Raw genomic sequence first — 57008 nt, 5'->3', positions numbered from 1 at the left:
CCTCGACCGCCTCGGGCGACACGGTGGGACCGAGGGCGGCCCGCACCGGATCGCCCGGGACGAGGTGGACGAGGAAGAACGACGCGATGAGCACGATCACGAGCGAGACGACTGCACGGGCGAGCCGCCGGATGACGAACGCGAGTCGCGGCGAGCCGACGAGCTGTCGGAGCCGATCCCCCCGGTCACCGGACGCCGGCGTCACCGGTGTCGGGGAGGCGAGGACCGAGGTCGGGCTCGGTGCCGGTGCCGGAGGTATCGTCATGGGTCAGCCCAACCTGTCGACGGGTGCCGGGGGAATCGTCATGGGGTCAGCCCAGCATTCTGATGGTGGTCGGGGCGATGCTGCCCGGCATCTCGAGGGTCGCACCGTTGAGCCACGTCGGCGACTCCGTGTCGGCGAGGGGGAACGTGTCGACGCGGTCGATCAGTTCCTTCTCCGCCTGCAACCACAGCTCGCACGCGGCGTCGGCGTCGGGAGCTGTGAAGGCCTGCTCAGCGAGCGCGTTGTACTCGGGGTTCGTGACGGACATGAAGTTGTAGCCGCCGTCCTCGCTCGTCGCTCCGAGGAAGAACAGGCTCAGCACGACGGGGCTCGAGGGGGCGAGCTGGATGAAGCCCGTGTCCCAGTCGTACGTCTGGTAGAGGTCGGTCGACCAGCCTGTCGGGTCCTCGGCGACGAGCTCCGTGGTGATGCCGAGCTCGGCCCACTCCGCTTGCACCTCTTCGGCGGCCGCGCCGTGGGTCGGCGTCGCGCCGTCGTAGAGGAAGCGGATCGTGAGCGCGCGGTCGCCGTCGGCGTCGGCCGGGTAGCCTGCCTCGTCGAGCAGCTCGGCGGCCGCGTCGACGTCGGTGTCCGGGAGCTCCCACATCGGTCCGTCCGACACGCACGTGAGCGGGATCTTGTTCACGAGCGAGACGGACTCCTGGTAGTTGCCGTCGGTGACGAGCTCGCCGATCGCCTCGCGATCGAGGGCGAGCGTGAGCGCCTGCCGCACGCGGACGTCCGACGTCGGACGGTCCTCGCGCTCGTTGAAGAGCATCTGCCCGATGGGGTTGAGGATGCCGACGGATTGGAGGCCGGCGGCCTCGACGCGCTCGCGGTCCGGTCCGATGATCGGGGCCGCGTTGAGCTCGCCGGAGAGGAGGAGGTTCGCAGAAGTCGCCTCGTCCGTCACGACGCGCGCGACGATCTCGTCGGGCAGTCCCTCGGTCTCGCTCGTGACGTCCTCTGGGCCCCACGTGTAGCCGTCGCGCTTCGTGTACGTGTACTCCGAGCCGGCAGCGACGTCGGTGAGCTCGAAGAGCGCCGTGCCGTTGGTCGTGTCGGCGAGCGAGGACGGGTCGTCGAGCCCCGCCTGGCACACCATCTCGACGGCGCCCGTGCTCTGGAGGAGGAACGGGTTGTTCGTCGCGCTCTCGATCGTCAGCTCGTCGCCGTCGGCCGACGCGGTCATGTCCTCTGTGACGTTCGATCCGTACCAGAAGGTGCCGTTGTCGGGATTCGCCTGATAGGCGAAGTTGGCCGCGGCCGTCTCGGCTGTGAACTCGGTGCCGTCCGCGCACGTCAGCCCCTCCTTGAGGGTATACGTGATCGACGTGCCGGACTCCTCCCAGCTCTCCGCCATCCACGGCACCGTCTCGCCCTCCGGCGTGATGTAGGCGAGCGACTCGTAGCCGAACGGCACGAGCGCGCGCTGCGCCAGATTCACGCCGGTGAGCGGTGAGAGGTCGCCCGGGTCTTCGTTGAGACTCATGGCGAAGGTGCCTCCCGACACGAAGTCCTCGGGGTCGGCGGTCTGGCCTCCCCCCGTCCCGGTGCCGCACGCCGTGAGCGCGAGCGCTGTGCTGATGGCGGCCGTCGTGATGGCGGCCCGCCGGACGTTCCTGTTCATGAGTTGCCCTTCGTCGAGTACGAAACGGGTGGTGCAGGGGTGTCGGTGCGTTCGATCCGGGCGAGCGGTCCCGCTGCCTTCACGGACACTTTGAGGGTCGGGCGCGTCGCGTACGAGACGGGCGTCTCGAGCACGTCGACGACCTCGACGGTGCGGGGATCTGCCCCCGCCTGGATGGCGCGTTCGATCGCCTGGCGACTCGCGGCCTCGATCGCGTCGAGCCGGTCGGCGTAGTCGCCCATGTGGTCGGCGCGTCCGCCGGCGAGGGCGATCGCCGCCCCGACGGCGTTCGCGACGTTGCCGCGTTCGGGGCGGAGCACGTCGCTCGCTCCCGAGATGCGATCGGGCACGAGGAATCCGCCGCCGCCCACCACGACGAGCGGCAGGTTCGTGCGACCGAGCGACATACGCTCGACGGCCGATTCGATGCGATCCCGAGCGACGGCGAGTGCGTCGATGAGCGCCGTGCGCGTGGCCCGATCGAGCGAGGGGAGCGCGTGTCCCGCGATGACAGCGGGGGCCGCCGCCGCCGCGGCGTCGGTGAGAGTCGCGGTACCGCCGCCGAAGACGAGAGCCTCCTCCGAGATGCGGTGCCCGACCGAGTCGGAGAGCGGCACGCCGTTCGCGAGGTCGACGATCGTGCCGCCGCCGACGCCGAGGCTCAGGATGTCGGGCATCCGGAAGTTCGTCCGCACTCCCCCGATCTCGCGCGGAAGCGTGGACTCCCGCGGGAAGCGGTCGACGAGCACACCGAGGTCGCTCGTGGTGCCGCCGACGTCGACGACGATCGCATTCTCGGCGCCCGACAGGCGAGCAGCGCCGCGGATCGAGTTGGCCGGTCCCGAGCCGATCGTGAGAACGGGGTAACGCGCGGCGTACTCGACGGCCATGAGGGTGCCGTCGTTCTGAGCGAAGAACGTGTCGGCGTCGAGGCTCTCGTCGGCGACGGCGACGAGGAGCGCCTCCGTGACCTCGCGGGCGACGCGGTAGAGCGCCGCGTTCAACACGGTCGCGTTCTCGCGTTCGAGCAGACCGAGTGCGCCGACCTCGTGGCTCAACGAGACGGGGAGATCGGCGCCGAGGTGCTCCCGCACGAGCGCCGCGACCTCGAGCTCCTGGTCGGGGAAGGACGGGCTGAAGATGCCGCACACAGCGACGGCGTCGACCTTCCCGACGAGACCGTCGAGGAAGCGGCGGACGCCCTCGACGTCGAGTCGGGAGATCGGATAGCCGTCGACGAGGTGGCCCCCGCCCGCGAGCAGCGCTCCCGCGAGGATCGTGTCGCGGAGCTCGGTGGGCCATCCTGCAAGCGGCGGGAAGTCGGTGGACGCCGGTGCGCCCAGGCGGATGACCGCGACGCGACCGAGGTCGCGGCGGCGCACGATCGCGTTCGTCGCGTGGGTCGTACCGAGCATGACTCTCGACACGTCGTGGCGGCGCACGCCGATGTCCTGGAGGACGGCGGCGAGGGCGGCGCGGATGCCACCTGTCACGTCGACGGTCGTGGCCTGCTTCGTCCACGCGATGACGGTGCCGTCGTCGTCGAGGACGACCGCGTCGGTGTTGGTGCCGCCGACGTCGATGCCGACGGAGAGGTCGCGCGCGGTCATCGGACGACCTCCGTCTTCGACGTGAAGGGGGCGTACTCGAGGTCGTAGCCGAACGCGTCGGGTCCGGCGAGCTCGAGCCCGCGCTCGGTGCGCCAGAGCGGGTCGCACGCCCAGGCGAGCACGCTCACGCGCTGCCCGAAGCGCAGCATCTCCGTGGAGATCGCCTCGCCCGTCTCGGTGTCGACGATCGTGATGAGGTCGGGGACGCTCACGATGATCTCGCCGTCCTCGATGACCACGAGGTTCTCGTTCTGGATCTCGACGCGCAGCAGGCGGCTCCGGTCGTCGCCGATGCCCTGGATCGTGACGGAGCCTCGCGTGAAGCCGCCCTCCGTCAGCCGCTCGATGTCGATGACCTTGCCGCCGACGAGCACGTCCGCCCCGAGTTCGTCGGCGATGTCGACGACGGGGTCCGTCGAGGCGAGGAGGCGGCGCCCCACCTCGATGGCCCGGCTCACGGTGCCCTCGATGACGGCGCCGGGCGCCGTCTCCGCGGTGAGGAGGTAGTGGGCGCCGATCGCGATGCCGCCCGCCGCGACCGTGAAGGCGCGCGCATGCCGCTCGAGCCAGGCCATGTCGAGAGTGCGCAGCACGCTCACGTTGCCGACGACGTCGCCCATGACGGCGAACTCGCTCGCGAGCCCCGCGACGTTCATCGAGATCATCGTCGACTTGGGGAACGCGCGGCCCATGCCGTCGGCGTCGAGCACGGCGACCCCGAGCGATGCGGCCCAGCCGACGGGTGAGACACCGTTGCTTCCGCCGATCTCCGCCGCCATGACGGCGGTGACGGGGCGTTCGATGATGCGCTCGACCTCCGCGATGAGGGTGTGGACCTGAGCGCTCGCTCCGAGCATCTCGATGCCGACCGACGGCGCGCCGATCCCCGACAGCAGGATGACCGCGTCGTCGGGACCGAGCTCGGAGACCTGCATCAGCCGGACCGGTCCGAAGCGCTCGATCGACGTCTCGACGGAGAGCTGCACGGTGTGCACGGCGCCCCCGCCCCCGGTCCCGAAGACGGCCGCGCCCGCCGCGAGGGGCGCGATGTCGTCGCGTGTGATGAGCCGCAAGGGCTCGCTCGTGGTGCTCATGGTTCGAGCGTATGAAGACTTCACCGACACGACAATGTGGCGGCGGAACCGGGAATCAGGGGAGACTGTGCTCATGGACCAAGTCACTTCCGATCGCGTCGGTCTCGAAGAGGTCATCGAGCAGGCCGATCGCTTCGGCACCCGTGTGCTCACGGGCAACCCCGGAGGAGTGGAGGTGCTCGGGGTCGAGATGCTCCCCTTCGACGATCTGGCTCGAGCGGCTCCGGGCAGTCTCGTGATCGCGACGCTGCCGACGGCCGAGGCCCCTCGCGCTTACCAGATCGACATCGCCGTCCGTCGGACGATCTCTTCGGGGGCGGCGGCGCTCGTCCTCACGGGAGACGTGACCCTCTCGGAGACCTCCCGCACCCTCGCCCGGCGCGGCTCCCTCGTGATCCTCGGAGCGGACGCGGCGCCGAGCGAGCTCGCGGTCTTCGTCGACCGCCTCGTGCGGCGCGGCGCCGCCGGCGCCCTGTCCCGCGCCGAGCACGCGATCGAGGCGGTCAGCCGTGTGGCCGAGGCTGGAGCGGCCGACATCCGCTCCGCCGTTCTCGAGGCGGCGAGCTCCGCCCTGGGAGTCGACCTCCACATCGACGAGGTGCCCGGGGTGCGCTGGTCGGACGCCGACGCCGTCTGCATCGGTGAGGTGCCGATCGGCCGCCTCGTCGCCGAACGCGACGATCCCGCCGTCTCGATCGCCCGCCCCGTGATCGCCTCGGTGCTCTCGCGCGCGCTCTCCCGCGAGACGCAGGACCGGTTCGGTCCCGTCCGGTCGCGCGCCGATCTCATCGTCGAGCTGCTCTTCGCCGAATCGTCGCGCATGGACGGTCTCGCCGTCGACGCCGCGCGCGCAGGTCTCCCCGTGCAGCTCTCGCACTCGGTCGCGTGGCTCATCCCGCGAGTTCCGGACGATCGGGAGCGCCGAGTGCCGCCGTCGCTCGTCGCGGCGCTCGAGGTGCGTGCCCTGCAACTCGTCGACGACCGGGAGGAGACCTGGCACGTCGCGGCGTTCCACGACGACCTCCTCATCGTCGCGTCGGAGGAACTCGGGGCCGCCGATCACCAGCGGCGCCTCCGCGACGTCGTCGAACGGTTCGTCGAGCAGGCCGCGGTGCTCGTCGGTCCCGAGTGGACGTTCACGATGGGGCTCGGCACCCCGCAGAGCGGCGCCGGTGGCCTCCGCCAGTCGGCGACGGAAGCTCGCATCGCGGCCGAATCGGCCGTCGCAGGCGGCCGTCTCGGCGCCATCGAGGTCACGGACGTGACGGGCCTTCGCCGCGTGCTGCTCGACTTCTACGCCTCTCCGCTCAGCCGGACGCTGCTCGACGACGTGCTCGCTCCGCTCGATGCTCTCGGACCCGAGCGCGCGGAGATGTCGGTGCGCACGCTCCTCGCGTACCTGAGCACGCGCAACTCCCTCGCGCGGGCGGCCGAGATCCTCACGCTCCACCCCAACGCGGTCAACTACCGAATCCGCCGCATCGAGCAGACGCTCGAGCTCGAGCTCGATGACCCGGACGTCCGCTTCGCCCTCGAACTCGCGTGCCGCCTCCGCCTCGTCTCGAGCCGCTGAGCCGGCGGCGTTGCGGGAACGGCAAACAGGCTTGGTGGCGCGGCGCGCGCGCACGTAGCCTCGCCGCATGACCCACGAGCACACACCGCAGCGACCGGCGACGGAGATGTTCGAGCCGGACGCCTGGCAGGACCGCTACTCGGGCGACGGCACGATCTGGAGCGGGAACCCGAACGCGCAACTCGTCGCCGAGGCGTCCCGGTTCACGCCCGGAACGGCTCTCGACGTCGGGTGCGGCGAAGGCGGTGACGTCATCTGGCTCGCACGGCAGGGCTGGACGGTGACGGGGGCGGACTTCAGCGCCAACGGTCTCGCGCGCGCGGCTCGTCACGCCGACGAGGCCGGCGTCACGGACCGCGTGCAGTGGTGGCAGGTGGACGCGCGCTCCTTCGACCCCGACGGGCTGACCTACGACCTCGTGACGACGCACTTCCTGCACCCGCCGGACGGCGGCATGGTCGACGTCACGAGACGGCTCGCCGGAGCGGTCGCTCCCGGCGGCCACCTGCTCGTCGTCGGCCATGCTCCATCGGCCGTGTTCACGCAGCTGTCGGAGAGTCACCGTCGCGCGATGTTCCTCGCGGAAGAGTTGGTGCCGGCGCTCCCCGCGGAGTTCGAGGTGCTCGCCGCAGAGGAGCGACCGCGCACCATGACACGCGACGGAGTGACGATGGACGTACACGACGCGACCCTGCTCGCGCGACGTCGTCCGTGATTCCCGGTCGCGACTGTCGAATCGCCGGCGTCAGTCGGAGACGGGCTCGATGACGCCGATCGGCTCCCGCTTCTCCGCCTGGAACCGGTCCTCGGTGCGCCCCTGCGCCCAGTAGCCGGACAGCGAGAGCTCGGAACGCTGCACGCCGCGGTCGCGGAAGAGGTTCCGGAGGCCCTTCATGGCTTCCCGCTCTCCGTGGGCGAAGATCTGCGGGCGTCCGGCGAGCCACTCGGCTCCGGTCACCGCGTCGACGAGGAGCGCCGGGTCGTCGCCGTACACCCAACGCACGGCGACACCGGCGGGAGCGGCGAGCGGGATCTGCTCGGAGGCGTCGGCGACCTGGACGAACACGAGTCCGCGCGCCCCCGGCGGGAGCGCCTCGAGCGCCGACGCCGTCGCGGGGAGCGCCGACTGGTCGACGGCGAACAGATGCCAATCGGACTCCGGGTCGGGACGGTAGCCCCCTCCGGGACCGGCGACGGTAAGCCGGTCCCCCGGCCGGGCGGCGTCCGCCCAGGGACCGGCGAGCCCGTCTGCACCGTGCACGACGAAGTCGATCGTGATCGTGCGGGCGACGGTGTCGACCGCCCGGACCGTGTACGTGCGCGTGACGGGCAGGTCCTCCGGCGCGAGCGTCTCGCGCAGTGCGGCGACGTCGTAGGGAGGCTCGAGTCCGAGCTCCGGCTTGGCGAAGAAGATCTTCACGTAGGCGTCCGTGCTGTCGTTCGCCGCGAACGCCTCGAACTGCTCGCCGCCGAGGACGATGCGCACGAGGTGCGGGCTCAGTTGCTCGCGCCGGACGACCTCGAGGGTCACCTGGGGTCGGGCGGCGCGCTGGGGACGGGCGGTGCTCGCCGGGGGGTTCGGGATCGTCGCATCGACGGAGGACATGGGCACGCTCCTTAGGTGACCCTTACATTCCATCACGCTCCAGCGCCGCCGAGTACCTGCGAGCCCCTCCTCCCCCCGGGTGGTCGCTTGGTGGTCGCTTATCGGCGGTCGCGAGCCCGACTCACCGCGGATCTGCGACAACTCGAGAGACGTCAGGCGTGGGCGTCGAGGGCCGCGAGGAGACGCGTGACCGAGCCGCCGAGGTTCCATTCGTCGCGGAGGCGCTCGAGGTCGTCGCGATCCGACCCGGAGACGGGTCGGAGCGTCGCCCCGATCTCGTCGAGCGCGGGCAGATCGAGATCCGGGACCACCCCGACGACCGTCGGAGCGACCGTCAGATACTCGGCGGCCGCAGCGAGCTTCGACCGGACGGACGCCGACATCCCGCCGTCGTCCGACTCCGCCGCCTCGAGGAGCGCCTCGAGCGTCCCGTACGCGCCGAGGAGCGACGCCGCCGTCTTCTCCCCGATCCCGGCGACGCCGGGCAGTCCGTCCGATGCGTCCCCCCGCAGCGTCGCGTAATCGGCGTACTGCTCGGGAAGCACGCGGTATCTCGCGACCACCTGCTTCGCCGTCAGGACCTCGAGGTTCTTCATGCCCCGCGCGGTGTAGACGACGCGCACGTCACGGTCGTCGTCGACCACCTGGAAGAGGTCCCGGTCGCCCGTGACGACATCGACGGGACCCGAGGCCCGGCGCGCATAGGTCCCGATCACGTCGTCGGCCTCGTGGTCGGGCGCTCCGACGATCGCGATCCCGGCGAGACCGAGCACCTCCCGGATCATCGGGATCTGGTTCGTCAGCCCCTCGGGAACCGTCTCGACGTCGAGCCCGGCGGAGGTCGTGCGCTCCAGCCGTTGCGCCTTGTAGCTCGGCACGAGCGCCACGCGCCACGTCGGCCGCCACGCATCGTCCCAGCACGCGACGAGGTCGCTCGGACCGAAGTCGATCGTGAGCCTCGCGATCATGTCGAGCAGCCCACGCACGGCGTTCACGGGCGTGCCGTCCGCCCGGCGGATGGAGTCCGGGACGCCGTGGAAGGCGCGGAAATACAGCGACGCGGTGTCGAGCAGCATCAGGCGATCGGGCATACGCGATCCTGACACATCCGCTCAGCCGACTCCCGGCACGACGAGCCCGGACTCGTAGGCGAGGACGACCGCGTGGACGCGATCTCGCAGCGCGAGCTTCGACAGGATCCTGCTCACGTGCGTCTTGACGGTCTGCTCGGCGAGGAAGAGCCGGTCGGCGATCTCGAGGTTCGAGAGTCCCGCGGCGAGCAGCAGGAAGACCTCGCGCTCCCGCTCGGTGAGCGCGGCCATGGGAGTCGCGGAGACGAGTCGCCGCTGCGGAGTGCCCACGAATTCGGCGACGACCTTCCGCGTGACGCTCGGAGACAGCAGCGCGTCCCCGGCGTGGACGGTGCGGACGGCGCCGACGAGTTCCTCGGGCGTCGCATCCTTCAGCAGGAACCCGCTCGCACCGGCGCGCAAGGCCGCGAAGACGTAGTCGTCGATGTCGAACGTCGTGAGCATGACGATCCTCGGGCGGTGCGCGGAGACCGTGTCACCGAGGATCGCGGAGGCCGCGTCGATGCCGTTCATGGTCGGCATGCGTACGTCCATGAGGACGACGTCCGGCTTGAGGCTCCGGGTCTTCGCGAGGGCCGCAGCGCCGTCGTCGGCCTCGCCCACGACGGCGATGTCGGGCTGCGACTGCAGGATCGCGACGAGGCCGACGCGGAACATCTGCTGGTCGTCGACCACGAGCACCCGGATGCTCATGCGTCGCCCTCCGCGACAGGTGGACCGTCGAGCGGAGCGCGAGCGACCACGAGGAAGCCCGAGCCACCGGCCGGACCGTGCGTGAGCGTGCCGCCGACCGATGCCATGCGTTCCATCATGCCGCGGATACCCTGTCCGCCGACATCGGCGCGCACGCCCGACGATTCCGTCGAGACGCCGTTGCGGACGCGCAGGACCACGTCTGGGCCCTCTACGGCGAGCGCGACCTCGACCGCAGAGCCCGGCGCATGCCGGACGACGTTGCTGAGGGCCTCTTGGGCCACGCGGAACAACGCGAGCTGCGTCGCCGTGGGCGGCTCCGGCTGCACCGCCTCGACGCGGTCGACGACCTCGATACCGGCGGCCCGTGTCGACGCGATGAGCCCGGGGATGTCGGCGAGGCCCGGTTGCGGAGCGTCGAGGACCTCGCCGTCCTCACGCAGCACCCCGAGCAGTCCCCGCATCTCGCGGAGCGCCGTCCTCGCCTCCTCGGCGATGCCGTCGAACTCCGCGGCGGCGGCGTCGTCGAGCGCGGGAAGCCGGTACCGCGCGGAGGTCGCGCGCATGTGCACGAGCGACATGCTGTGCGCGACCACGTCGTGCATCTCCCGCGCGATTCGCGCGCGCTCCTGCGTCGAGAGGAGCTGCGCGTGATGCAGCTCGGACTCCTCGCGCACCTCGTCGACCTCCTGACGGACGGCAACGAGCTGCATCGTGCCCGAGACGACGATCACGATGAAGCCCGTGACGCTCGCGGCGACGATGAGCATGGTCCCCCCTCCGCCGGTGTCACCGCCTTGAGCGACAGCGACAGCCAGCACGAGGAGGAGCAGGAGCATCGCGACGAGCCACGTCGCCGCGGCGACGGTCCAACGCGCTCGTATCCCGATCACGACGAGGACGACGCTCAAGGCGATGATGCCGAGCACCGGGATCGGCCAGGGGCCGTCCGCCGCCGAGGTGGTGAGCGCGATGCCCACGATCGAGACGACGTGGACGGCGGCGGCCGCGACGGGTCGGACCAGCGCCAGGAGGATGCTGCCGCCCTGGAGCGCCCCGAGGAGGAACGCGAGCGGCACGGGGATCCCGTAGAGCGCCGCGTGAGTGGGGATGCTGACACTCGTGACGGCGACCGCGATCGCGGCCCAGAGCACCCATTCGGCGACGGCCGGTCGCGGGCTCACCGAGAACACCGCCGGCTCGTGGTCCTCCCCTGCCGTCATCGCGCTGCCCCGTCCGTCTGCACGGCCGACGTCGAGCGGCCGGTCGGGACGAGCGTAGCGGGGCGGGCGTCGATCGGGATCGCGGTGGTGTCCACGGTGGTCCTCCTTCGTCGATCCCAACGTTAGGAGCGCCGGTGACTCGACGGCGTCGATCGCCGGAGCGAACCGACCCCCTACCGAGGTAGGGGGTGTGACGGCTCTCGCGGCCGATCCGCGACACCCTCCCACATTGAGACGGTGGGGACCGCTCCTCGTGGAGCACCGACGAGGAGGAACCCGTGACCGCTCTGACCCAGAGTCCCACCCGGAACGAACCGCGGATCGTACGGCCTTCCCGGCTCCCCGTGTCTTCGCGCCGGGACTCCGCCGTCGACGTCGCCAGGGCCGCATGTCTCGTGGTCGTCGTGCTGCTGCACGCGACGATGGTCGGGGTGAGCTCGCCCGGAGGTGTGGCGGTCATCGAGAACGCGATGGACTCGTGGTCCGGCTTCGCGGCCGCCACCTGGATCGTCCAGGTGATGCCGCTCTTCTTCGTCCTCGGGGGGTTCTCGAGCTTCACGCAGTGGTCCAGCCTCCGTTGGCGCGGGGTCTCGGCGGCGGAGTACGTGGCGCTGAGGCTCCGACGACTGCTCGTTCCGGCCGTCGCCGCGATCGCCGCGACGGCCGCTGTCCTCCTGGCGCTGCCGACGCTCGGGGTCTCCGGGGACATCGCGGCGACCGCCGGTTTCCGGTTGAGTCAACCGTTGTGGTTCCTCGGCGTCTACATCCTCTGCACGGCCTTCGTCCCGGTGATGGCTGCCCTCCACGCGCGGAGTCCCCGTCGGACGCTCGGGGTGCTCGCGCTCCTCGCCGTCGGCGTGGACGTCTCCCGCTCGACATCGGGCGTCGACGCCATCGGGTTCCTCAACCTGCTCGTCGTCTGGCTGCTCGTCCAGCAGATGGGCTTCTTCCTCGCCGATGGATCGTTCGGTCGGCTCTCCGGTCACCGCCGGTTCGCGCTCGGCGGCGGCGCCCTCGCGGCTCTCGTGATCTGCTGCGCGAGCGGCTTCTACTCGGTCGATCTCTTCGGCAACCTCAACCCGCCGACGGGTGCCCTCGTCCTCCTCGGGGTCGTGCAGTTGTGCGTCTTCGCGGCGTCGCGGCCCCTTCTGAGGAGCCTGCACTCCGCCGCACCGGTCGCCGCCGCCGTCGGCTGGATCAATGCGCGCTCGCTCACGATCTACGCGTGGCACATGCTCGTGCTCATCGGGCTCGCGGGCGCCCTCCTCGTCTCGGGGATGCCGCTGCCCGATCCCGTGTCGCCGGACTGGTGGGCGACTCGACCCGTCTGGCTCGCGACGGTCGTGCTCCTCGTAGGTGCGACGGCGTGGGTCTTCGGGCGTATCGAGACGGGGTCGACGCGGCGAGGCGGTGAGACGACCAGCCGGCGGACCGTCTCGTGGGCCCGCGTCGCTGTCGCGACCCTCGTCGCGGCGAGCGGAGTCCTCATCGTCCTCGTCGCCGGAGCGTCACCGCTCGCGTGGCTCACCGCGACGGCGGCCATCGGCTGGGTGCTCTCGCGCGGACTAGCGGGAGCGCTTGACCGGCCGGCACACGAGGACGGGGCACGGCGCCGAGTGCTGGATCCGCTGCGCGGTACTGCCGAGGAGGATCGTGTCGCTCAGACCCTTGCCACCGCTCGCGACGACGACGAGATCGGCCTCGAGCTGCTCGGCGGCCCTGACGATCTCGGCGGCAGGGGAACCGCTGCGGATCTTCTTCACGATCGTGGGACCCCAGCCGTCGAAGTCCGCGGCCACGACGTCGAGAGCAGCCGTGGCTTCGGCCCGGAAGCTCAACTCGACGGGGGCGGCCCCCGCCTTCCGCCTCGGTCCGAGTTCGTTCGCGAACGGGACGGCGGCGCGTGGACTCACGACCGCGACGATCACCACCTCGTCGACCTTCTGCGGGTCGGCGAACGCGCGGAGCTGCCGCGCCGCCGCGAGTGATTGCTTCGATCCGTCCGTCGCCATGATGACCCGCATGATCAGTCCTTCCCTCTCGTGTGATCGGCCGATCGCGTTCCCGCGCCCCGTGCCTCTCTCCGCTTGCGTCCGAAGAAGTGCTCGGCCAGGTAGAGCACGAGGCCGACGGCGAGCAGTCCCGCGACCCACAGCAGCGAGCTCGGGTCGTCGACGATGACGTAACCGAGCAGCACGGCGTTGCCGAGGAGGCCGACGTAGAGCAGCACCGTGTTCGCGCGGAACGTGTCGCCGCGCTCGTCGCTCCGCCGGAGCTTCAGGGCCGAGACGATCACGAGGCCGTAGATGAAGAGCAGGAAGACGACCGTGACGTTCGCGAGGGTCGTGACGACGTCGATGCCGATCGCGTCGTTGAGGAGCGAACCGACGACGAGGAGCGCGACGACGATGACGGCGGCGAAGAGCAGCGCGACCCAGGGGCTCCGGCGCGTGCGGTGGATGCGGCCGAACACGCTCGGCACGATGTCCTCGCGCGCCATGCCGTAGAGGATGCGCGATTGCGTCACGACGGCGACGAGCGTCGTGTTCGTGATGGCGACCATCGCGATGATGGCGAAGATCACGACCATGACACCGACGGAGATCGGCAGGATCCCGGCGCGGACCACCTCGAGGAGCGCCGCGTCGGACTCGGCGAGCATGTCGACGGGCACGACGAGTGCCGCGCAGATCGCGACGAGGACGTAGATGAAGCCCGCAGCTACCATGCCGCCGACGAGGGCGCGGGGGAACGTCCTGGCGGGGTCGACGGTCTCCTCCGCGACGTTGGCGGCGTTCTCGAATCCCGTCATCGCGAAGAACGCGAGGGCGACGCCGGCCACGAGCGCGAAGATCGGGAACGTCTCGCCCGTGTCGAACTGGACGAGCACCCCGAAGTCGGCGCCGCCCTGACTCACATGAATGATGCCGATCACGACGACGATCACGAGGCCCGAGACCTCGATGATCGTCATGATCAGGTTCGCGACGACCGACTCCGTGATGCCGAGGAAGTTGACGAGGGCGAGCAGCACGACGAACGCGATCGTCACGAGCAGGGCCGGCGAGTACTCGACGATCGAACCGAAGTACTGGGCGAAGCCGTTCGCGAGCGACGCCGCGGCGGCGAAACTCCCGGACAGCATCGAGATCGTCACGAGGAACGTCAGGATGGGGCTCCGGAACGCGCGGTTCACGTACAGCGCCGCTCCGGCCGCCTGCGGGTACTTCGTCACGAGCTCCGCATACGCGAGACCCGTGATCGTTGCCACAGTCACACCGATGGCGAAAGCGAGCCAGAACGCGCCGCCGACCTCGCCGGCGACGGCGCCGATGAGCACGTAGATTCCGGAGCCCAGCACGTCGCCGAGGACGTAGAAGAACAGCAGCCGTCCTGTGATGGATCGCTTCAATTCGCTGCTGGGGGCGTCGACGTGTCCGTCCGCTGCTGTGCTCGACATTGCGGAAGGCTACTCGCGAAGCCGTTCCGCGCACACCCCTCGCGCGGATCCCCTCGGAGGGGTGAGCGCAGGACGCGCGCATCGTCGGTCGCCTGCGGCTCCGGCGTCGTCGGCACGGGACGCGCGTCCGTCGCCCGCACCTAGGCTGAAGACATGGCCACAGTGATCCTCGTCCGGCACGGTCGCACGACGGCGAACGCGAGCGGCGTGCTCGCGGGACGCATGGACGGCGTCCTCCTCGACGACGTCGGCCGCGAGCAGGCGGCACGTACCGCCGATCGGCTCGCGGTCGTCCCGCTCGTCGGTGTCGTGTCGAGTCCGCTCGAGCGCTGTCGCGAGACGGCCGGGTACATCATCGAGCGCCAGGAGGCCGCCCCCGCGACACCCGTCGAGGAGGGCATCACGGAGTGCGACTACGGCGAGTGGCAGGGCCGCACGCTCACGGATCTCGGCGGCGAGAAGCTGTGGTCGATGGTCCAGTCGCAGCCGTCCGCCGCCGTGTTCCCCGGCGGCGAGTCGATGCTCGCGATGCAGTCCCGTTCCGTCTCCGCCGTCCGACGGCTCGACGTGGCGTTCGAGGCCGAGCACGGCCCCGGCGCGGTCTGGGTCGCGGTGAGCCACGGCGACATCATCAAGTCGATCCTCGCCGACGCCTACGGGATGCATCTCGACCTCTTCCAGCGCATCTCGGTCGGTCCCGCGTCCGTCTCGATCGTGCGCTACGGCCCTGACCGCCCGGACGTCATCGCGACGAACACGGATTCCGGCGACCTCTCGTGGCTGCGCAGTCAACCCGCCGCCGGGGATGCCCCCGTCGGCGGCGGAGCGGGACCTGGAACGGCCGAGCGCTCCTAACATAGAGACATGCCTTCGATCGTCCACGAATACGACTGGCCGGACCGCGTCATCGTCGGCACGGTCGGCCGCCCCGGCGAGCGCACCTTCTACTTGCAGGCCCGCTCGGGACGCCGCCTCGTGAGCGTCGCCCTCGAGAAGGAGCAGTCCGCGGTGCTCGCCGAGAAGATCGACGAGATCCTCGACAGTCTCATGGCCGCACAGGGAAGCACGCTCAGCATCCCCGTCGACACCCCCGTGGAACTCGTGGACAACGAGCCGCTCGAGCAGCCCGTCGACGAGGAGTTCCGAGCGGGGACGATGGCCCTCGGCTGGGACCCCGCGACCGCGCAGATCACGCTCCAGGCCTATTCGATCGTCGACGGCGACGAGGACGAGGACCCGGACGACCCGCTCGCCTCCGAGCCGGAGGAAGTGCTCCTGGTCAAGATGCCCGTCGGTACGGCCAGGGCCTTCGCGAAGCGCACGCGCGAGATCGTCGGTTCCGGCCGGCCCATCTGCCCGTTCTGCGCCCAGCCGATGGACCCCGACGGCCACACCTGCGAGCTCCCCGGCCTGCTCTGATGTCCCAGGAGGACGGCGGACCCGAGAGCACGCTCGACGGCGCTCTCGAGCTCACCGGACGGATCACGACGGCCTCCAACGCGACTTTCCTCGGGACGATCGACGGCACGTCCGTCGTCTACAAGCCGATCGCGGGCGAGCGCCCGCTGTGGGACTTCCCTGACGAGTCCCTCGCGATGCGCGAGGTCGCCGCCTACCTCGTGTCCGAGTCGTTCGGCTGGAACGTCGTGCCGCGCACATGGCTGCGGAGCGGCCCGCTCGGCATGGGCATGGTGCAGTTGTGGCAGGAGGCCGACCTCGAGCAGGACGCGGTCGACCTCGTCCCCGCCGGGGAGGTGCCGGAGGAGGGGTGGCGGTTCGTCTTCGACGGGCTCGACGAGGACGACCGGGTCGTCGCCCTCGTGCACGAGGACACACCGGCGCTCCGGCGGATGGCCGTCTTCGACGTCGTCGTCAACAACGCCGATCGCAAGGGCGCGCACATCCTGCCGATGCCGGGCGGCCATCGCCACGGTGTGGACCACGGCCTCACCTTCCACGAGGAGCACAAGCTCCGCACGGTGCTCTGGGGCTGGCTCGGCGAGCCCCTCGACGTCGACGAGATCGCGGGCCTCGATCGGGTCCTCGAGGACCTCTACGGCGACCTCGGCGACGAGCTCTCCGGCCTCCTCACGATCGCCGAAACGGACGCCCTCGCGGCCCGTATCGAGCACCTCCGCGCGGAGGCGGTGTTCCCGGCGCCCGCCGGTCACCTGCCGGCGGTCCCGTACCCGCTCTTCTGAGTTCGCCCTCCCCTTCCCTCCGGTTGGCACATATCCGCGGTTCCACGCCCCGCGCACCGCGGATGCGTGACAACTCGGGCGAACGCGACCCCTGGGTTGTCACAGATCCGCCATCTCGGGCCCATCGCACCGCGGATTCGTGACGACCGGGCAGATGTGTAGGGCCGGGGGCCGGCCGAGCGGGCCATCAACCCCAGCGGGAGAAGAGATCGCCGTCTCCGCGACGCGACCCGAGGTAGGAGTCGACGACGGCCGCCCCGAGGTCGTCGGCCTCCGGCGCCACGACGTTGCCTCCCACTCGATGCGCCATCGCGTCGATGAAGCGGGCGAGTCCCGGGTCCTCGCCCAGGCGGAAGAACGTCGTGTGCGCACCGAGACGCTGCGAATTCTCGAGCTCCCGCACGGCGTATGCGACGGTCACGGGATCCGGCGGGTAGTTGAAGTAGACCTCGCCGTCGGGTTCGAGGTGGGACGTCGGCTCGCCGTCCGTCACGATGAGGAGCACGGGCTGAGCGTTCGGGTGCTTCCGGAAGTGCCGGTTGGCGAGCAGGAGACCGTGGTGCAGGTTCGTCCCCTTGTCCCACATGGCGTCGAGGCCGACGAGCGTCTCGATGTCCATGACCGCTGCCGCCCTGCTGAAGGCGATGAGCTGGAGGGCGTCGCCGCGGAAACGGCTCGTGATGAGCGTGTGGAGCGCGAGCGCCGTGCGCTTCATCGGCACCCACCGACCGTCCATCGCCATCGAGAACGACGTGTCGACGAGCAGCGCGACGCACGCTTGCGTGCGCTCCTCCGTCTCCTGGACCTCGACGTCGCCGATCTCGATCCGTACGCCGCCGTCCGTCGCGCCCCGCTCCCCCGCCGTCCGGGTGATCGCGTTCGTGATCGTCCGCGTGACGTCCCAGGGCTCGGTATCGCCGAACTCCCACTCGCGCGTCGCTCCTGAGAGCTCCCCGGCCGCACCCGCGCCGCGGAGGTCGCGCGCGCCGCGCCGCCCGGACATACGCTCGGCGATGTCGCGGAGGAGCTGCTTGCCGAGGTGCCGCATGGCCTTCGGGGTCAACTTGAGCGCACCGTCGGATCCGCGCTTCACGGACCCCGAGTTCTGCAACGCCTTCTCGAGCCGCTGCAGGGCACGCGCGTCGACGACGGAGTCCTCGCCGAGCTGACGCGCGAGCTTGTCCAGATCGAGGTCGTCGAGCTGCGATCCGTTGTAGGACTGCGACAGCTGATCCCACAACTCGTCGAGGTCGGCGAGGTCCTGGAACACGCCGGTGCCGTCGCCGAGACCGAGGCCCTGCTCGCCTTCCATCCGTTCCCCGCCGCTCCAGTCCTCCCCGGGCCGCAAGGAGCGCAACGACTCGTCGAGGCGGCCGAGCTCGGACATCAGGTCCGGCGAGCCGAAGGCTTGTTGCGCGAGGGCGTCGAGCTCCTCGCGCTGCTCGCGCGTCAACGAATTGCGCATGCGCTGGGCCGCGGCGGATCGGGCCGCGAGGGTGTCGAGGAGCTCGTCGATCGACTGCGGGTTCTCGGGGAAGTACTCCCCGTGCTTCTCCATGAACGCGTCGAAGTCCGCCTGATCGGCGGCGCCGCGGGCATGGGCGTCGAGCAGCTCATTGAGGTCGCCGAGCATCTCGGCGATCGCCTGCCGATCGGCGTCGGTGGCGTTCTCGAGGGCGTTCTTCATGCCCGCGAACCGCTGATCGAGCATCTCCCGTCCGAGGAGATCCTTGATCTTCTCGAAGTCGGCGCGCGCCTCGCCGCTCTGCCACGAGTAGTCGCCGAGCTCGCTCACGGCGGCGGCCGGGGACGACGGCAGGTTGTCGAGCTGCATCTGGGCCAGCGCCCGGTCACCCTCGTCCATGAGTGCGTCGCGGGCGAGCTGCTTGCGCTCCGCGAGCACGGCCTTGTCGAGGAGTTCGCGGATCTCGCGGAGAGTGCCGTCGAGGCTGTGCTCGCGCGTCAGTTGCTGCCGGCGTTCCGCGACCTGTCGCGCGAGGTCGTCGAGACCGAAACCGTCGCGCGGCCCGCGGCGGAGGAACTCGCGGAGCGCCTGATCCGGCGAGGACCCGCCCATGACCTCGGCGCCGATCGCGTCGAGAGCCTCCGTGAGGTCGACGGGCGGAGCGAGCGGGTCGGGGCCGTCGACGTACTTGCCGTACCGGGCCGCCCGGGTCAGGCGACGATTGGCCCTAGCCATAGATGGTCTCGCCCCCGCCGGACTCCTTGCTGACCCGGCGGGCGAGATACAGACCCTCGAGGGCGAGCTCGATCGCGCCGGCGCGCTGTCCATCGGTCGTGGCCCCGACGCGGTCGCAGATCTCGTCGTAGAGCTCCGACTCGCCGAGCGCGGGAAGGCCGGCGAGCACGTCGCGCGCCGTCACCTGCTCGCCCGTCGTCACCATCGCGCCGTTCTCGATCGCCTCGACGAGCACGCCGAAGTCGACGCCGCGGAAGTGGGCGCGCACCGTCTCAGCTGTCGCCGTCCGCAGCAGGTGGTCGAGGATCTCGTCCTCGCGCCCCTCCTCCCCCGATTCGAACTCGATCTTGCCGCCGAGCACGTCGACGGCCGTCTCGAGGTCGACGGGGCGGGCGACGGCCGCCTCCTCGCCCTGCCGGGCCGCGCGGTGCACGGCGGCGGCCGCGATCGTCTCGGCGCCTGCGATCGCGAATCGCGCGCTCACGCCGGAACGTTGATCGACCGCGCTCGACTCCCGGAGGTTCCGTGTGAAGCGCGCGAGGATCTCGACGAGGTGGTCGGGGACGTCGGCGCCGAGCTCGGCCTCCTGCCGGATGACGGCGACCTCGTCGGAGAGCTCCGTGGGGTAGTGCGTACGGATCTCCGCTCCGAAACGGTCCTTGAGCGGCGTGATGATCCGGCCGCGGTTCGTGTAGTCCTCGGGATTCGCGCTCGCGACGACGAGGACGTCGAGCGGCAGCCGCAGCACGTAGCCGCGGATCTGGATGTCGCGCTCCTCCATGACGTTGAGCATCGCCACCTGGATGCGCTCCGCGAGGTCGGGAAGCTCGTTGATCGCGACGATGCCGCGGTGGCTGCGCGGGATGAGGCCGAAGTGGATCGTCTCCGGATCGCCGAGGCTTCGCCCCTCCGCGACCTTCATCGGATCGACGTCGCCGATGAGGTCGGCGACCGAGGTGTCCGGGGTCGCGAGCTTCTCGACGTAGCGCTCCTCGCGGCTCTTCCAGACCACCGGGAGGTCGTCGCCGAGTTCGGCGGCGCGGCGGATGCTCTCCGCCGTGAGGGGCTCGAACGGGTGCTCCCCGAGTTCCGAGCCCTCGATGACGGGCGACCACTCGTCGAGCAGTCCCGAGAGGGTGCGGAGGAGGCGCGTCTTGCCCTGGCCGCGTTCGCCCAGCAGCACGATGTCGTGTCCGGCGATGAGCGCACGCTCGAGCTGCGGGATGACCGTCGTCTCGAACCCGTGCAGCCCCGGCCACGGATCGCGGCCCTCGCGGAGCGCCGACAGGAGGTTGTCGCGGATCTCGGCACGGACGGTCTTGAGCTCGTGTCCCGAGGAACGCAGAGCCCCGACGGTGGTCGGTTCAGGTCGATTCACACGGGCGATGTTACGCCCGGAAATCGGGACGAGGTACGGGTTCCGTCAAGTGCTCGGCTTGAGCGGATCGTGCCCGATGGACATCAGCCGACGTCGCCACTCGTCGTCTCCGGCCTCGGGGTCGAGAGCATCGCCGCGCTCGGCCCTCACCTCCGCGACGACGGAGCGCATGACCTCGATGTCGTCGTCGGTCAGGTCGGTGCGGCGCTTGGCCAGGATGCCGAGCACGTACTGCGACCGCTCGTCACCCGCCTGGTCAGGGAGCGTCTCGGTCTCCGTCCCGGCCGCGTCCGTCTCGAGCCAGTCGCGAAGCTCGCGCGATGTCATGTTCACGACCGCGTGGAAGTCGTCCCACAACGCGTCGTCGATCTCCGAATGGGCCATGCCGTCCTCCTCGAGGTCTCGTGTCGACCGGCACGGGGAGCGCTCGATCGGAAGGCCACGGAATCACGTCGAGCGCGGCGGATCAAGCCCTTCTCGGCCGACTCCCCGGGCCCGTACGGTTGTTGCGACAGCGGATGTCGGGCGTCCGCGAGGCGGAGGTCGGCATGACGAGGGAGCGGCGAGGAGGGAACCGTCGATACCGGGACCGGCGCGACGCCGGTCGTGTCCTCGGCCAGCTTCTCGCGGACACTCGGAGTGGTGCGGAGGACCCGCTCGTCCTCGGCCTGCCGCGAGGCGGTGTCCCGGTCGCGGACGAGATCGCTCATGCGATCGACGGCACTCTCGACGTGCTCGTCGTGCGGAAACTCGGCTTCCCCGGGCGGCCGGAGGTGGCGATCGGGGCGATCGCCGCGGTAGCCGGCCGGATCGAGATCGTCGAGAACGCGGAGATCACCGCTCGCCTCTACGAACTCGGTCCGGCTGACCGGATGATCGGCGACGCCGCGTCCGTCGCGGAGGGGGAACTCCGCCGCCGCCAGGGACGCTACCGGGGCGCGCGCGCTCCCTCCGACATCGGCGGCCGCGACGTCGTCCTCGTGGACGACGGCATGGCGACGGGCGCGAGCATCCGGGCGGCGATCGCGGTGATCGGCGCGGAGCGCCCCGCTCGCGTGACGGTCGCCGTGCCGGTGGCTTTCGCGGGGACGTGTGCTCGTGTCCGCCCCCTCGTCGACGACGTCGTCTGCCCGTGGGAACCGTCCGACCTGTGGTCGGTCGGCGAGGCGTACGACGATTTCTCCCAGACGAGCGACGACGAGGTGCGCCGCATCCTCGCCGGGTCGCACGCGCGCTGAGCGAGCCGCTCGGCTCGCGTCAGGTCAGGCGGCCGAGACGTCGAGCTCGCCGCTTCCCGCTCCACCCGCCGCGAAGGTGATGCGCCGGTTCGCGACCTTGTCGGCGAAGAAGCGGTCGTGGCTCACGACGATCACGGCGCCCGGGAAGTGCACGAGGGCGCGCTCCATCACCTGGGTGCTCGGCAGGTCGAGGTGATTCGTCGGCTCGTCGAGGACGAGGACCGACGCGCCCGACAGCAGGCACTGCGCCATCGCGACGCGCGCGCGCTGACCTCCCGAGAGCTCCCGGATGCGCTTCTTGAGGTCGGCCTCGGAGAACTGGAACATCGCGAGGAACCGGCCGACGGACTTCCGCGTCGCCGTGAGCGCGAGGCTGTCCGGCATCGCGTTGACCGCGTGCGTGACGGTGTCGTCGAGGTCGAGCTCCTCGAGCACGCGGTTGTAGGAGACGACCTTCGCCCCCGCCGCCCACGTGACGCTGCCGTCGTCGGCGCGCTCCTCCCCCGTCAGGACGCGCAGGAGCGTGCTCTTCCCGCTGCCGTTCGCACCGAGCACGACGATGCGCTCGCCGCGGCGGACCTCGAGGTCGAGCCCCGAGAAGAGCGTGCGATCGCCGAAACCCTTGCCGAGGCCGGCGACGCGGCACAGGACGTCCTTGATGTGCAGGCCGCCGTAGATCTCGGTGATGATCTCGTCGACGGGGCGAGGCGCCCTGGCCTTCTTGATCCCCGCGAGCTGTTTGCCGAGGTTCTTCCCCCCGGTCTTCGCCGCCTGCCGGCGGTCCGCGATGCCCTCGGCCTCGAAGGCGAGCAGCTCGTTCTCGTGCACGAACTGCGATTGCAGCGTCTTGAGCCGGAACTGCTTCTGGACCACGTACTCGTCGAAGTTCCCCGGGTACTCGTGCAGGTGGAAGTTCTCGACCTCGACGATGCGCGTCGCGACGGCGTCGAGGAAGGTCCGGTCGTGCGACACGATGATCGCGGCGCCGTGGAAGTCGCGGAACCACGACTCGAGCCACTCGACGCCGGGGACGTCGAGGAAGTTGGTCGGCTCGTCGAGGAGCAGCACGTCGGGGTCCTCGAGCAGGATCTTCGCGAGCGCCGCACGGTTGCGCCAGCCTCCCGACAGCCGGTCGATCGGGGCGTTGCGGTGCTCCTCGGTGAAACCGAGCGTCGTGAGGGCCTGGTCGATCTTCCGCGGGTAGTCCCAGCCTCCGAGACGCTCCATCTCGCCGAACAGCTCCGCTTGCCTCTCGATGAGGCGATCGAGCGCGTCGGCCGACGGGCCCTCCGCGATCGCGGCGTCGATCGACGCGAGTTCGTCCTCGACGGCGTGCACCTCGCCGAAGAGACCGTCGAGGACCTCGGCGATGCTCGCCTCCCCGTCGAGCTCGGAGAACTGCGAGAAGTAGCCGATGCGCGTGCCGTTCTCGATCGCGACCGTGCCGGACTCGGGCTGCACCTGCTCGAGCACGAGCTTCAGGAGGGTCGTCTTCCCCGAACCGTTGCGGCCGATGAGACCGACGCGGTCCTTCTCCTCGAGACGGAAGAACGCCTCGCGGAGGACGGGCGTGTTCTCGAAGCGGACGGTGACGTCGTTCAGTCTGACCAGGCTCATCGGGACCCTCTCGCGGTGAACACAGAAAAACGCCCGATCGATCGGGCGTTCGTGCGCTTCAGGCTAACATCGCCGGCACGACACGTCCGCCCGCTATGCTCCGACCGTGGTCGCCGCTCTCCTCTTCACCGCCGTCATCGCGCTCCTCGTCCTCTTTCAGCTCGCGCTCGCGCTCGGTGCTCCATGGGGCCGCTTCTCCTGGGGCGGCCGGAACGACGGGGTGCTGCCGCGGAGACTCCGCATCGCGTCCGCCGTCTCGATCGCGATCTACGTCGTGCTCGTGCTGCCGGCCCTCGATCTCGCGGGCATCCTCGACGTCGCACCCGACGGCGTCTCGCGCATCGCGGCGTGGGTCGTCTTCGCATACCTCGCGCTCGGCGTGCTCGTGAACGCGGCGTCCCGATCCCGCGCCGAACGCTTCACGATGACTCCCGTCGCCCTCGCCCTCGCGGTTCTCGCGCTCATCGTCGCGATCACCGGCCCCGTCGGCTAGCGCGGCCCTCGGATCAGCGGGCCCCCGGCCCTCTCTCCACCTCGACGTCCGCGGTGTCGTAGAGCGCCCGGATGAGCGATTGCGCGTCGTACGGCCCCACGTGGCGGCGGCCGTTCACGAAGAAGGTCGGGACGGCGGTGATGTCCATCGCCTCGGCGTCGAGCATGTCGTCACGCACGCGGGCCGTGACCGCGAACGAGGTGAGGTCGCGCTCGAAGCGCTCGACGTCGAGACCGAGGTCGTGCGCACGCCGGATGATGTGCGTCGGCAGCTGGTTCTCCTGGTCGGCGAAGAGGCTGCGCTCGAACTCGAAGAACTTGCCCTGGCGAGCCGCGGCCTCCGAGGCCTCCGCCGCGGCGAGGGCGTTCGGGTGGAACCGCGTGAGCGGGGCGTGCCGCCACACGTAGCGGAAGCGGCCGTCGAGCTCCCTCCGCACCTCCTCGACCGATCCGGTCGCCTTGAGGCAGAAACCGCACTGGAAGTCGCCGTACTCCACGAGAGTGAGAGGAGCGTCGACCGGTCCGAAGATGTGGTCGCGCGTCGGGTCGACGGGACGGAGCAGGGCGAGCCCGGCCTCCTCGTCGGGGCGGAAGGCGTCCGAGATGCGAAAGATGACGGTCGCGAGCACGAAGGCGAGGACCGATGCCGCGAGGACGCCGACCCGTGCCTCGTTCTGGACCGCCTCGTCTTCGATCGCGAGATCGACGATGAACAGGGAGATCGTGAAGCCGACGCCGCACAAGGCGGCGCCGCCGAGGAGCCGGTCGAGAGTGAGCCCGGGACCGAACTCCCCGACCTTGAGGAGCCGCATGACGGCCGCCGAGCCGAAGACCCCGATGAGCTTTCCGGCCACGAGCCCCACGATCACTCCCCACGTCACGGCCGACACCGCGGCCGATGCGAGGATCTCGCCGTCGATCTGCACTCCCGCGTTCGCGAGCGCGAAGAGCGGCAGCACGACGTACGCGACGTAGGGGGCGTAGGCGGACTGCAGGCGCTCGTTGATCGAGATCGACTCGCGCAGGCTGTTGGCGGCGGCTCGCGCGTACTCGGTGTTGGGAGACTGGCGGAAGGTGCGCGCGAGTTCGAGGGCGTGCTCGACGTCGCGACGGTCCGGCCGGTAGACGGGCACGAGCAGGGCGATCGCGACCCCGGCGAGGGTGGGGTGAACACCCGACGCGAGGAAGGCCAGCCAGACGATCACCGCCAGGGTCCCGTACACGGGACCCCTCCCGCCGCGAAGATAGCGCGTGAAGTAGATGGCCGCCAGCCCGACCGCGGCCACGACGAGAGGCAGCGGCGTGAAGTTCTCCGTGTAGACGAGCGCGATGATGCTGAGCGCGCCGATGTCGTCGACGACGGCGAGGGCGAGGAGGAACACGCGCAGGCGTCCGGGCGCACGCGGGCCGATGAGGGCGAGCGCGCCCACGAGGAAGGCCGTGTCCGTGGAGATGACGATCCCCCAGGCGTGCTCGGAGCCGGAGCCCGAACTGATCAGCACGTAGAGGAGCGCCGGGATCGCGAGCCCGAGGATCGCGGCGACGACCGGTGTCACCGCGCGCGACCACGTCGTGAGCTCGCCGATCGCGAACTCCCGCCGCACTTCGAGACCGACCGTGAAGAAGAAGATCGCCATGAGCGCGTCGTTGACGAGCGCGTGAACGGTGAAGTCGAGATGGAGGTCCCCGACACCGATGGTCAGGTGCATGTCCCAGAAGCCGTGGTACGAGCCGTAGGAGATGTTGGCCCAGGCGATCGCGACGACCGTGGCGATGAGCAGGAGGATCGCACCGATGCGGTTCTGGCCGAGGCCGCGGATCCGGTCAGCGATCGACGGTCGCCCTCCGCCCGCGTGGCCGTGGTCGGGATCGGGTGAGCGCTGGATGAGCGTCAGTTGGGACATCGTGCCTTCTCGGGATTCTGCGCGGATCACGCGCCGCCACCACGACGGGAAGCGTCCGTCGCGAGTGTCAGCATTCTCGCAGGAATCACGCCTCCGAGGCATCCTCGAGGCCGACTGCCCCGCGCTCCCCCGCCTCGGCGGCAGCGACGGCTCAGACGGGCGGCGCCCCCCGGCGGAGGCGACGGCGACGCATGATGCGCCAGATGGCGACGCCGGCGCCGATGAGCACGACGGCGTCGTCCCCGAATCCGAGGGGTCCCGCGACGATCTCCGGGATCACGTCGATCGGAGAGGCGCCGTAGAGCAGGGCGCCGAGACCGATGAGCACGGCCTTGAGCGTGGAACGGTCCTTCTTCATGAGCCAACGATACGCGGCGGCCGAACCTGAACGAGATGCCTCATCGTCGATCCGGGCCGACGGCCGTCACGATCCGGCGGCGGTCACCGCCTGGAAGCGGTCGAAGGCCATGGTCTTCCGCCGCGCGAGCACGCGGTCGGGACCGCGCTCGAGGTCGACGAGGCCCATGTGGATGAACCACTCGTCCGGCGTCTTGAGGTCGTGTCGATAGAGCCAGTCGACGAGGGTGAAGAACGGGAACCACGTGTACCCGACCACGGGCAGGCCATCGGCCCGGAGCGACTCGATCTCGGCGACCGATTGCTCGAGCCACTCGACTCGCGACTCGACGCTTCCGCCCCGCGAGGTCTCGGTCACGGCGACGGGGAGGCCGTAGCGGTCGACGTGGAGCGTGAGCAGGTCACGCAGGCCGAGCGTGCCCGCCTCGACGGGGAGGATCGCGCCGTCGACGTAACGGACCGTCGTGAAGCCGGGGTAGTAGTTCACGCCGATGACGTCGGGGACGACGGCGTTCGCCCGGAACCACTCGAGTTCCGTCTCCGTCACGCCGTGCCCCGTGAGGTACCCGTGCAGGGCGTGCGCGTCGTCGACACGCCCCATCGTGAGATCGAGCGAGAGGAACCGGCGCTCCTCCATGAGCTCTCGAGGAAGGGGCAGGTCGTCCCCCTCCCAGCGGAACCCCGCATCCACGGAGACGATTCGCGCAGCCGGGTTGACAGCGAGGATCTCCTGCTGCGTCCGGACCATGCCACGGGCGAGCGCCATCATGATCTTCACCCAGCCGTCCTGACCGGAGAGGTAGGGAGGCCAGATCCCGCGCTCCCCGCAGTACTCGGCGTTGATCGCCGGTTCGTTGAGGGGCGTGAAGTCGTCCCACGTGCCGGCGTACCGCTCGGCGACGGCTCGAGCGTAGGAGGCGACGCGCTCGGGGTAGCTCGCGTTGAGGAACTGGTTCTCGAGCCACAACGGCGTCCCGTAGTGCATGAGGTCCACGACGATGCGGAGCCCGAGCGAGCGCGAGTGCTCGGCCACCTGGTCGATCCATCGCCAGTCGAACTCCCCCGGCTTCCGTTCGACGAGGTACCAGGGAATGCCCCAGCGCAGGTACTCGGCGCCGGCCTCCGCGGCGAGGGACAGGTCCTCCCGCCAGTGCTCGTAGTGCTGCGTGAGCGCGTACTCGTCGATCCCGCGAGCGCCGACGCGCTCCTGCGGCACGAAGGTGTCTTCGATGCCCACACCGAAGTGCAGGCGGCCGTCGTTCATCCAGTTGGGCGTTGACACGGCGTCCTTTCGAGAGGGCCGGCTCATTTGAGTCCGGTGGTGGCGATCCCGGCGACGAAGCTGCGCTGGATCAGGAGGAAGAAGACGATGACCGGCAGGAGCGCGAGCAGCGATCCGGCCATGAGCAACCCGTACTCCACGACGTGCTGCCCCATGAAGAGGGCGAGTCCGGCGGGGAGCGTGGCCGAGGCGACATCGGCGGACATGATGAGCGGCCACAGCAGATCGTTCCAGTTGTACTGGAAGTGGAACAGGCCGAGAGTCAGCAGCGCGGGCCGAGCGAGAGGCATGATCACGCGCGAGTAGATGCGCCACTCGCTCGCCCCGTCGACGCGAGCGGCCTCCTCGAGGTCCTTCGGCAGCGACAGGAAGAACTGCCGGAGGAAGAAGATCCCGAAGGCGTTCGTCATGCGCGGGATGATCATGCCCGGCAGCGTGTTCGTGAGCCCGAAGCCGTTGAGGAGGTCGTAGAGCGGGATGAGCGTGACCTGGAACGGCAGCATGAGCAGGAGCAGCACGAGGACGAGCACGACGTTCCGACCCTTGAAGTCGATCCGCGCGAGAGCATAGGCCGCCATCGAGTCGAACAGGAGCGAGATGAGCGTGACGGATCCCGCGAACACGATCGTGTTGACGTAGAGCCGCGCGAACGGGATGCGGTCCCAGACGTCGACGAAGTGCTGGAGCGTGAACTCGCGCGGCCAGAGCGTCGGCGGGTACGAGACGATGTCCGATTCCGGCTTGAAGGCGGTGAACGTCATCCAGATGATCGGCAGGAGCACGCCGATCGCGATGATGATGCCCGCGATCGCCGTGACCCACGTCCAGACGCTCTGCGTCCGGAGGTACGACGGCGTGCGCGTGCGGCGCGGCGGTTCTGGCGTGGTCGACGTCCGCGTCGTCTCGAGGGTCGTGGTCATCAGAATCGCACCTGCCGTCGCTGGAAGAAGAGGTATTGGATCATCGAGAGGAGGAAGACGAAGACGAGCAGCACCCACGAGATCGCGGCGCCGTAGCCGAACCGCAGCTCCTGGAAGCCCTCGCGGTAGATGAGCATCACGAGCGTCTCCGTGCGGAAGAACGGTCCGCCGTGGGTCATGACGTAGATCTGGTCGAACGCCTGCAGCGTCGCGATGAGGGCCATGACGGAGACGAGCATCGTCTGGTTCGACAGCAGCGGGAGCGTCACGTGACGGAAGCGCTGCCACGCGCCCGCCCCGTCGAGACGTGCGGCCTCGCGCAACTCGCCCGGGATCGACTGGAGACCGGCGAGGTAGATCACCATGAAGAACCCGACGCTCTTCCACACGCCGACGAACATCACGGCGGGCATCGCCCAGTCCGGGTCGCTCAGGACGCCTTGCGACGAGACGATCCCCGCTTGCGAGAGCCAGTACGACAGCAGCCCGACGTTGGGGTCCATGAGGAACGCCCACGCGATCGCGATGATGCCGAGGGAGACGATGAACGGCAGGAAGATCGATGTGCGTACGAACGCGCGACCCACGAACTGACGGTCGAGGAAGACGGCGAGAGCGAGGGCCAGGACCACGGTGATGGGCGTGACGACCGCCGCGTAGAGGACGGTGTTCCAGAAGGCGTTCCAGAACGCCGGGTCGGCGAAGAGTTCGACGTAGTTGTCGAGACCCACCCACTCGGCCGCCCTGATGAGGTTGTAGTTGGTCAGCGAGAGATAGCCGGCCTGGATCATCGGGTAGAGCATGAACACCGCGAGCACGACGAGTGCCGGCGAGAGGAAGAGCCACGCGGTGATGGCCCTCCGCGTCGTCTGACGCATCCGGCGTGGGGCCGGCGGTCGCGCCGGGCCCGTGGAGTCGCCGCGGGTCGGCGCCTGGTGGAGAGTCGTCATTGATCCGTTCCTTCAGCGGCCGGGGGTGGAGCGTGCGGGTCGCACGCTCCACCCCCGCCGTCGTTCCTGATGCGGTGGCTCGGCTTACTTGTCGAGTTCGGCCTGGACCTGCTCGGAGGCGGCTGTGAACAACTCGTCGACGGTGCCCTCGCCGTTGAGAGCCTTCTGCAGGGTCGGGTAGAAGATCGTGTCGTTGATCGTCGTACCGGCCGCGATTCCAGGCATCAGCGTCTGCGAGTTGTCGATGACCGACGAGTCGCCGAAGATCGCCGGGTAGGGGTTCGACGTCACTTGCGAGGAGACGTCGGCTCGCGTCGGTGGGAAGCCGGAGCCCTCTGCCCACGTCTTCTGGCCCTCCTCCGAGTTCCAGTAGGCGAAGAACTCGTAGGCCGCTTGCTTCGTGGTCTCGTCGGCCTTCGCGGGGACCGACATCGAGACGACGTCGGCGAGGGTCACGTTGTCCGCCGGACCGGCGAAGGCGGGCGCGAGCCCGAAGTTCAAGCCGGCCTCCTCGAAACCGGTGGTCATCCAGGGGCCGACGATCTCGATGGCAGCCTTTCCCGTGGTGAAGAGCTTGTCGGCATCCGCGCCGGCGAGTCCGACCGGTGACGCCTTCTGGTCCTTCACGAGGTCGACCCAGAAGTTGAGAGCCTCGAGCGAGCCCTCCGAGGCGAGCTCAGAGGTCTTCCCGTCCTCGGAGACGAGGCCGCCGCCGGCGTTCCAGAGGAACGGCTGGAACATGGGAACCGTCTCGTGGTCCGCGAGAGCGATCGCGTACTGCTCGGGCTTGCCGTCTCCGTTGTCGTCGACCGTGAGCTTCGGAACCATCGCCGCGAATTCGTCCCACGTGGTCGGCGGCTTCTCGGGATCGAGGCCGGCGGCCGTGAACAGGTCCTTGTTGTAGTACATGAGCATCGTGGCGATGTTCACGGGCACGCCGTAGTTCTCACCGTCGAACATCGAGGCGTCCACCGCGGACTGCGCGAGAGCGTCGGAGTCGAAGTCGGCGTTCTCGTAGTAGTCGTCGAGCGGCTGGAAGAGACCCTGGTCCGCGTACTGCGGGATGCGGCCGGCGGACATCGCGACGATGTCGGGACCGTCGTTCCCCGCAGCGGCCGTGAGCACCTTCGAGTAGAGCGTGTCCCACGGCATGATGTTCGTCTCGACCGTGATCCGGTCCTGCGACGCGTTGAAGTCGTCGACGACCTGCTGGAGGGCGGGTCCGTCCGGACCCGTGAACCCGTTCCAGAAGGACAGGGTGACCTTCGCGTTCGGGTCGTTCTCGGTGTTCTGCTGGGCTCCTTGCCCGGCGCACCCGCTCACGGCGAGGGTCGTCACCGTCGCGACCACCGCGGTGGCGATGAGTGTCGACCGGCGGTGCGGGAAGCGAGAACCCACGGTGCCATGGTGATTCCGCATTGCATCTCCTTCGATACGTCCGTTCAACGTTGAACAGATCGGGGTGAGACCCTTTATACACCTCCGGTAAACGTTGGACAAGAGCGGAGGACGTCTGGCATGGTAAACGTTGAACGCCTGTGATCGACGGCGATGCGAGAGGAGACCCATGAGCCGCACCACGTTGAAAGACGTCGGGGATTACGTCGGAGTCTCGGCGAAGACGGTGTCGAACGTCGTGAACGGGACCGGTTGGGTCCGAGAGGATCTGAAGGTCCGCGTCCGCAGCGCGATCAAGGAGCTCGGGTACCGGCCGAACGCGGCCGCCCGCCATCTGCGGAGCGGTCGAAGCGGGATGATCGCCGTCGCTCTCCCCGACCTCGCCCAGCCCTACTTCGCGGAACTCGCGTCGGCGCTCGTGCGGGCCGCGGAGGCCCGATCGATCACGGTCCTCATCCATCAGACCAACGGCCAGGCCGAGGCCGAGCGCCGCATCAGCGACGGCATCGGTGTCCCTCTCACGGACGGCCTCATCCTGAGCGCCTTGTCCGTCACGGCGGAGGACCTCGCGCTGCGCCTCGACACGACTCCCCTCGTCCTCCTCGGCGAACACATCGGAGCGAGTCCGTTCCCGCACGTGACCGTCGACAACGCGGCGGCGGCCCACGCCGCGACGACCCACTTGCTCTCGACGGGTCGACGACGCATCGCCGCGATCGGGGCCCAGGAGGGAGCGGCCACCGAGACCGCCGACCTCCGCCTGGAAGGCTATCGCGCCGCACTCGACGATGCCGGGATCCCATTCGACGAGGGGCTCGTGTGCGTCGTCGAGCAATTCGTCCGACGGGACGGAGCCGCCGCCGCGGAATCGCTGCTCGACGGCGGAGCGGACTTCGACGCCGTCTTCGCGTTCAACGACCTGCTCGCGCTCGGGGCCATGCACACGTTCGCCACTCGCGGCGTCGGCGTGCCCGACGACGTCGCCATCATCGGGTTCGACGACATCGAGGAGGCCCGGTACAGCTCGCCGGCGCTCAGCACGGTCGCTCCCGACACCGAGGCCATCGCGAGCGTCGCCCTCGATCTGCTGCTGCAGGACGACAACGACGACGGAGACACCGAGAAGACCATCCCCTTCGAGATCGTGAGACGAGCAAGCACATGACGGCATCCCTTCCCGTCGCCACCCAGCAGGACGGAACCTACCCTCGACCGCAACTCATGAGGGGAGCCTGGCACCCGCTCGACGGGCAGTGGGACTTCGCGTTCCGCGACGACCCGCGCGAAGCGCCCGCCGGCGTCGACTTCGATGACACGATCGTCGTCCCCTTCCCGCCGGAGTCGCCCGCGTCCGGCATCGGCGACACCGGATACCACCTCGTCGCGTGGTACCGCCGTCGGGTCACCGCGGAGGACATCGCCGACGCGGGAGCCGCCGGCACGGGCGCCCGCGTGATGATCCGGTTCGGTGCCGTCGACTGGGCGGCGGACGTCTGGGTGAACGGGACGCACCTCGGCAGTCATACGGGCGGTCAGACGCCGTTCTCGATCGACGCCACGGACGTGCTCGACCGCGACGGCGACAACGAGCTCGTGGTCCGCGCCGTTGATGACCCTCACGACGTCGCCGTCCTGCGCGGCAAGCAGGACTGGCTCGAGGAGCCTCACGCCATCTGGTACCACCGCACCACGGGGATCTGGCAGCCCGTCTGGCTCGAGGTCGTGCCCGAGACCCACGTCGAGAGCCTCGCGTGGTCGAGCGACGTGCCGAACGGCAGCGTCACCCTCGAGCTGACTCTCGACGCCCGACCGGCGGACGAGCTCGATGCGACGGTCGAGCTGCGCATCGCGGGCGAGCTCCTCGCCCGGACCAACGTCCGACTCCTCGATCGCACGACGGAGATCACGCTGCACCTCGCGAGACAGCGGAACGGCCAGCAGTACGAGCACCTCCTGTGGAACCCGGAGACACCGCGCCTCATCGACGCGACGATCACTCTCGGGCGCGGGGCCTCGGAGGTCGATGCCGTGTCGAGCTACCTCGGGCTGCGCTCCGTCCAGGCGACGGATCGTCGGTTCCTGCTCAACGGCCGCCCCCTGTACCTGCGGTCGGTGCTCGCTCAGAACTACTGGCCGGAGTCACACCTCGCCGCCCCCGACGCCGCCGCGCTCCGCCGAGAGGTGCAGCTCATCCTCGACCTCGGGTTCAACGCCGCGCGCGTTCATCAGAAGGCCGAGGACCCGCGCTTCCTGTACTGGGCCGACCGTTTGGGCCTCATGATCTGGGGAGAGACGGCGAGCGCCTATGAGTTCAGCGAGCGCGCGATCGCGGCGCTCACGACCGAGTGGATGGCTCTCGTCCGCCGGGACCGCTCCCACCCGTCGATCGTCGCGTGGGTGCCGCTCAACGAGAGTTGGGGCGTGCAGCACATCGCCTCGGATGCGCGCCAACAGGCGTTCAGCCGGTCGATCTCCGATCTCACGCGCAGCCTCGACGGCTCGCGCCCCGTGATCTCGAACGACGGGTGGGAACACGCCGGATCGGACATCTGGACCGTGCACGACTACGAGGCGGACCCCGAGATCCTCGCGCACCGGTACGGCTCGACCGCGGCCATCACCGAGCTCTTCGACGGCTTCGGGCCGGCGGGGCGGCGGATCTCCGTGGGACAGCAGGACGGCGGGCAACCGGTCATGCTCACGGAGTTCGGCGGCGTCAGTTACATCGATCAGGATGTCGAGGGCGCTTGGGGGTACAGCTCGGCGAGTGACGCTCAGGACTTCGCGAGGCGCGTCGGCGGGATCGTGGGGGCCGTCCGTGCGGCCACCCCGCTCGCGGGCTTCTGCTACACGCAGCTGACCGACACGGGGCAGGAGACGAACGGTCTCGTGCGCGCCGACCGCTCCCCCAAGATCCCCATCGAGGACCTCCGCCGCATCATCGCCGGTGACTGACGACCACGCGAACGACGGCCCCGGTGGATCCGCTCCACCGGGGCCGTCGCCGTCAGCGCCTCAGCCCCACGACGGAACCGGGGACCAGCTCACATCGGCCGCCCACGAGGAGGCCGAGTCCCACGGGTTCGACCCGCCGTTGCTCGCGAGGTAGAGCGTTCCGCTGTAGTGCCGCAGATAGAGCGTCGGACTGCCCACCCAGCGGAGGGATATCCCCTGCCCGCTCTTCCCCGGTTCCGGGCAGAACGTCGCGTCCGTCGCGAAGCCGGACGTCCCGTCGTTCGCCTGCTGCCGGATCTGCGACGACGACTGGCGGAGGTACCCGTTCGGGAAGTTCGCCGACTCGAACGAGACGCACGCGGGGTTCGAGAGGCCACTCCGCACGATCCACGACGCGTCGCCCTTGTCGCCGCTCGAGCTCGACGCCGAGATCCCGGACAGCAGACCGTTGCCGAACGCGTGCCGCGCGTAGCCCGTGGTGCAGCACGCTGTGGTCGCCTGGAGCGACACCCGGTTGCCCGGGCTCAGCGTGACGGCGCTCGTCACGGTGAACCTCTGCGACGCCGCGCCCGTACACGGTTGGATCTCGAGGATCGTCCCGTTCGCGGTCGAGCCGCCCGTCGCCGTCAGGCACAACCCGGACTGCGGGTTCCGCAGCGTGCCGTCCGGCTGTTGCAGCCACTTCTGGCCACCGACACCGTTGCAGTTGAAGAGGTGGACGTCCGTGCCCGCCGTGGTGACGTTTCCCTTGACGTCGAGGCACCGGGTCAGGGTCCGCAGCGTCTGATCGTCCGCCTTGTAGATCCAGTGCTGGTCGGCCGCGCTCGGCAGGCAGTCCCACAGCTGGACGTTCACACCGAACCAATTGCCGTACTGGTCGTCCCCGACGACGTCGACGCACTTCCCGCCCGGGGCGTTCACCGGGTGGCCCCCCGAGTTGTATGCCTGGCCGCCGTTCGCGGTGAACCGTTGGTTCGTCCCTCCCGTGCACGCCTGGATCTCGAGGACCGTTCCGTTCGTCGTCGACGGAGCCGTGAGACACAGGCCCGACTGCGGGTTGAGGAGCGAGCCGTTGTCCTGCTGCACCCACTTCTGCCCGCCGAGTCCGTTGCAGGTCCAGAGCGCCACGTCGGTCCCGGCGGCGGTCGCGTTTCCGTCGATGTCGAGGCAGAGGCCGAGCGACGTGATCGACTGGTCGGCGTTCATCCGCCAGTACTGATCGACGGCCTCCCGCTGGCACGCGCCGATCACGACATCGGTCCCGGTGGTGCCGTTGTTGGCGCCGGCGACGTCGAGGCATTTGCCGGCCGGTGCGTCGATGGGGCGATGCGGATAGGCGACCCAGAACCGCTGGGACGCCGCGCCGGAGCAGGTGTCGATGACGAGCTGGGTTCCACTCGTCGTGCTCCCTCCGGGACTCGTGAGGCACTTGTTCGACTGCGGATTGAGCAGAGTGCCGTTCGCCTGCTGCGTCCAGACCTGGGCTGTGCTCGTCGAGCAATCCGCGAGCTGCACGAGCGCCCCCGATGCCGTAGCGCCTCCCGCGACGGCCATGCACCGGTTCAGGGACTTCAGTTGCCCCGTCACGAGCCCGTTCGTCGTCGTCCAACGCTGATCGACCGCGTCATGGGTGCACGCCCCGATCTGAACGGCCGCGCCGTTGCCGCCGGTGTCGCTTCCCGCCACGTCGAGGCATTGTCCGCCCGCCGGATAGGCGACGGGCACGCCCGTTCCGCCTCCCGTCGTGCCGGAGTAACCGACGGCGTCGATGTTGGTCTGGATGCTCGCGACGGTCGCGTTCGACATCGTCCCCGTGGTCATGGCGCCCTCGAAGAACGCACCGGACGCGGCGTTGCTGTTGTCTCCGCCGATGCCGAGGATGATGCCGCCCTCCTTGAGCATCGGCGAGTACCCGGCCGGCAGCGGGCCGTTGTAGAGCGACGTCAACGATGGCGCCGTCGCGTCACCGCCGTCGAGCGCGAAGTTCGTCGTGCCGTTGTTCCGGAGCACTCCCGTCACGAAGGGCTTGTTCCAGCCCATCCCGACGTTCGACGGGTTGCTCGCGCCGCCGCTCATGAAGGTGCCGTTCTCGAGGTCCGCTTGCCACCAGGGACCCACTCCGCTGCACGGTGGAGCGGTGCAGACGGTCGAGATGTTGAGGGCGTCCATGTGCGCGCTGCCGGTGTTGTCCGGGATGGTCTCGGCGTTGCCGAAACCGAAGCAGCAGCGGTCGACCTGCGTGATGTACGTCCCGCTCAGGACCGCGTACATCGATTCGGGCTCGGCGCCGGTGGGCACCCCGTTCCCGACGAGCTTGCGATACCCGGTACCGGCGTCGAAGAGGAAACCGTAGACGTTGTGCCCCTCCGCCACGACCGGGAGGGCGTCGGCGCGGACACCGAAGTTGCCGGACCCGGCCAGACCGACGGGGGCGATGGTGAGGTCGTTGTCCTGCGGCGACTGGTCGTAGATCCTCGTGACGAGGCAGACCGTCGCCGCGCAGAAGGTGTCTTGCGAGGCCGCGTTCGCGTAACCACCGGCGACGAGCGTGTTCACGTCGGCCGTGGACCCGTCCGATTGCCGCTGAACCTGGTAGAGCGGACCGTTGTAGGAGGCGTAGAGGGCGCGTACGGAACTGTACGCGGCGACGCAGGGGGTGCTCCCCGTAGCGGCGATGTCGCACGTCGCGGGAGTGGCCGCGTTGGCCGGCGCGGTGCCGGCGACGAGCGTGAGACCGGCCAGCAGCGCCGCGAGGACGATGTGCAGGCCGAGGCGGGCACCGTTGCGCCGCCTGTTCTTCTCCATGATGATTCCCTTTCCTTCAGTTGAGTCCGGGTTTCACGTCGGTTGCTGAGGCCGGCGTCATCACAGCCGGGGGCATTCTCCGATGGGGCTGGGGATCGCGAGGGGGGCCGGCTCACGCGAACGGTAGCACGTCCGATGCTACGTAGTACAGCCCCCAGATCGGCACCCTCTCTCCCCCGGAACAACTTCCTCTGTTCACGAATATGCGTGCACGGAGGAAGTGTCCAGGTACCGGAGGCAGGAGGGGCGTCAGTCGGGGTCGGGCGACGATCCTCGAATGACGAGGTCGAAGGGGACGGCGAGGTCGGCCACGGGGGCTGCAGGGCCCGACGACTCGCGCGCACGGATACGGTCGAGAAGCGTCTCCACGCTCAGCCGGGCCACCTCGCCCGTGTCCGGCTCGATCGTCGTGAGCGTCGGCACGGAGTAGCGCCCCTCCTCGAGCCCGTCGAACCCGACGACGGCGACGTCCTGCGGAACGCGCACGCCGCGCTCGTGTGCCCGGTGCAGGGCACCGAGAGCGAGGAGGTCGGTGGCCGCGAAGACCGCGTCCGGCGGGTCCGCGAGGTCGAGGAGCGACGACATCGCCGTCGCTCCGTCCTCGCGGTGGTACGACCCGATCTGCACGATGAGCCGAGGATCGAGCGAGAGTCCGGCCTCGACTAGAGCATCGCGGTAGCCGGCGAGCCGCAGCGTCGCCATTCGCAACGAGGCGTCGGGATGCGTGCCGATGAAGGCCACCCGCCGGCGGCCCGAGCGGATCAGGTGGTCCGTCGCGGCGAAGGCGGCCGCCGTGTCGTCGATCCCGATGTGATCGATGAGACCGAGACCCGTGCTCTCGCCGATGAGCACGACGGGCGAACTCGACTCCCTCCCCGTCAGCAGGTCGGCGACCGGATTCACGGCGCTCAGGATCGTGCCCTCGGCGTAGTCGGCCGCCGCTCCCTCGAGGGCGTCCCGTTCCCGATCGCGATCCCCGAGGGTCTGCCGCACGAGGACGGCGTACCCGCGATCCTCCGCGACGGAGACGACGCGCCGCGCGAGCTCCGCGAAATAGGGGACGTCGAGCTCCGGCACGACGAGCTGGAGAACTCCGGAGCGGCCGCTGCGGAGTCCGCGCGCCGCGAGGCTCGGGCGGTAGCCGAGTTGCCGGATCGCCTCGATCACCCGCTCGCGCGCGTCGTCACCCACGGTCGCGAGCCCGTTCACCACGTTGGACACCGTCCGCTGCGATACGCCGGCCCGCCGCGCGACATCCTGCTGCGTGACGGCCACGGATCCTCCTTGCACGGTGGTGGTCCAACGTTAGTGCCGTCGCGCCGTCGCGGGACCCTCGACGCGGCTCGGAGAGACGTGCATCCCCCGAGAACGGCGCAAGGTCAGCGCCGGTACACCGGCGAGATCACGAGTTCGTCGACCCGGACGTGGGACGGGGCGTCGAGCACGAACCGGACCGCGTGGCCGATGTCAGCCGGCGTGAGCATCGCCGCTCGCGCCTCGGCGTCCGGCACCGTGGGACGCTGATCGAGGAAGTCCGTCGCGACATCGCCGGGACACAGATGACAGGCGCGGACGCCGTGCGCGGCTTCCTGGTCGTTGAGGGTGCGGACGACCGACGCGAGCGCCGTCTTGCTCGCGGAGTAGGCGACGCCGGCCGCCGGCTGGAACGACCAGCCCGCGAACGACGAGATCACGACGACGACGCCGGCGGAGGAACGCAAGGCTGGGAGGGCGGCGTCGACCACGGTGACGACGGCTGTGAGATTGGTGTCGACGATGTCGCGGAAGCCCGCCATCGACTGGTCGTCCCACCGTCGGGCCGGCGCGTTGAGTCCCGCGGCGAGCACGAGCCCGTCGAGTCGCCCGTGCGTCTCCTCGATCTCGGCGGCGGCCCGACGCACCGCCTCCGGGTCTCGCACGTCGACAACCATCGCCGACGCCGAACCGCCCGCCTCCCGGATCTCGGCAACCACGGAATCGAGTCCGTGTCGACGACGACCGCTCACGACGACCGTCCACCCGCTCGAGGCGGCCGCGCGAGCCGTCGCGGCGCCCATCCCGCTGCCGCCACCCGTGATCCACAGCACCCCATCGTTCACCGTCGAACTCCTCGCTCTTCCTGATCGGGGTCGAAGCGCCCGATCACCAATAGTCTGCTGGAGGAACGGACGCATACGTCCCACCGAGCGAAGGAGCACGGATGCACCTCGATCTCACCGACCGCGTGGTCGTCGTCACGGGAGCCGGCCGCGGCATCGGCCGGACCATCGCCGAGAGGTTCGCGGACGACGGGGCTACCGTCGTCGCCCTCGACCTCGCCATACCCGATGCGGGAGCGCCGACCCACGACCGCATCGCCCCCGTGGCGTGCGACGTCGCCGACCCTCAGTCGGTCCGACGCACGATCGGCGAGATCGTCGAGAGCCACGGGACGATCGACGTCCTCGTCAACAACGCCGGCATCAACGTGACGGGCGCTGTCGCCGACCTGACATGGGACGACTGGCGCGCGTGCATGGACGTCAACCTCGGCGGCGTCTTCCTCATGAGCCAGGCCGTCGCCCCCGTGATGCAGAAGGCCGGTCGCGGGCGAATCCTCAACGCCGCGTCGTTCGCGGCGATCGTCCCGAGCGTCGGGAGCGCCGCCTACGCCGCGTCGAAAGCCGCCGTCGTGCAGTTCACGCGCGTCCTCGCGTCGGAACTCGGCCCGTGGGACATCACGGTCAACGCCTACGCCCCCGGCATGGTGCCGACGGCCATGAACGGCTTCGCGGAGATGCCTCGGGCGGAGCAGGACCGCTTGCTCGACACCCTCTCGCTCCGGCGCTGGGAGACTCCCGACGACGTCGCGAACCTGCTGCTGTTCCTCGCGAGCGATCAGGCGGCCTACATCACGGGCACGCTGCTCGACGTCTCGGGAGGGAAGCTCGCGACCCAGATGCCGTCTCGCGCGCACGGGCGCTGAAGTGCTGCGGGGCACGGTCGGTCGTCGCGGTCGCGCGCGACTCTGTGCGGCGAGCGGCGCGCTCCCCCCGGCTGCCCGGGCGACACGGATCGTGATCGTGACGAGGACCGCGCCCGGGTGCGAGCGCGAATCATCAGCGAGCGGAGTCGGCCTCCTCCTTCTTCGCGCCCGCGCGGCGGAAGAGCCGCTCGACTCCCCACAGCACGACGCCGATCGCGAGGAGCACGAGCGCGATGCCGTACTGCTCCCCCGGGCGGCCCGAGGTGAACGGGAGAACGAGGTAGAGACACGTGATCGTGCCGATGATCGGCATCACCGTCGGGGTCGTGAAGTGCTCGTGGTCGACGGGCTGCTTCCGCAGCACGAGGACCACGACGTTCACGATCGCGAAGACCGTCAGGAGGAGGAGTGATGTCGTGCCGCCGAGGACCGCGACGACCGAACCCTCGGCGTCGAGGGAGACGTACGAGATGAGGCCGAGCGCGAGCACCGTCGTGAAGAGGATGGCGGCCCACGGCGTCCGCCGCGAGTGCGACACCTTCGACAGGAACGGCGGCAGCACGCGCTGCTTGCTCATGCCGTAGAGGAGCCGGCTCGCCATCATCATGTTGATGAGTGCCGTGTTGGCGACCGCGAACATGGAGACGAACGGCAGGAGCGAGTTGATGGGGAAGCCGGGGGCCGCCTTCTCGACGGCCGTCACGAGCGGCGTCTCGCTGCCGACCAGTTCTCCGATCGGGACGAGGGCGACGACCGTGATCGACACGAGTACGTAGACGACCGCGGCGATACCGAGGCCCGTGAGCATCATCCTCGGGAAGATCTTGCTCGGGTTCTTCGTCTCCTCCGCCATGTTGACGGAGTCCTCGAAGCCGACCATCGCGAAGAACGCGAGGGAGGTCGCCGTACTCACGGCGAGGATGACGTTCTTGTCCTCGGCGGTCTCGAACGCGACGACGCGCGACCAGTCGGCGTTGCCGCCGAAGATCGCCCACATGCCGATGAAGATCACGAGCAGGAGACCCGAGAGTTCGATGAGGGTCAGGACCACGTTGAGCCAGACGCTCTCCGTCACGCCGCGGAGGTTGACGAGCATGATGAGCACGATGAATGCGAGGGCGATGACGAGCGTCAGCCCCACTCCGTCCGGCAGACCGAAACCGACGGTGAGGTTCACCGCGAAGGCGCGTGACGCCGTGGAGGCCGACGTGATGCCCGAGGTCATGACGATGAAGCACACGATGAACGTCAGGAAATGCACACCGAACGCCTTGTGGGTGTAGAGAGCCGCTCCCGCAGCCTGCGGATACTTCGTGACGAGCTCGAGGTAGGAGAAGGCCGTGACCGTCGCAACGGCGAACGCGAGCAGGAACGGCAGCCACGCCGCTCCCCCGACCTCGGCCGCGACCTGACCGGTGAGCGCGTAGATGCCCGTACCGAGGATGTCGCCGACGATGAAAAGCAGGAGAAGCCCGGGGCCGAGCGCACGCTTGAGCTCCGGCTGTTCCGGCTCGGCGGTCTTGACGACTTGGGTCCAGGACGGGTCGCTCATGATGTCTCCCTCGCGCGCTCGGCTGTTCTCAGGGACCTTACTCCCGGCCATGCTTGCGGGAGAAGGGCTGGCAGGTCCGTACAGTGCCTACCGTCGGCAGGACGACCGGGGCCGTGCTCGTCGTCAGACCCCTGCCCGTTCCCAACGGCGCCCGCTCACGGCTTCAGAGAATCTCTCCAGGGCGGTGGCCGTCGCTCCCGCGCTCTCGAGCGCCCGCAATGCCGCACCCAGTATTGGCGGCGTCGTCACGACACTCACCCGCGCCAGCGGAGCCTCCCGAGCGATGCGAGCGGATGCGCCGCCGACGAGGCGCTCGTCTCGAGACGCCAATACCCCTCCGCCGAGAACCACCGGCACGGCGGACGTGAGCAGATCGAGCCTGCGCATCGCTGTCGTCGCCATGACGGCCACCTCCTCAGCTTGTCGGTCGACGACCGAGATCGCTATCGCGTCACCCCGCGCCGCGACATCGAAGAGCACCGGACACAGCTGAGCGAACGTGTCATGACCGAGCCGACCGACATGGATCGCCTCGATCACCTCGAACACCGAACTCAGCCCCAAGGCCGCAGGTACGGCCGAACGCAGTTCGGTCTCCGGCCCCCTGGCGTCCTCGGCGCGGGCCGCATGCCAGAGCGCCTCGCGCCCGAGGAAGGAGCCTCCGCCCCAGTCACCGGAGATCGCGCCGAGCGCCGGGTACCGCGCGACCGCGCCGTCTGCCCGGACGCCGATCGCATTGATACCGGTTCCGCACACGACCGCGACGGCGTCTCTGTCACTCGTGCCTGCTCGCAGAAGCGCGAAGAGGTCGTTGTCGACGACGTCCGGCGACCAGTGCGCGAGCGCGGTGCGGGCCTCGTCGAGCTCGACGGGCAGGTCGAGTCCGGCGAGGTAGACGTGCGTCGCGACGATCCTCGCCTGCGGGGCGGCCGCGATGACGTCATCACGGAGCCGCTGAAGGACCGGACGCGCGACGTCCCATCCCAGGGTCTGAGGGCTCGAGCGCGCTCCGCGCACGTGCGCCAATGGTGAGCCGTCGAGCCCGACGATCATCACGTCGGTCTTGCTGCCGCCCCCGTCGAACGCGAGGACCGCGTCGACATCCCCGGAGCCCGCCGTCATGGGATCGCGGCGAGACCTCGACGGTTCTGCCACTCCCCCACGGCTCTTCTCTGCGCCTATGGAGCCGGCGGACGCTTTCACGAGGCCCACGTCAGGTAGCTCGCGTTCTCCTCGAGGAGGAGGTCGGTCAACCTCTCCGCTCGCCTCCACTGACCGACGAGCGGGTGGGCGAGCAGAGCACGGGTGACCCGCTCCCGCCCGCCATTGAGTGCGGCGTCCAAAGCCAGTCGTTCGTACTCGGCGACGTGGGCGATGAGGCCACGGATGTCGGCCGGCAGTTCGGGCACCGGCAGGGGGGCGAGACCCGCCGTGCGCACCCGTGTCGGCACCTCGATGACGTGGTCGTCCGGCAGGAACGGCAACGTGCCATCGTTGCGGACGTTCAGCACTTGCACGTCCCCACGATCTGAAGTGAGCGACGCGAGGACATCGACGGCAGCCTCGGAGTAGTACGCTCCGCCCCGGCGCTCGAGCTCGACAGGCTTCACATCCAGGGTCGGATCGGCGTATTTCTTCAACAGCACGCGCTCCGTCTCGGCGACGACTTGCGCGCGCGGCGGCTCGAACAGCTGCTCGCTCAGGACCTCGTCGTGGGCGTAGTAGTAGCGCAGGTAGTACGACGGGATCGCCCCGAGCATCGAGACCAGTCCCGGGGCCATGTGCACGGACTCCGCCGTCTCGGCGAGCTCGTCGGTCAGCAGCTGAGGAAGCATGTCCCGCTCCCCGGCGTCCGTCATCACGTGGATGCCACGCTCCCACGTGAGGTGGTTGAGACCGACGTGATCGAGCCTCACCTGGTGCGGTTCGACTCCGAAACGCTTCGCATACCGGCGCTGGAACCCTATCGCGACGTTGCACAGCCCCACCGCACGGTGCCCGCGCTCGAGCAGTGCGCGCGTCACGATCCCCACAGGGTTCGTGAAGTCGACGATCCAGGCGTCCGGCTTCGCCGCACGGCGCACGGTCTCCGCCGCGTCCAGGACGACAGGCACCGTCCGGAGCGCCTTGGCGAACCCGCCGGGCCCAGTCGTCTCCTGGCCGATGCAACACGCCTCGTGGGGGAAGGTTTCGTCGCCGTAACGCGCGCGCTGGCCCCCGACCCGCAATTGGAACAGCACGGCGTCGGCGTCCGCTGCGCCGACGGCGAGTTCACCCGTCGTGTGGATGGTCCCCGGATGCCCTGCTCTCGTGAGCATCCGGCGGCCGAGCGCGGCCACCAGCCCGCGCCGATCCTCATCCGGATCGACGAGCCAGACCTCGTCGATCGGAAGTACGTCGCGCATGCGGGCGAAGCCGTCGAGAAGTTCAGGGGTATAGGTCGAGCCGCCCCCTACGATCGTCAGTTTCACGGTCAGCCTTTCACTCCAGAGAGGGCGATTCCCTCGACGAAGACCTTCTGGGCGAGGAAGAACACGACCACGACGGGCACCAGCACGACGACGGTGAGCGCCATGGTGCCGGCCCAATCGGTGCCGTGTATACCGCGGTACGTTGCGAGGCCATAGGCCACCGGCCAGGCTGCCTGGTTCTCGGAGGCGTACAGCAATGGACCGTAGTAGTCGTTCCACGACCGGAAGAACAGGAAGATGGCTGCAGCGGCGATTCCCGGCCGGGCCATCGGGATCATTACGCGCCAGAGCACTCCCCACTCGCTTGCGCCGTCCATCCGCGCCGCGTTCGCGAAGTCGGTCGGGATGGTGAGGAAGAACTGGCGGATGAGGAACACCGAGAACGCATCGCCCAGCAGGTTGGGCAGTATGAGTGGCCAGAGTGAGCCGGTGAGCCCCAACTCGCTCCACATCACGTAGACGGGCACCGCCGTCACTTGCGGCGGGAGCAGCATCGCCACGACGATCGCGAGGAAGATGACGTTGGACCCCCTGAAGCGCAACTTGGCGAGTGCATACCCGGCCGGTACCGACGCGACGAGCATGAACGCGGTGCTCAGCACCGCGTAGAGCACGGTGTTGCCGTACCAGGTGGCCAGGGGCGCCTCGCTGAAGATCCTCACGTAGTTGCCGAGCTCGAGCGACCTCGGTACCAGATCTCCCGTGAGCGCCTGATTCGAGTGCATCACAGAGGTGAACACCACGAACACGACCGGTGAGACGAACACGACGGCGAGTGCGAGGAGCAGGGCATGTTCCGCGATCCAGGTCAGCAGAGCGCGCCCCGCGAGCCTCCGGGGACGTCGGCGGACCGCGCGTTGGTCCGACCCGACCTGAGCGGGCGCCGCCGTCACGGCGCTCATGAGACCTCCTCGGGTTGGAACGCGCTGATACGTCGCATCGCGACCACGAGAAGGATGGACGCGGTGACGAAGAGGACGACCGCCATCGCCGACGCGTAGCCGAGCTGGTAGTTACTGAAGCCGCGGGCGTAAAGCCACTGCGTGTAGGTGAGGAGGGAGTCGCCCGGGTAGCCCAGGGTCGAAGCGGTACCGGATCCGACCGAGGCTTGCCCACTCGCGACGGACGACGCGACCGCTGCCTCGGTGAAGTACTGCAGCGCCGCGATCACCCCCGTGACGACCGAGAACCCGAGGATCGGCTGGATCGTCGGCAGGGTCACGAAGCGCACCTGCTGCCAACCGTTCGCGCCATCGAGCGACGCCGCCTCGTACAGCTCCCTCGGCACGTCGAGCAGTCCGGCGAGCATGATGACCATGAGATCCCCCATCATCCAGATGCCCAACAGCACGAGCGATGGCTTTGAGAGCGCTGGATCACTGAACCACAGCGGACCCTCGATCCCGAAGAAGCCGAGCACCACGTTCACCGGGCCACTGCCAGGGTTGAACAGAAAGACGAACGCGACCACCCCGGCGACCGGGGGCACGAGCGAAGGCAGGTAGAACACCGTGCGCCAAAACCCCGACCCGCGGGTGCGGCGGGCGAGGAGCCCGGCGATCGCGAGGGCCACCACGATCTTGATCGGCACGAGCACGACGACGAACCAGAGCGTGTTCAACGCTGCATTGCCGATCCGCGGGTCGCTCGTGAAGAGAAACTCGTAGTTCGTCAGCCCCACCCAGCGCGGGGGCGAGAAGAGGTCGTAACTCGTGAACGAGTAGTAGATCGAGGCGACCAACGGATACGCGTAGAAGACCAACAGACCGGCGACGGTCGGGGCAACCATCGCTGCTGCGGCGATCCGTCGGCGACGCTTACGCGGGATACGTGGCGAGGCGGGGGGCCCGGGGAGCCCGGTCGCGGCCGGGCTCCCGAGGCGATCGATGACGGAGGTCATTGACCCGCGAGTTCGAAGGCGTCGGCGATCTGGGCGTCGAGCTCTGTCAGACCCTCTTCGAGGTCTGCCGACTCGCCCGTCTGATACGTGGTCCAGAAGTCGGCGAAGCTCTCGGCGTAGGCGGCTCCATCGGCCGTCGCCGGCATCGTCACACTGTGCTCGTGCTGCGCCGCCTCGAGGAACACGCGGTACTCGTCACTGACCTCGAGGTTGGGCGATTCCAGCGCGGAATGAAGAGTGGGAATGTTCTTCAGCCCATTGGCCATCTTCACGACGGCATCCGTATCCGTGGTCATGAACTTGAGCAGCGCCCACGCCAGTTCCTTATTATCGGAGCCCTTCGCGATCCCCGCGACGTTGCCGCCCAGCCAGCCGGCCCCGTACAGATCGGGCGTGTCGTCCACGACCGGCAGCGGTGCGACACCGTAGTCGAGGTCGGGAACCTGATCTGCGAGGAAGGCCGTTCGGTACTCACCGTCCATGTTCATCACGACCTTGCCGACGTTGAAGGCGTTATCCGCGGAGAACTCCTGACCGAGCCCCGCCGTGAAGCGCTGGAGTTTGTCGTAACCGATCTCGTCGACGAACGCCTTCTGCCACTCGATGACCTCGCTCCACGCGGGATCCGTGGCGAAGTCGGGATTGCCGTCCTCGTCGAGGAACGAAGCCCCCGTCATCGCCGCGAAGTGGGACGGCGAGTTCTCGTAGAAGCCGACCAGGGGGTTGAAGCCGAGTTGCTTGATCGAGCCGTCGGCGTTGAACGTCGTCAGCTCCATCCCGATGTCGTGCAACTCGGTGAGTGTCTTCGGCGGTTCCGTGATGCCGGCGGCATCGAAGATCGTCTTGTTGTACATGAGCGCCCCGGTGTCGGTGAGCGCCGGGAGCGTACACTGCACGCCGTCGTACGACGTGTAGTCGAGGGTGCGCTCGAGCACGTCGTCCATATCCACGTCGTCGCGCTCGATGTACGGGTTGAGGTCGACGAAAGCACCCGTCGAGCAGAACTTGCCGACGATCGCCGTGGAGTAGGAGAGGCCGACGTCGATATTACCTCCCGAGGAGATGACCTTCTGCAGTTTGTCGTCGTCCTGACCAGAGTTGACCTCGACGGTCACATCAGGGTTGGCGGCCTCGAAGTCGTCGATGACGGACTGCACGACCTCCGCCTCGCGTCCGCTGAAGAAGTGCCAGAGTGAGACGGTGCCCTCGAGCTTCTCGGGCGCGGACTCGGCGATGGTCTGCTCGGAATCGCTCGAACAGCCGGCGAGGATGAGTGCTCCGGTGACAACGGTCGACATGACCGTCAGTCGGAGCGTTCGGTTCTGCGTCATACGGTGCTCCTTGCTGATCTCGGTGGTGCTGGCGATGGGCGAATCGGTGCTGCAGGGTGCAGCGGTGGTCCGGGGTGCCTGGTGGTGACGGGACCGGTGGTCGGGTGGAGCGGTTGTGCGGGTGGTGACGTGGAGCGGTGATGGCGAGGTACGGTCCGGAAAAGACGTTGAGGGGTCGAACAGCGAGGACCTCAGGTACCGAGCGCTGCGACCGAGTCGAGGATGGCCGCGCGCACCGTGTCGAGCAGCACGAGCCGGGCTCCCCGAAGCACCGGGGCATCGTCGACGAGCGCCGTGGCGACCCGTGGCGACCAGCGCGTGTTGTCGGCCATCCACCTCTCGACACGCTGGGCGAGCGGCACACCGGCGAAGCTCCCGGTGGGACCGGCGAGGACCACGAGCTCCGGATCGAGCACCGCCACAAGTGGAAGCATTGCGGTTCCGACGCGCGGAGCCAGGTCGTCGAGCAGATCGGCCAGTCGCGGGCTCGCGGCGAGATCGGAACCCAGCAGCGCAAGGAGCTCCGGATATCCATCGACGGAGAGCCCGTGGTCTCGAGCGAGGTCGACGAGCACCGCGGCGGCGACGAGGTCCTGAACGAGTTCTCCGCTATCCGCCGCGTGCATGTGCGGGCTGGCCGCGAGGTATCCGATTTCGCCGGCGCCACCGGTCGCCCCCCGGTGGATGCGGCCACCGATGTCGACCGCCACACCCAAGCCTTCGCCGATCCAGAGCAGAGCGAAGCTCGATACGTCTGCTCCCCCGCCCAGCGAGCGCTCTGCGACGGCGGCGAGATTGGCATCGTTCTCGATGACGACGTCCACTCCGAGTTCCTCGGAGAGGCTGGAGCGCACGCGCTGACGCGGCCAGCCGGGCATGAAATCGTTGTAGAGAAGCTCATCGGTGCGCGGATCCACGGCCGCCTGGATGCCGACGCTGACGGCGGTGATCGCGGAGGAAAGGACCCCGGCTGCAGCGCTCGCGGCATCGATGGCGTTCTGGAGCACGACCCCTGCGGAGGTGCCGTTGGCGATCAGAGGTTCGGCGTGTACCGGGTACTCGCGTCCGGTTACGTCGACGACGACGGATCGCACGACGGACGGAGTCACATCGATCGCCACGCCGACCTCTCGGTCCGCGCGCACCCCGTAGGTGACCGCGGCTGGACCGCGGCGGCCGGTCTGCTCTCCGTCGACGGAGATGAGTTCGGCCTCCTCGAGACGGCGCACCATCTCGGCCGCCGTGGGCTTCGACAATCCCGAACGACGTGCGAGTTCGTTCTTGGTGAGCGGTCCGTGTTCGATGAGGAGCGCGAGCGCCTTACGGTCGTTGAGCATCCGCAACAGCGCCGGAGTGCCGGGATTGGCCCAGTCGGTGTCTGCCACGGTTGCTCCTCGCGATCGTCAGTGGTTGTGCGGGAACGCTAACAGGCAACCTTCCTTTCTGAAAGGTTTGTTTACAAATCAGAAACAGAAGGTGCGTTGCACCTCCGAAACGGGGTTGCCGCTGGCGCCCACGCCGCCGAGTCCTGCGGGCGGTGTCGGCGCGTCTCGACGGCGTCGGGGTCAGGGCCTGCGAAGCCGCGGTGCTGGCGGCGGCGGCACGGGCTTCGCGGCGATCACGGTGTCGACGTCGATGTGTTCGAGGCCGCGCTTCCCGTCGACGACGAGAGTCGTCGCATCCGCACTGACCAGGATTCCGAGGGCGTCGGTCGCCTGGCCGCTCGGCAGTAGGTAGCGCACGACGACGCGTGTGCCGGGTGCCGGGATGATCACCACGAGCCGGGCCGGTAGTCCTTGAGGAAGACGCCGAAGACGTCCTCCCCCGCTTCGCCGCGCACGATCGGGTCGTAGACGCGCGCGGCTCCGTCGACGAGGTCGAGGGGCGCGTGGAAGCCCTCCTCCGCGAGACGGATCTTCGTGGGGTGAGGGCGTTCGTCGGTGATCCAGCCCGTGTCGACGCTCGTCATGAGGATGCCGTCGGTTTCGAACATCTCCTGCGCGCTCGTGCGCGTCAGCATGTTCACCGCGGCCTTCGCCATGTTCGTGTGCGGGTGACCCGGCCCCTTGTAGGCGCGGCCGAAGACGCCCTCCATCGCACTCACGTTCACGACGTAGGTGCGCTTCGCCGCGCTCGCCGCCATGGCGGGGCGGAGCTTCGAGATGAGGATGAACGGGGCCGTCGTGTTGGCCAGCTGCACCTCGAGCATCTCGAGCGGGTCCACCTCGTTCACGTGCTGGGTCCACGAGTTGACGTCGTGGAGGTCGGGCAGGAGGCCGCCGGCGTCGATCGCGGTGCCCGCCGCGAGCCGTTCGAGCGAGCTCGAGCCGGCCGCCATCGCCTGCTCCGTGAGCTCGTCGGCGCGCGCCGCGGCGGCCGCGAGGATGGGGTGGGCCGTGACCGAGCGCGCGAGCGCTTGCGGGTGCTCGTCGTTGGTGTGGCCGAAGGTCACGAGTTCGGGCAGCGGTCCGTCCGGCAGCGGCGCGAGCTCGGCGTCGACGAGCGGCTGGTAGGCGCCGGGCGAGCGGCGCACCGTCTGCGTGGCGTTGTTGATGAGGATGTCGAGGGGGCCGGCCGCGGCGACGTCCTCCGCAAGTCCGATGACCTGGGCGGGGTCGCGCAAGTCGATGCCGACGACCTTGAGCCGCGAGATCCAGTCCGCGGAGTCGGGCAGGCTCGTGAACCGCCGCACTGCGTCGCGTGGGAAGCGCGTCGTGATGGTGGTGTGGGCGCCGTCGCGCAGCAACCGCAGCGCGATGTACATGCCGATCTTCGCGCGGCCACCTGTCAGCAGAGCGCGCTTGCCCGTGAGATCGGTGCGGGCGTCGCGCTTGGCGTGACTCAGCGCCGCGCACGACGGGCAGAGCTGGTGGTAGAACGCATCGACGACCGTGTAGTGCTGCTTGCACATGTAACAGGGGCGCGACTTCAAGAGCGTGCCGGCGGTCGACTCCGTCGTCGAGGTCCCGATGGGGATGCCGCGGGTCTCGTCATCGATGCGGTCGGCGGCCCCCGTCGCCGTCGCGGCGATCACGAGGCGGTCGGCCTCGGCGACGACCGCGCGCTTCTCGAGCCGGTGCGCGCGCTTCACGGCCTTGAACATCTTCGCGGTCGCCTGCCGCACGGCGATGAAGTCGGGGTGCGTCTCGTCGACGTCCGGCAGCTGCTCGAGGACACGGAGCGTGATCTCGAGGTCCGCTGGGGCGATACCGCTGGGCTTCGGAAGATCTGAGGGCACACGAGATTCTACGCTGGATGAGGGTTCTGTCCCGCGCCCGAGCGGTTCTCTCCGCTGCGTTCCAGGATGGTTCTCCCTGGTCAGGGAGGCGGGAAGGCGCTGACGCCTCCGTGCTCAGATGCACTATCGGGGTCAGCCGGAACGACCGCCCGGAGAGACCATCCCTCCGGCGTCCTCTCCGATTCCAACCGTCCTTCGCTGCTCGCGAGTCGCTGCCGTGCACGTCGCAAGCCGCGTCCCCCCGTCGTGTGATCCTCCGCGGTCAGGCTGGTCGGGGCGACGTTCTTCACGACGAGTTCGACGGCGTCGGGACGGACATGGATGCCGATGCTCGCCGACTTCGACTTCGGGGCGTGCTTGATGATGTTGGTAACCGCTTCGACGGCGGTCTCGGTGAGGACTCGTTCAGCGGTCGTTGCGACACCGAGCGGCACGCTCGGTGTCGCAACGCTCGTAGGGATTCCCGCATCGTGCAGAAGAGCACCCAGCGATGTGACAGCCTCCGTGACACTCCCCTCGTAGCGGGTGGAGCGCAACCGAGGACCCTCGGTCTTCGTATCGCGGATCAGCGAGAGCAGAGACTGAATACTCTGCAATGCCTGCTCTGCGGACTCCTCGATCGTGGTGAGCGACACCTGCCGACCAGCGCGGTCCGGCTGCCGTGGTAACGCCCGCGCGTGAAACAGGATGAGCGTCAGATCATGCGCGATGCCATCGTGGAGCTCATCGGCGATGCGCTCCTGATCATGCCGCGCGATGGCTTCGAGGTCCTTCGCTATGCGCGCTCGCTCAGCGACGAGAACCGTCTCCCTGGCGGCTACCAGACGGAATGCAATACCTGCCAGGAAGGCGATCAACGCAATTCCGGCGATGCCGTACACACCACCCTCGGCTAGTGTCGGCCCGCTGAGAGCGATATACGTGGTGAGAGCCCCGAGCAACGCCACGTGGGCGACGATCACCCATGGCACGCACGTCGCGGCAACCAGGCTGAGGGCGATGGCGAGCTCGAGGAGATCGCCGCCGCTGCCGGTGAAAACGACGCCGACGCCGCTGATGACCATGACGACGACCGCCGCGATCGTCGGATGCCAGGCGAAGGCAGCCAGGCTCAAGTAGAGCGCGACCGCGAGGAGGTCGTATCGGGTGAAGGTCCCGCTTGCGAGGATGAACGCGATGGCGATGCACAGGAGCACGCCGACAGCCAGCACCAGCAGAAGCCGCGCAACCGGATGAAGGGAACGCTGTTCCCAGAAGGCGCGAGAGCGCAGCATCCCCCCGATGGAGGACCGCACGGCGAGGACCGGCTCCCGGTCAGTGCTGGAAGCCGGAAAGGCTTCAGGCACAGATGCCCAGCATCTGACAGAGCCAGTCGCCGAGGTCGGCGTTCGACCGGGCAATCACGTGGACGAATGCTCCGACACCGTACGTGTTGATCAGTCCCATCATCGTCTCCTTCGCTCGGGCCGATGTCGATGTCGATGTCCTCGGGACGACATCGGCCATAGTGTCTCCACCCTACGAGTCATGCTCCTGGGGTCACGGAATTCTGACCCCAGGGCTAGAAATCCGCCGGTGTTCCCGCGGTACCGTGGAGAGGTGGCTGGAGTTGTCCGCGTTCTCGTCGTCGACGACGAAGCCCTCGTGCGGCACGCGCTCCGCGTATTCATCTCAGACGACGATCGCGTCACACTCGTCGGTGAGGCGACGGACGGTTCCGAGGTGGTGGACGCCTGCAGAACTGTGAAGCCCGACGTCGTCGTCATGGACATCAAGATGCACGAGATCAGCGGCATCGAAGCCACCAGGCGCGTCCTGCAGTGGAACCCTCGCTGCCGCGTCCTAGCGCTCACCACGTTCACCACGGAGTGGCGTGCGCTCGAGATCCTGCGCGCCGGGGCATGTGGATACCTCGTGAAGAACTCCACGCCGGAGCAGATCGTCGACGCCATCGTCGCGGCCCATGCCGGTGATCGCGTCGTCTCACCCGAAGTCCAGGAGAGATTCGTGCGTTCAGCCATCGAAGCGCATGACAGCCCGGTTCCTGAAACGCCTGCGCTGAGCGATCGCGAGCGACGGATCATCGAACTGATCGCACAGGGACTGTCGAACGCAGAGGTCGCCGAGGCACTCCACTATGCCGAGGGCACCGTGAAGGCCGACATCCGTCACATCAATCATCTGTGGAACGTCGAGAACCGCCTGCAGATCGTCCTCCGGGCCACCGAGTTCGGGATCATCAGTCTCTGATCGCGCCTCCTCGTCGTATTCCTGGCCCCAGGGCCATGAAGCTCCGCCGAACCTTGCTCCGCCCCATCGACGGTGGTCGGCTTGCGTTGGCCCCGCGCAGTCGGCGCCGGCCATTCGCAGATCGGGAAGGTGAGAACAATGACGTCGAAAGTCCATGTGAGAGCGAGACTCACGGGCGGCCTGTTGGCGACCGTGTTGGCAGCGGTCCTGACGACGACGCTGAGTACGGGAACGGCCTCGGCCACGACCCCGGCGCTCGTCGGGAAAGCCCCATCGAGCACACAAGCTCAGGCGACCGCAGAGTGCGCGGCACAGCCCGCGAACGTCGAGACCGTCGGCACCGACGGCTCGGCGGAGATGACCCTGCTCGACGGCGAAGCGTCGGCCGCGGCGGCATCACAAGCCACGAGCCTCGCTGAGGCGGCCGGCATCGCGCCTCAGACGTCTCCGGAGTTCGTGAAATATGAGGGTGTCAAGGCGTACGCGTTGGACATCGACGGCGTGAAAGCGACCTCGGTGACCTTCCCCCTCGAGGGTGGCGACTTCATCCAGCCGAGCAACGTCTCGTACATCGTGGACGAAGCCGGGCAGCTCTCGCAGTACTCGGAGTCGACGGTCGTCGAGCGCGCGGACGGCCTGATCGATCTCCACACCTACCGCGACGGGGCGCTCATCCACTCCGCCCAGATCGACCCCAGCACCCTCTCGGCACAGTCGGCGAGCGCGAAGGCGATGGATCCGACGACCTGCCTCATGGCGGTACTCGGCGTGAGCGCTGTCGTCGCCGGCATCATCCTGGTGCTCTGCGGCGGCTCATGCTCTGTTCCCGTCACACCCCCCACTGCTACTATTTGTGCTGCATGCATCGCTGGAATCGCAGTGGTCGGCGGCGCTTCCATCCCCGCAGTCATGGGCTGCTTCAACGGAGGTTAGAGGAATGAAGCGTTCAACCGGTCGATTCCTCGTCTTCTTCATCGTCACGGTCGCCTCAGGAGCCGCGCTGATTCTGCTGATGCCGTCCGCCATCAACCCCGACTCCACGATCCAGCCCTGGATCCCTTCGGTGCTGGGTGCACTCTTCGCGGCAAGTGCCTTCATCGCCTGGAAGGTCCGACCCGACTGGAAGCAGACACCGTCCACACAGCCGTAGCCGAGATCTGACACCGGCCTCGACGAGGACTCCCGTTCCTCGTCGAGGCCGGCCCCTGTGTGACGGGGGCTCGGTCCCGCCACCGAGGTCAGACGAATCGCACCCAGTTCGCGCCGCGGCCCGTCTCGGCCCGCTGCAGCAGCTGCAGTCGGTCACCCTCGGCCGCGTACAGCGACACGGTCGTCGAGAGTTCACCCGCGACGACGACGTGCATGCCGTCGGGGCTGATGGCGAAGCCACGGGGCTGGGGTTCGGTGGCGACGAACGATGCCGAGGAGGTGAGCGAGCCGTCCGCCGCGACGGCGACGGAACTGAGCGTGGCCGCGGTGCGTTCGGACGCCCAGATGCGGTTCCCGCCGTCGGCGAGGTGCAGGTCGGCACCCCAGATGAGGTGCTCCTCGCGCGGATCGGCGCCAAAGCGGCTCACGGCCAGTCCCTGACTGGGGTCGAACGCGTCGGCCGCGCCGCGGAGTTCGAGCGTGCCCGTCTCGGCGTCAGGCACGTAGTGGAGTACTTGCCCGGTGAACTCGGTGTTCACGTACACCGCGTCGCCGGCCGCGTTGAGCACGAGATGACGCGGACCGCTGCCGCTCGGCGCGTCGACGGTGGGCGGGTCGAGTGGAGTGAGCGCGGCGTCCGAACCCAGCGCGTACTGGGCGACGAGGTCGGCACCGAGGGACACGAAGTAGGCGAAGCGGCCGTCGGCGCTCGGAAGCACGGAATGCAGGTTGGGGTAATCGATGCGGGCGACGGGCTCTCCCACCACCCCGTCGTCGACGACGGCGCTGATGCCGTAGCCGCCTCCGTACGAGGCTCCGAGCAGGACCCTCCCTTCGCGGGCCAGGGCGAGGTAGTTCATACCGCCGCCGGGCAGGGCTCGGCGGGAGAGGACGGAGAGCGCGCCGCTCGAGCGGTCGAGGCTCAGCGTCACGATGCCGGCCGACTCGTGCCCGCCGCCCGCCTTCACTCCCGCGTAGACGAGGTCGCGCTCGGTGTCGACGACGAACGTGGAGGTTCCGGCGAGATCGCCGGTCACCGTGAGGCGCTCGAGGGAGTCACCGACGAGACGGAAGGTGCTGATGCTGCCGTCGCCGGAGTTGGCGACGAGGACGAGGGAATCGGTCATGCCTCGATCGTAGACATCCCGTGGCCCACTGCGGCGACCTCGGTCAGCCGAGAACGGCGTGCGCGATCGTGAAGATCACCAGTCCGGCGAGCGCCCCGACGACGGTGCCGTTGAGGCGGATGTACTGCAGATCACGCCCGACCATGAGCTCGATCTTCTCGGTAGTCTCCTCCGCGTCCCAGCGTGAAACGGTGTCGGTGATGATGGACGCGATGTCGTGCCGGTACCGGTCGACGAGGAAGACCGCGGCGTCCACGACTCGGCCGTCGACACGGCTCTGGAGCGCGGAATCCGTCGTCAGCCGCGCGCCGATGTCGCCGAGCACCTGCACCACGCGTCGGCGGAGCCCGCTCTGCGGGTCGGCGAGCGAGTCGAGCAGGCCGGCGCGCGCCGTGTTCCACGCCTCGGCGGCCAACTCGCGTACGCGCGGGCTGTCGAAGAGCGTCGCCTTGGCGTCGTCGAGTCGCGCCATGGTCTTCGGGTCGTGCTGCAGGTCGTCGGCCAGGCGCGCGAGGTACCCGTCGATCGCGACGCGGGCGGGGTGCTGCGGGTCGGCCTGAGCGGCGGCGACGAACTTCACGGCTTCGTTGTAGACGGCGTCGTCGACGAGGCGCGTCGCCATCGAGGGCACCCACGACGGGAGGCGCCGCGAGACGAGTCCGGCGAAGGAGTCGTGGTTGGACGCCAACCACGTCCCGATGCTGTCGAGAGCGAGGTCCACGGCACCGTGGTGCGCACCGGACTGCACGGTCCGGCCCAGCAGGGCGCCGAGCGGCGGACCCGACTGTGGTTCGATGAGGTGCTTGCGGGCGAGGTCCTCGATGACGTCGTGCACATCGTCGTCGCTCAAGGCGCGCAGGACGCTCGCCGCCATGAGCGCCCCCTCAGTGCCGACCCGTTCGGTGTGCTCCGGCACGCTCAACCACTCCCCGAGCCGCGCGGCGACCCCGGCGCTCTCGAGTTTGGTGCGCACGACGTCCCCGCGCAGGAACTCGGTCTCGACGAATTCGCCGAGGTTGATTCCGATCTCGTCCTTGCGGTTCGGGATGATCGCCGTGTGCGGGATCGGGATGCCGAGCGGATGCCGGAACAGCGCAGTCACCGCGAACCAGTCGGCCAGCGCGCCGACCATGCCCCCTTCGGCGAACGCACGCACGTAGGCGAGCGGCGGGTGCTCCTGCTGGAGCACAAATGCGATCACGAACAGCACCGCCATGAACACCAGCGCGCCCAGTGCGACCCCCTTCATGACCCGCAGCCCCCGGCGGCGCTCCTGGTCGGCGGGGCTCAGCAACTGTGTCCGAGTGTGTGCCATCCAGTCATCCTTACACGCGGTTCCAGCGTGAGCGTCGGTGTCTGTCCGCCCAGATCAGATGCTCCTCCCGCGGATCGGCGCCGATGTCGACGTTCCCGAGGAACCGGCACCGATGCCCGGTAGGCGCAACATGAGCCCACGTGGGCGCGACGATCAGGCCGACGAGTGCCGTGACCGTCACGGTCTGTCTGGCCTGGCGCGGCGTGATGCCGAGGTCTCGGCATCTCGATCAGCATCCCGTTGGCCGGACGACGCGCTCCCCGTCGACGCAGATCCGCCACCTCCCGCTCCGAACCACGAGAGCTGAAAGGAGGTGGCGGATCTGCGAGATGCCTGCCGGCGACCTACTCGGAGGTTCGCTGGAGGACGATCAGGCCGGTGGGGAAACGGTCCCGGGCCGATACGTAGACCCTGCCGCGCTCCGAATCCACGGAGACCCCGTAGACCTTGTTCCCATACGCCGTGCCCGGGTAGTTCGCGATCTCGGTGAGATCGGCCCCGCTGAAGACCCGCACACCGCTCGCCTCGAACGCGTCGCTCGAATGCCCGATGTAGAGCCGCGCCGTCACCGGATCGACCGCGACGGACCTGTAGTCAGGGTCGACGACGGCGAGCGACTGCAGCAGGTCGAAGCTCGTGCCGTCGTAGACGCGCACGCCCTCTGTTCCCGTACCGTTGTTCGTCGTGTAAAGACGGTTCGCCTCGGGATCGAACGCGATGCCGTGGGTCGACCAGTTCTCCCCCGGGGTCGTCACGACCTGCAACGACTCCCCCGTGGTGGCGTCCAGCACTTCGAAACCACTGCCTCGGGTGGCGCCGAACACCCGCCCGGTGGCGAGGTCGACATCGAGTCCACGGACGTTCGCCGTGAAGGCGAACGGTCCACGCACTACCGAGTCGTCGGCGAGGTCCATGACCACCCACGAATTGCCGTAGCCGACGTAGAGCTCGTTCTTCTCCGTGTCGATGGCAACGTCGCGCACGCCCTCGTCCGTGCCGTTCGGCATGACGTGGGTGGCGACGGTGGTGTCGGTCACCGGGTCGATCTCGAGGATGCGAGCCGGTCGCTGCTCGTTGCCCACGAACAGGTGGCCCGTCTCGGGGTCGACCACGGAACCCACCGGCTTCACGTCGAGTTCACCATCCTGCTCGGCCGACGGAATGGCCGTGAGCGCCGAGGCGGTGTACTCGCTTCCGGCCGGAGGATCGGTCGGATCGGTCGGATCGGTCGGATCGGTCGGATCGGTCGGATCGGTCGGGTCCGTCGCTCCCGTGCGTTGACTCACCGTCACGGCGACCGGAGCGAGCTCCGAGCCGGGCGGATTGAGACGGAAGTCGCGGTTGGACACGAAGACGCGCTGACGCTCCTCGTCGACCGAAATACCGTAGCCGTCCTTTCCGAAGGACGGATCGGCCATGTCGGCCACCACCTCACCGGTCGCGATGTCGTGCACCGAGAATCCACCGGTACCCGCGGCGGTGCCCGTGTACCCCACGTAGACCAAGCCGTTGGTCGAGTCGACGTCGAGCTGACGGGCGTTCGGCCGCGTGACCTGCTCCCAGACCTGCATGTACCCATCGCTCACGTCGAAAGCAGCGATGTTGATCGCATCCGGCACGTCTTCGAAGAACGCGGTGGTGACGTAGCCCTTCGCCGGATCGGCCGCGACGTAGTAGGCACCGAGGGTGCCGTTCACGACTCCGAGCGATGCGCCCGTCTCCGCGTCGAGCACCTCGACACCGCGCGACGGCACGGCCCCGTAGACCA

At 68.9% G+C, this 57008-nt stretch carries 48 protein-coding genes and 2 pseudogenes (1 of these 50 running past the window's edge); 14 read left to right on the top strand and 36 right to left on the bottom strand.

Going from position 1 to position 57008, the window contains the following annotated elements; genetic code table 11:
* The 4 genes in view from ELQ90_RS04950 to ELQ90_RS04935 are tightly spaced (at most 46 nt apart) and all read right to left on the bottom strand, a layout consistent with a single transcriptional unit that may run on beyond the window.
* Positions 1-265 carry the start of an ABC transporter permease gene (locus tag ELQ90_RS04950; protein ID WP_128494184.1) on the bottom strand. 791 nt of this gene lie to the left of the window's left edge, so only the first 265 of its 1056 coding nucleotides appear in the window; it begins with the start codon at positions 263-265; its stop codon lies beyond the left edge, outside the window.
* A 46-nt stretch (positions 266-311) separates the two neighbouring features.
* Entirely contained in the window at positions 312-1895 is a 1584-nt protein-coding gene (locus ELQ90_RS04945) for an ABC transporter substrate-binding protein (protein WP_128494183.1), read from the bottom strand.
* Positions 1892-3505 carry a hydantoinase/oxoprolinase N-terminal domain-containing protein gene (locus tag ELQ90_RS04940; RefSeq protein ID WP_128494182.1) on the bottom strand — a complete coding sequence of 538 codons (1614 nt, stop codon included), beginning with the start codon at positions 3503-3505 and terminating at the stop codon, positions 1892-1894. The genes ELQ90_RS04945 and ELQ90_RS04940 overlap by 4 nt, the downstream gene beginning before the upstream one ends.
* Positions 3502-4599 carry a DUF917 domain-containing protein gene (locus ELQ90_RS04935; protein WP_128494181.1) on the bottom strand — a complete coding sequence of 366 codons (1098 nt, stop codon included), beginning with the start codon at positions 4597-4599 and terminating at the stop codon, positions 3502-3504. Before ELQ90_RS04935 ends, ELQ90_RS04940 begins: the two co-directional genes overlap by 4 nt.
* A gap of 73 nt (positions 4600-4672) precedes the next feature.
* Between ELQ90_RS04935 and ELQ90_RS04930 the strand changes: the two genes are divergently transcribed.
* Both ELQ90_RS04930 and ELQ90_RS04925 read left to right on the top strand, forming a co-directional pair.
* Positions 4673-6172: a PucR family transcriptional regulator gene (locus tag ELQ90_RS04930; RefSeq protein WP_128494180.1), complete on the top strand. Its 1500-nt coding sequence runs from the start codon at positions 4673-4675 to the stop codon at positions 6170-6172.
* Positions 6173-6239: 67 nt separating this feature from the next.
* The gene (locus ELQ90_RS04925) at positions 6240-6887 is read left to right on the top strand and encodes an SAM-dependent methyltransferase (protein WP_128494179.1); all 648 of its coding nucleotides are present in this window, start codon (positions 6240-6242) and stop codon (positions 6885-6887) included.
* A gap of 30 nt (positions 6888-6917) precedes the next feature.
* Here the strand turns inward: ELQ90_RS04925 and ELQ90_RS04920 are convergent, their stop codons facing one another.
* The 4 genes from ELQ90_RS04920 to ELQ90_RS04905 form a co-directional block, all read right to left on the bottom strand.
* Complete coding sequence (locus ELQ90_RS04920; RefSeq protein ID WP_128494178.1) at positions 6918-7778, bottom strand: siderophore-interacting protein; 861 nt, start codon at positions 7776-7778, stop codon at positions 6918-6920.
* 152 nt (positions 7779-7930) lie between these two features.
* The gene (locus tag ELQ90_RS04915; RefSeq protein ID WP_208020573.1) at positions 7931-8869 is read right to left on the bottom strand and encodes a 5'-3' exonuclease; all 939 of its coding nucleotides are present in this window, start codon (positions 8867-8869) and stop codon (positions 7931-7933) included.
* 21 nt (positions 8870-8890) lie between these two features.
* A complete protein-coding gene (locus ELQ90_RS04910) occupies positions 8891-9562 on the bottom strand; it encodes a response regulator (RefSeq protein WP_128494176.1) in 672 nt (223 codons plus the stop codon).
* Complete coding sequence (locus tag ELQ90_RS04905) at positions 9559-10785, bottom strand: sensor histidine kinase (protein ID WP_128494175.1); 1227 nt, start codon at positions 10783-10785, stop codon at positions 9559-9561. Before ELQ90_RS04905 ends, ELQ90_RS04910 begins: the two co-directional genes overlap by 4 nt.
* 278 nt (positions 10786-11063) lie before the next feature.
* Between ELQ90_RS04905 and ELQ90_RS16900 the strand changes: the two are divergent.
* Positions 11064-12137, top strand: a pseudogene (locus tag ELQ90_RS16900) (acyltransferase family protein); the annotation flags it as partial.
* Between the two features lie 213 nt (positions 12138-12350).
* Here ELQ90_RS16900 and ELQ90_RS16555 read toward each other — a convergent pair.
* Together ELQ90_RS16555 and ELQ90_RS04895 are read right to left on the bottom strand one after the other, a co-directional pair.
* Positions 12351-12797 carry a universal stress protein gene (locus ELQ90_RS16555; protein ID WP_243696062.1) on the bottom strand — a complete coding sequence of 149 codons (447 nt, stop codon included), beginning with the start codon at positions 12795-12797 and terminating at the stop codon, positions 12351-12353.
* 14 nt (positions 12798-12811) lie between these two features.
* A complete protein-coding gene (locus ELQ90_RS04895) occupies positions 12812-14245 on the bottom strand; it encodes an APC family permease (protein ID WP_128494173.1) in 1434 nt (477 codons plus the stop codon).
* Between the two features lie 153 nt (positions 14246-14398).
* Here ELQ90_RS04895 and ELQ90_RS04890 point away from each other — a divergent pair, with 153 nt between their 5' ends.
* Genes ELQ90_RS04890 through ELQ90_RS04880 form a run of 3 tightly spaced genes read left to right on the top strand, consistent with a single transcriptional unit; the run spans position 14399 to position 16446 of the window.
* Positions 14399-15100 (top strand): histidine phosphatase family protein, encoded by a 702-nt coding sequence (locus ELQ90_RS04890; RefSeq protein WP_128494172.1) that lies wholly within the window; start codon positions 14399-14401, stop codon positions 15098-15100.
* 9 nt (positions 15101-15109) lie between these two features.
* Complete coding sequence (locus ELQ90_RS04885) at positions 15110-15664, top strand: DUF3090 domain-containing protein (RefSeq protein WP_128494171.1); 555 nt, start codon at positions 15110-15112, stop codon at positions 15662-15664.
* The gene (locus ELQ90_RS04880) at positions 15664-16446 is read left to right on the top strand and encodes an SCO1664 family protein (RefSeq protein ID WP_128494170.1); all 783 of its coding nucleotides are present in this window, start codon (positions 15664-15666) and stop codon (positions 16444-16446) included. The genes ELQ90_RS04885 and ELQ90_RS04880 overlap by 1 nt, the downstream gene beginning before the upstream one ends.
* Before the next feature lie 187 nt (positions 16447-16633).
* Here ELQ90_RS04880 and ELQ90_RS04875 read toward each other — a convergent pair whose 3' ends face one another.
* The 3 genes from ELQ90_RS04875 to ELQ90_RS04865 are packed head-to-tail and all read right to left on the bottom strand — an operon-like array spanning position 16634 to position 20408.
* A complete protein-coding gene (locus ELQ90_RS04875) occupies positions 16634-18646 on the bottom strand; it encodes a vWA domain-containing protein (RefSeq protein ID WP_128494169.1) in 2013 nt (670 codons plus the stop codon).
* Positions 18639-20024 (bottom strand): magnesium chelatase ATPase subunit I, encoded by a 1386-nt coding sequence (locus ELQ90_RS04870; protein WP_128494168.1) that lies wholly within the window; start codon positions 20022-20024, stop codon positions 18639-18641. Before ELQ90_RS04870 ends, ELQ90_RS04875 begins: the two co-directional genes overlap by 8 nt.
* A 45-nt stretch (positions 20025-20069) precedes the next feature.
* Positions 20070-20408, bottom strand: coding sequence for a DUF3140 domain-containing protein (locus ELQ90_RS04865; protein ID WP_128494167.1), 339 nt, complete (start codon positions 20406-20408; stop codon positions 20070-20072).
* A 164-nt stretch (positions 20409-20572) separates the two neighbouring features.
* On the opposite strand from ELQ90_RS04865, the gene ELQ90_RS04860 reads away from it, so the two are divergent.
* Positions 20573-21262, top strand: coding sequence for a phosphoribosyltransferase (locus ELQ90_RS04860; protein WP_128494166.1), 690 nt, complete (start codon positions 20573-20575; stop codon positions 21260-21262).
* A 24-nt stretch (positions 21263-21286) separates the two neighbouring features.
* On the opposite strand, the gene ELQ90_RS04855 is transcribed toward ELQ90_RS04860, so the two are convergent.
* Complete coding sequence (locus ELQ90_RS04855; protein ID WP_128494165.1) at positions 21287-22879, bottom strand: ABC-F family ATP-binding cassette domain-containing protein; 1593 nt, start codon at positions 22877-22879, stop codon at positions 21287-21289.
* A gap of 106 nt (positions 22880-22985) precedes the next feature.
* Between ELQ90_RS04855 and ELQ90_RS04850 the strand changes: the two genes are divergently transcribed.
* A complete protein-coding gene (locus tag ELQ90_RS04850; RefSeq protein WP_128494164.1) occupies positions 22986-23372 on the top strand; it encodes a hypothetical protein in 387 nt (128 codons plus the stop codon).
* 13 nt (positions 23373-23385) lie between these two features.
* Here the strand turns inward: ELQ90_RS04850 and nhaA are convergent, their stop codons facing one another.
* The 6 genes from nhaA to ELQ90_RS04820 form a co-directional block, all read right to left on the bottom strand.
* Entirely contained in the window at positions 23386-25275 is a 1890-nt protein-coding gene (gene nhaA, locus ELQ90_RS04845; protein ID WP_128494163.1) for a Na+/H+ antiporter NhaA, read from the bottom strand.
* A gap of 151 nt (positions 25276-25426) precedes the next feature.
* Positions 25427-25633, bottom strand: a complete 207-nt coding sequence (locus ELQ90_RS04840) for a DUF1232 domain-containing protein (RefSeq protein ID WP_128494162.1) — start codon at positions 25631-25633, stop codon at positions 25427-25429.
* A gap of 66 nt (positions 25634-25699) precedes the next feature.
* The gene (locus ELQ90_RS04835) at positions 25700-26914 is read right to left on the bottom strand and encodes a family 1 glycosylhydrolase (RefSeq protein ID WP_166408854.1); all 1215 of its coding nucleotides are present in this window, start codon (positions 26912-26914) and stop codon (positions 25700-25702) included.
* A gap of 23 nt (positions 26915-26937) precedes the next feature.
* A complete protein-coding gene (locus ELQ90_RS04830; RefSeq protein ID WP_128494160.1) occupies positions 26938-27834 on the bottom strand; it encodes a carbohydrate ABC transporter permease in 897 nt (298 codons plus the stop codon).
* Positions 27834-28784: a carbohydrate ABC transporter permease gene (locus ELQ90_RS04825; RefSeq protein ID WP_243696017.1), complete on the bottom strand. Its 951-nt coding sequence runs from the start codon at positions 28782-28784 to the stop codon at positions 27834-27836. Before ELQ90_RS04825 ends, ELQ90_RS04830 begins: the two co-directional genes overlap by 1 nt.
* A gap of 84 nt (positions 28785-28868) precedes the next feature.
* The gene (locus ELQ90_RS04820; protein WP_166408852.1) at positions 28869-30203 is read right to left on the bottom strand and encodes an ABC transporter substrate-binding protein; all 1335 of its coding nucleotides are present in this window, start codon (positions 30201-30203) and stop codon (positions 28869-28871) included.
* A gap of 148 nt (positions 30204-30351) precedes the next feature.
* Here ELQ90_RS04820 and ELQ90_RS04815 point away from each other — a divergent pair, with 148 nt between their 5' ends.
* Positions 30352-31347: a LacI family DNA-binding transcriptional regulator gene (locus ELQ90_RS04815; RefSeq protein ID WP_128494158.1), complete on the top strand. Its 996-nt coding sequence runs from the start codon at positions 30352-30354 to the stop codon at positions 31345-31347.
* Complete coding sequence (locus tag ELQ90_RS04810) at positions 31344-33137, top strand: glycoside hydrolase family 2 protein (RefSeq protein WP_128494157.1); 1794 nt, start codon at positions 31344-31346, stop codon at positions 33135-33137. Before ELQ90_RS04815 ends, ELQ90_RS04810 begins: the two co-directional genes overlap by 4 nt.
* Positions 33138-33197: 60 nt before the next feature.
* Here the strand turns inward: ELQ90_RS04810 and ELQ90_RS04805 are convergent, their stop codons facing one another.
* From ELQ90_RS04805 to ELQ90_RS04795, 3 genes are all read right to left on the bottom strand, one after another.
* A complete protein-coding gene (locus ELQ90_RS04805; protein ID WP_128494156.1) occupies positions 33198-35942 on the bottom strand; it encodes an arabinofuranosidase catalytic domain-containing protein in 2745 nt (914 codons plus the stop codon).
* A 249-nt stretch (positions 35943-36191) separates the two neighbouring features.
* Positions 36192-37217: a LacI family DNA-binding transcriptional regulator gene (locus tag ELQ90_RS04800; RefSeq protein WP_128494155.1), complete on the bottom strand. Its 1026-nt coding sequence runs from the start codon at positions 37215-37217 to the stop codon at positions 36192-36194.
* A 104-nt stretch (positions 37218-37321) separates the two neighbouring features.
* Complete coding sequence (locus tag ELQ90_RS04795) at positions 37322-38041, bottom strand: SDR family oxidoreductase (RefSeq protein ID WP_243696016.1); 720 nt, start codon at positions 38039-38041, stop codon at positions 37322-37324.
* A 101-nt stretch (positions 38042-38142) separates the two neighbouring features.
* Here ELQ90_RS04795 and ELQ90_RS04790 point away from each other — a divergent pair, with 101 nt between their 5' ends.
* On the top strand, positions 38143-38907 hold the full coding sequence (locus ELQ90_RS04790) for an SDR family NAD(P)-dependent oxidoreductase (protein ID WP_128494154.1): 765 nt from the start codon (positions 38143-38145) through the stop codon (positions 38905-38907).
* Between the two features lie 133 nt (positions 38908-39040).
* On the opposite strand, the gene ELQ90_RS04785 is transcribed toward ELQ90_RS04790, so the two are convergent.
* The 10 genes from ELQ90_RS04785 to ELQ90_RS04740 form a co-directional block, all read right to left on the bottom strand.
* Entirely contained in the window at positions 39041-40459 is a 1419-nt protein-coding gene (locus ELQ90_RS04785) for an APC family permease (RefSeq protein WP_128494153.1), read from the bottom strand.
* A gap of 123 nt (positions 40460-40582) precedes the next feature.
* Complete coding sequence (locus tag ELQ90_RS04780) at positions 40583-41581, bottom strand: N-acetylglucosamine kinase (protein WP_128494152.1); 999 nt, start codon at positions 41579-41581, stop codon at positions 40583-40585.
* 77 nt (positions 41582-41658) lie between these two features.
* A complete protein-coding gene (locus ELQ90_RS04775) occupies positions 41659-42930 on the bottom strand; it encodes a family 4 glycosyl hydrolase (protein WP_128494151.1) in 1272 nt (423 codons plus the stop codon).
* Positions 42931-42932: 2 nt separating this feature from the next.
* Entirely contained in the window at positions 42933-43832 is a 900-nt protein-coding gene (locus tag ELQ90_RS04770; protein WP_128494150.1) for a carbohydrate ABC transporter permease, read from the bottom strand.
* Positions 43829-44719: a carbohydrate ABC transporter permease gene (locus ELQ90_RS04765; RefSeq protein ID WP_243696015.1), complete on the bottom strand. Its 891-nt coding sequence runs from the start codon at positions 44717-44719 to the stop codon at positions 43829-43831. The genes ELQ90_RS04770 and ELQ90_RS04765 overlap by 4 nt, the downstream gene beginning before the upstream one ends.
* A 107-nt stretch (positions 44720-44826) precedes the next feature.
* Complete coding sequence (locus ELQ90_RS04760) at positions 44827-46161, bottom strand: extracellular solute-binding protein (RefSeq protein ID WP_243696014.1); 1335 nt, start codon at positions 46159-46161, stop codon at positions 44827-44829.
* Positions 46162-46352: 191 nt separating this feature from the next.
* Positions 46353-47546 (bottom strand): ROK family transcriptional regulator, encoded by a 1194-nt coding sequence (locus tag ELQ90_RS04755; RefSeq protein WP_243695070.1) that lies wholly within the window; start codon positions 47544-47546, stop codon positions 46353-46355.
* Positions 47547-47726: 180 nt separating this feature from the next.
* Positions 47727-47939: a putative acetyltransferase gene (locus ELQ90_RS04750; protein ID WP_128494148.1), complete on the bottom strand. Its 213-nt coding sequence runs from the start codon at positions 47937-47939 to the stop codon at positions 47727-47729.
* Complete coding sequence (locus ELQ90_RS04745) at positions 47933-49399, bottom strand: SDR family NAD(P)-dependent oxidoreductase (RefSeq protein ID WP_128494147.1); 1467 nt, start codon at positions 49397-49399, stop codon at positions 47933-47935. Before ELQ90_RS04745 ends, ELQ90_RS04750 begins: the two co-directional genes overlap by 7 nt.
* Before the next feature lie 80 nt (positions 49400-49479).
* Positions 49480-50673, bottom strand: coding sequence for a sensor histidine kinase (locus tag ELQ90_RS04740; protein ID WP_128494146.1), 1194 nt, complete (start codon positions 50671-50673; stop codon positions 49480-49482).
* A gap of 7 nt (positions 50674-50680) precedes the next feature.
* Between ELQ90_RS04740 and ELQ90_RS04735 the strand changes: the two genes are divergently transcribed.
* The 3 genes from ELQ90_RS04735 to ELQ90_RS04725 all read left to right on the top strand — a co-directional run bounded on the left by ELQ90_RS04735 (position 50681) and on the right by ELQ90_RS04725 (position 52799).
* Positions 50681-51649 (top strand): response regulator transcription factor, encoded by a 969-nt coding sequence (locus ELQ90_RS04735; RefSeq protein WP_243696013.1) that lies wholly within the window; start codon positions 50681-50683, stop codon positions 51647-51649.
* A 138-nt stretch (positions 51650-51787) separates the two neighbouring features.
* A complete protein-coding gene (locus tag ELQ90_RS04730; protein WP_128494145.1) occupies positions 51788-52582 on the top strand; it encodes a hypothetical protein in 795 nt (264 codons plus the stop codon).
* Positions 52583-52586: 4 nt separating this feature from the next.
* On the top strand, positions 52587-52799 hold the full coding sequence (locus tag ELQ90_RS04725; RefSeq protein ID WP_128494144.1) for a hypothetical protein: 213 nt from the start codon (positions 52587-52589) through the stop codon (positions 52797-52799).
* An 88-nt stretch (positions 52800-52887) separates the two neighbouring features.
* Here the strand turns inward: ELQ90_RS04725 and ELQ90_RS04720 are convergent, their stop codons facing one another.
* The 3 genes and pseudogenes from ELQ90_RS04720 to ELQ90_RS04710 form a co-directional block, all read right to left on the bottom strand.
* The gene (locus ELQ90_RS04720) at positions 52888-53925 is read right to left on the bottom strand and encodes a lactonase family protein (protein WP_128494143.1); all 1038 of its coding nucleotides are present in this window, start codon (positions 53923-53925) and stop codon (positions 52888-52890) included.
* A gap of 43 nt (positions 53926-53968) precedes the next feature.
* Positions 53969-55240: a DUF445 domain-containing protein gene (locus ELQ90_RS04715; protein WP_128494142.1), complete on the bottom strand. Its 1272-nt coding sequence runs from the start codon at positions 55238-55240 to the stop codon at positions 53969-53971.
* Positions 55241-55584: 344 nt separating this feature from the next.
* A pseudogene (locus tag ELQ90_RS04710) lies at positions 55585-57008 on the bottom strand (hypothetical protein); the annotation flags it as partial.

The sequence above is a fragment of the Labedella phragmitis genome (assembly GCF_004078635.1).
Classification (GTDB): Bacteria; Actinomycetota; Actinomycetes; order Actinomycetales; family Microbacteriaceae; genus Labedella; species Labedella phragmitis.
The sequence above is the reverse complement of the archived record's forward strand: the minus strand, read 5'-3'. Positions and strand labels throughout refer to the sequence as shown.

Bases quoted from the DNA above. Each gene is read 5' to 3' on its own strand.
- ELQ90_RS04945 (WP_128494183.1), bottom strand. From the start codon at position 1,895: ATGAACAGGAACGTCCGGCGGGCCGCCATCACGACGGCCGCCATCAGC.
- ELQ90_RS04940 (WP_128494182.1), bottom strand. From the start codon at position 3,505: ATGACCGCGCGCGACCTCTCCGTCGGCATCGACGTCGGCGGCACCAAC.
- ELQ90_RS04935 (WP_128494181.1), bottom strand. From the start codon at position 4,599: ATGAGCACCACGAGCGAGCCCTTGCGGCTCATCACACGCGACGACATC.
- ELQ90_RS04930 (WP_128494180.1), top strand. From the start codon at position 4,673: ATGGACCAAGTCACTTCCGATCGCGTCGGTCTCGAAGAGGTCATCGAG.
- ELQ90_RS04925 (WP_128494179.1), top strand. From the start codon at position 6,240: ATGACCCACGAGCACACACCGCAGCGACCGGCGACGGAGATGTTCGAG.
- ELQ90_RS04920 (WP_128494178.1), bottom strand. From the start codon at position 7,778: ATGTCCTCCGTCGATGCGACGATCCCGAACCCCCCGGCGAGCACCGCC.
- ELQ90_RS04915 (WP_208020573.1), bottom strand. From the start codon at position 8,869: ATGCCCGATCGCCTGATGCTGCTCGACACCGCGTCGCTGTATTTCCGC.
- ELQ90_RS04910 (WP_128494176.1), bottom strand. From the start codon at position 9,562: ATGAGCATCCGGGTGCTCGTGGTCGACGACCAGCAGATGTTCCGCGTC.
- ELQ90_RS04905 (WP_128494175.1), bottom strand. From the start codon at position 10,785: ATGACGGCAGGGGAGGACCACGAGCCGGCGGTGTTCTCGGTGAGCCCG.
- ELQ90_RS16555 (WP_243696062.1), bottom strand. From the start codon at position 12,797: ATGGCGACGGACGGATCGAAGCAATCACTCGCGGCGGCGCGGCAGCTC.
- ELQ90_RS04895 (WP_128494173.1), bottom strand. From the start codon at position 14,245: ATGTCGAGCACAGCAGCGGACGGACACGTCGACGCCCCCAGCAGCGAA.
- ELQ90_RS04890 (WP_128494172.1), top strand. From the start codon at position 14,399: ATGGCCACAGTGATCCTCGTCCGGCACGGTCGCACGACGGCGAACGCG.
- ELQ90_RS04885 (WP_128494171.1), top strand. From the start codon at position 15,110: ATGCCTTCGATCGTCCACGAATACGACTGGCCGGACCGCGTCATCGTC.
- ELQ90_RS04880 (WP_128494170.1), top strand. From the start codon at position 15,664: ATGTCCCAGGAGGACGGCGGACCCGAGAGCACGCTCGACGGCGCTCTC.
- ELQ90_RS04875 (WP_128494169.1), bottom strand. From the start codon at position 18,646: ATGGCTAGGGCCAATCGTCGCCTGACCCGGGCGGCCCGGTACGGCAAG.
- ELQ90_RS04865 (WP_128494167.1), bottom strand. From the start codon at position 20,408: ATGGCCCATTCGGAGATCGACGACGCGTTGTGGGACGACTTCCACGCG.
- ELQ90_RS04860 (WP_128494166.1), top strand. From the start codon at position 20,573: ATGACGAGGGAGCGGCGAGGAGGGAACCGTCGATACCGGGACCGGCGC.
- ELQ90_RS04855 (WP_128494165.1), bottom strand. From the start codon at position 22,879: ATGAGCCTGGTCAGACTGAACGACGTCACCGTCCGCTTCGAGAACACG.
- nhaA (WP_128494163.1), bottom strand. From the start codon at position 25,275: ATGTCCCAACTGACGCTCATCCAGCGCTCACCCGATCCCGACCACGGC.
- ELQ90_RS04840 (WP_128494162.1), bottom strand. From the start codon at position 25,633: ATGAAGAAGGACCGTTCCACGCTCAAGGCCGTGCTCATCGGTCTCGGC.
- ELQ90_RS04830 (WP_128494160.1), bottom strand. From the start codon at position 27,834: ATGACCACGACCCTCGAGACGACGCGGACGTCGACCACGCCAGAACCG.
- ELQ90_RS04825 (WP_243696017.1), bottom strand. From the start codon at position 28,784: ATGACGACTCTCCACCAGGCGCCGACCCGCGGCGACTCCACGGGCCCG.
- ELQ90_RS04820 (WP_166408852.1), bottom strand. From the start codon at position 30,203: ATGCGGAATCACCATGGCACCGTGGGTTCTCGCTTCCCGCACCGCCGG.
- ELQ90_RS04815 (WP_128494158.1), top strand. From the start codon at position 30,352: ATGAGCCGCACCACGTTGAAAGACGTCGGGGATTACGTCGGAGTCTCG.
- ELQ90_RS04810 (WP_128494157.1), top strand. From the start codon at position 31,344: ATGACGGCATCCCTTCCCGTCGCCACCCAGCAGGACGGAACCTACCCT.
- ELQ90_RS04805 (WP_128494156.1), bottom strand. From the start codon at position 35,942: ATGGAGAAGAACAGGCGGCGCAACGGTGCCCGCCTCGGCCTGCACATC.
- ELQ90_RS04790 (WP_128494154.1), top strand. From the start codon at position 38,143: ATGCACCTCGATCTCACCGACCGCGTGGTCGTCGTCACGGGAGCCGGC.
- ELQ90_RS04785 (WP_128494153.1), bottom strand. From the start codon at position 40,459: ATGAGCGACCCGTCCTGGACCCAAGTCGTCAAGACCGCCGAGCCGGAA.
- ELQ90_RS04780 (WP_128494152.1), bottom strand. From the start codon at position 41,581: ATGACGGCGGGCTCCGGGGATGTCGACGCGGTCCTCGCGTTCGACGGG.
- ELQ90_RS04770 (WP_128494150.1), bottom strand. From the start codon at position 43,832: ATGAGCGCCGTGACGGCGGCGCCCGCTCAGGTCGGGTCGGACCAACGC.
- ELQ90_RS04765 (WP_243696015.1), bottom strand. From the start codon at position 44,719: ATGGTTGCCCCGACCGTCGCCGGTCTGTTGGTCTTCTACGCGTATCCG.
- ELQ90_RS04760 (WP_243696014.1), bottom strand. From the start codon at position 46,161: ATGACGCAGAACCGAACGCTCCGACTGACGGTCATGTCGACCGTTGTC.
- ELQ90_RS04740 (WP_128494146.1), bottom strand. From the start codon at position 50,673: ATGCTGCGCTCTCGCGCCTTCTGGGAACAGCGTTCCCTTCATCCGGTT.
- ELQ90_RS04735 (WP_243696013.1), top strand. From the start codon at position 50,681: ATGGAGGACCGCACGGCGAGGACCGGCTCCCGGTCAGTGCTGGAAGCC.
- ELQ90_RS04730 (WP_128494145.1), top strand. From the start codon at position 51,788: ATGACGTCGAAAGTCCATGTGAGAGCGAGACTCACGGGCGGCCTGTTG.
- ELQ90_RS04725 (WP_128494144.1), top strand. From the start codon at position 52,587: ATGAAGCGTTCAACCGGTCGATTCCTCGTCTTCTTCATCGTCACGGTC.
- ELQ90_RS04720 (WP_128494143.1), bottom strand. From the start codon at position 53,925: ATGACCGATTCCCTCGTCCTCGTCGCCAACTCCGGCGACGGCAGCATC.
- ELQ90_RS04715 (WP_128494142.1), bottom strand. From the start codon at position 55,240: ATGGCACACACTCGGACACAGTTGCTGAGCCCCGCCGACCAGGAGCGC.